This is a genomic window from Rhodopseudomonas parapalustris, assembly GCF_053772255.1.
The window spans coordinates 1-56,731 of sequence record NZ_JAMKBZ010000013.1 but is presented as its reverse complement, the minus strand read 5'-3'; the positions used below and the strand labels follow the sequence as shown (position 1 = coordinate 56,731).

Sequence of the window (56,731 nt, the reverse complement as noted above, 5' to 3'; positions counted from 1 at the left end):
GCTGTTCACCAAGGTCGGGCGCAAACTGGTGCTGACCAATCATGGCGAGCTGGTGCTCGGCTATGCCCGCACCATCATGGGGCTGCAGGACGAACTGCGCGCACGCCTCGCTGCGCCAAAACTCGACGGCTCCGTGGTCCTGGGCATGCCCGACCTCTACGCGGCCTATCTACTACCTGGAATTCTCTCTGATTTCCGGAGCGCCTATCCCAACGTCGACGTCGAATTGAAATGCGCGCTGTCGAGCAAGCTGATGGCCTCCGTCGAGCGCGCCGAGATCGACCTGGCGATCGTCACCGGCATGCCGGCGTTCAAGGTCGGAGAGCTGGTGGCCCAGGAGGATCTGGTCTGGGTGACGTCGGAGCGCGGTTCGATCCACCTTGAAAACCCGGTGCCGTTGGCGATGCTGCCGCCGGGAAACATCTTTCGCGACTATGGGCTGATGGCCCTTGAGAGCATCGGCCGAACCTGGCGGCTGAGCTGCATCAGCGAGAGCATCAGCGGAATTCAAGCCGCCGTCTTCGCCGGCATTGCGGTGAGTGTCGTTGGAAAAAGCTCCGTGCTGCCGGGGATGCGCGTCCTTGGCCGCGGCGACACGTTTCCAGGACTGCCGAAGGTCGATCTCGTGCTGTATCGTTCAGCGCGGAGCGCCAGTCCCGTGGCCGAGGCGCTCGCCAGCGTCATCGTCCGCCATTTCGCCAATTCGGCACTGGCGCCGACCTCAAGGGTGGTCCGCACCCAAGCCGGCAGCGGCTCGCACGATTAGCGAAGCGCCGTCACGGCAACCGCAACTGCGGGGCGGCGACCACGATCGCGGCAATCAGGCCGAACGCCGCTCCGAACATCACCAGATGCACATTAGCCAGGAAGGACGGCCAGATTCGATCGCGTCGGATCATCGTCGCTGATGGGCTGTGCCGTCGCATTGGTCTGTCTCCCGGTTCCTGACGAGCCAAGAAAAGCCCGAACGCCTCGGGTGGCAAGGCGGCCAGCGAAATAACAACGCATCCGCCGTTCGGGTCCCGGAACCTGGAAAAAACCTCTCTTCCGGAACCGGATGGAGGGCAGCTATTCTCGAAGCTAAGACCCTGCCCGCCTTGCCAGCATCGCCGATCCGGTTTAGCTCCTGCAGCATTCCAATCAGGCAGTTTCGAGCCATGCAGCAGGCCGCCGCGCCCAAAATCAGTTTTGTCTCGCTGGGTTGCCCCAAGGCCCTGGTCGATTCTGAGCGCATCATCACCCGGCTGCGGGCCGAGGGTTACGAACTGGCGCGCAAGCACGACGGCGCCGACCTCGTCATCGTCAACACCTGCGGCTTCCTCGACAGTGCCAAGCAGGAATCGCTGGCTGCGATCGGCGAAGCGATGGCGAGCAATGGCAAGGTGATCGTCACCGGCTGCATGGGCGCCGAGCCGGAGCAGATCGAAGCCGCCTATCCCGGCGTGCTGTCGATCACCGGCCCACAGCAATACGAGAGCGTGCTCGACGCCGTGCATCGCGCCCGGCCGGCGCTGCACAACCCGCATCTCGATCTGGTGCCGCCGCAGGGCATCCGGCTGACGCCCCGACATTACGCTTACTTGAAAATCTCCGAAGGCTGCAACAACCGCTGCAGCTTCTGCATCATCCCGAAACTGCGGGGCGACCTGGCATCACGCACGGCCGCCGACGTCCTCCGCGAAGCGGAGAAACTGGTCGCCGCCGGCGTCAAAGAGCTGCTGGTGATCTCGCAGGATACTTCTGCCTACGGCGTCGATGTGAAGTACGCGGAGAGCCAGTGGAAGGATCGCACCGTCCGCGCCAAATTCCTCGACCTGGCCAGCGAGCTCGGCGAACTGGGCGCATGGGTGAGGCTGCACTACGTCTATCCGTACCCGCACGTCGACGAAGTGATCGGCTTGATGGCGGACGGCAAGGTGCTGCCCTATCTCGACATCCCGTTCCAGCACGCCAGCCCCGACGTGCTGAAACTGATGAAGCGCCCGGCCGCTCAGGACAAGACGCTCGACCGGATCAAGCACTGGCGCGAGCAGTGCCCGGATCTGGCGCTGCGCTCGACCTTCATTGTGGGCTTCCCCGGCGAGACCGAGCGCGATTTCGAGTTCCTGCTCGACTGGCTCGACGAAGCAGAAATCGATCGTCTCGGCGCGTTCAAATACGAGCCGGTCGCCGGCGCACCGTCCAATGCCCTGCCCGATCAGATCGCGGACGAGGTCAAGCAGGAGCGCTGGAACAGGCTGATGGCGCGGCAGCAGGCGATCTCTGCGCGCCGACTGAAGCGCAAGGTGGGCACCCGTCAGCAGGTCATTATCGACGAGATCGGCCCAACCGTCGCCAAAGGCCGCTCCAAGGCCGATGCGCCGGAGATCGACGGCGCCGTCTATCTGTCGAGCCGCCGCCCCTTGCGCGTCGGCGAAATCGTCACCGCCAAGATCGACCGCGCCGACGCGTATGATCTACACGGGACGGTGGCGGGGTTCTAAGCAGCAACAGCTGCTACACACACCCGGGTCATCGCCCGGCTTGTCCGGGCGACCCAGTATTCCAGAGAGCTGATTACTTTACACCAGCGCTCTGGAATACTGGACCCTCCGCTTTCGCGGAGGGTGACGGCTCGTTGTGGGGTAATGTTGTGCGACCTTATGGCTTCAAAATCGACGCCCCGGTCGTGACGCGCCCTTCCAGATCGATATGCGCTTTCGCGGCGTCCTTCAACGCGTAGGCGTGGTTGATCGGAACGTGCAGATGCCCCTCGATCACCGCCGAGAACAGCGTGTCGGCGCCTTCGATCAGCTCCTTGCGGGTGCTGATGTAGTCGTTGAGCTTCGGCCGAGTGGCGAACAGCGAACCGTGATTGTTGAGTTCAGCGAGCGCGAACGGCGGCACCGGACCCGACGCGTTGCCGAACGATACGAAGAGCCCGCGCGGCTTGATGCACTTCAGCGAACCCGGGAACGTCGCCTTGCCGACGCCGTCATAGACCACGTCGCACAATTCGTTACGGCTGATCTGCTTGACCCGCGCCACCCAATCCTCCTCGTTGTAGAGAATGACGTGGTCGCACCCATTGGCGAGCGCGAGATCGGCCTTCGCCTTGGAGCCGACGGTGCCGATCACATGCGCGCCGAGCGCCCGCGCCCATTGGCACGCTAGCAGGCCGATGCCGCCGGCAGCAGCGTGGATCAGCACGCGATGGCCAGGCTCGACCTTGAACGTCTTGTGCAGCAGGTACCACACCGTCAGGCCCTTGAGCATCAGCACCGCGCCCTGCTCGTAGGTGATGTGGTCCGGCAGCTTCACCAGCTTGGCGGCTTCGATGTTGCGCTCGGTTGCATAGCCGCCGAGGTTCGAATAATACGCGACGCGATCACCGGGGTGAAAATTGGTGACGTGGGGGCCGACCGACACCACCTCGCCCGCGCCCTCGTTGCCGATCACGAACGGCAGCGACGGCGCCTTGTACAGGCCGGTGCGGAAATACACGTCGATGAAGTTGAGACCGACCGCGTGCTGGCGGATCCGGACCTCACCATCGCCGGGCGGCGGCAGCTCGACGTCCTCATAGGTCAGGACCTCCGGTCCGCCCACCTGATGCACCCGCACCGCCTTCGTCATCATCGTCCCCTTGGGTCTCGTGTGAGCGTCACCGAAAGCCATCGCCTCTGTGTTGTCAACCGGCGCCGATGCGGCGCCACACAGGGTCAGCGCGGCTGGGCACGGTTACGCTTGGCAAGCACGTTGAAGAACTCGACCGCTGCCGAAAACAGGATGGCGAAGTAAATGTAGCCCCGCGGGATGTGGAAGGCGAAGCCGTCCGCCACCAGCGCCACGCCGATCAGCACTAGGAACGCCAGCGCCAACATCTTGGTGGTCGGATGTTCGGTGACGAATCGCGACACAGGACCGGACGACACATACATCACCGCCATCGCGATCAGGACTGCCGCAACCATGATCTCGATGTCCTGCGCCATGCCGATCGCGGTGATGATCGAGTCGATCGAGAACACCAGGTCGACAACCACGATCTGCAAGATCACCCAAAAGAAGGCACGATCGGCGGCCGAAGGCCCGGTCCCGTCGTGCTTGGCTTCGACCTCGGCGTGAATCTCGTGCGTGGCTTTGGCGATCAGAAACAGCCCGCCCAGGATCAGGATGATGTCACGCCAGGAGAACGCCTTGTCGGCGACGCTGAACACCGGCGTGGTCAGACCGATCAGCCATACCAGCACGCTGAGCAGCAGGAGGCGGAACAGCAGCGCCAATCCCAGGCCGATCTGCCGCGCGCGCGTCGCCCGCGGCTCGGGAATCCGAGACACCAGCACAGACAGGAAGATGACGTTGTCGATGCCGAGCACGATTTCGAGCGCCGTCAGGGTGAGCAGCGCGGCCCAGGCTTCGGGACTGTACAACAATTCAATCATCGGGGGGCTCGTTTGAATAAGCGGATGACACTATCGGCGAAACAAACGTACAGCGCGATCGCGCACAGAACGATCGTCACCGGGAGCGCGACCTCGAAGTCGCGGACGATCGCATATGCAGCCAGCACCGCCCACAGCGCGATCAGCGACAGCGTCAGCGCGCGCAGCCGCGCCACGCGCACCGGATGCACGACGCGAAACGGCACGAAGGTGAGCACGATCAAGGCGGCAATCCCGAGACTGCCGGCGAGCGCCGGCGGGTGCAGCAGAAACAAATAGAACGCTGCGGCGTTCCAAAGCGCCGGAAAGCCGCGGAAGTGATTGTCCTCGGTCTTCATCCGGCGATCGGCGAAGTACATCGCCGAACTGATCACGATGCCGACGCCGAGCAGCGGGGCTGCAATCGGCAATAGCAGGCCACTGGCGGTGATCGCATAGGCCGGCACGAACACGTAGGTGAGGAAGTCGACCACCAGATCGAGCACGTCGCCCGACCATTGCGGCTGCAGCCGCGCGACGTCCAGGCGCCGCGCCAGCGGGCCGTCGATCGCATCGACCAGCAGCGCGAGCCCGAGCCAGGCGAACATTCCGGCCCAATGCTGGCGGACCGCTTCGAGCAGAGCGAGCAGCGCGATCGCAGCCCCGGCAGCCGTGAACAGGTGCACGCCGAGCGCAGCGGCGCGGCGTGAGCCCGATCCGGGCGGCGGTTGCGAAGGGTCCTGCGGTGTCATCGAACGTCGTGCATATCAGGTCGGACGCCGATCTGCACAATCAGTTGCGGCGTTCGGTCGCGCAAAGGCCCCAGAACGTTAATGTTTCGCGGCGGACTTGAAATCGCCGCGGGCCGGCGCAATTGTCCCGGCATGACCCAGAGCCTGCTCGAGCCTAACAGCTATGACGCCATCGTGGTCGGCGGCGGCCCCGCCGGCCTCACCGCCGCCATCGCGCTTGCCGACAGCGGCGCGATCACCGCCCTGGTCGCTCGGCGAGTGCCCTATGGCGACAACCGGACCACGGCCCTGCTCGGCGATTCGATCGATATCCTCGACCGGCTCGATGTCTGGCGGCGGTGCTCGGGGAAAGCCGCGGCGCTGCGGGCGATGCGGCTGGTCGACGATACCCGACGGCTGATCCGCGCGCCTGAGGTCAAGTTCGCGTCCGACGAGATCGGCATGGATGCGTTCGGTTACAATATCGAGAACCGCGCGCTGCTGATCGCGCTGGAAGAGCGCGCAGCCGAACTGTCGAACCTCGAACGTTTCGACGACGAAGCCGACAGCGTCGTCCCGGGCGACGAGGAAGCCATCGTGCGGCTACGCAGCGGCGCGACGTTGTCGGCGACGCTGGTCGTCGGGGCCGATGGACGGCAGTCGCAGTGTCGCGAGGCTGCCGGCATCAAGGTGAGCAGCCGAGCGCTGCACCAGTCCGCACTCACCTTCAACGTCAAGACCACCCGCTCCCACGACAACGTCTCGACTGAATTTCACACTAAAGAAGGGCCGTGCGTGTTCGTGCCGCTGCCCGGCAAGCGGATGAGCATCGTCTGGGTAGCGTCGCCGAAGGAGGCACAGCGCCTGATGACCCTGTCCGACGACGAATTGTCGGCGGCGGCGGAGAGGCAGTCGCAGTCGGTCTATGGCAAGATGACGATCGAGCCCGGCCGTAACCTGTTTCCCCTGGCGATCGAGAAGCCTGCGGCTTACGCGCAGCATCGCATCGCGCTCGTCGGCGAGGCCGCCCATGTCGTGCCACCGATCGGAGCGCAGGGTCTGAATATGGGCCTGCGGGATGCCGGCGATCTCGCCGAGATCGTCCGTGAATCGATCGAGACCGGCGCCGACATCGGCTCGGACGCGGTCCTGGCCCGCTACGGCCGCAGCCGCGGCCCTGATATCGCCACTCGGACCGCAGCGATCGACATCGCTAACCGCACCCTGCTCAGCGGCTTGCTGCCGGCTCAGATGCTGCGCGCGGCCGGAATGCACCTGCTCGGTTCGGTCGGCCCGCTGCGGCGGTTCGCGATGCGCGAAGGGCTATCGCCGTTCTGGCGCTCGATCTGACGCCTACCCGGGAAACGGGATCTGGCCGGTTCTGATCAGCCACATCACGGTGGTGAGCGTCACCACCGACACGAACGTGCCGATCAGCACCGCGACCGACGCCGGCTCGACCCAGGTGTTGTACTGCCGGGCAATCACGAACACGTTCAGCGCCGGCGGCAGTGACGCCATCAGCACCGCGGTCGCCGCCCATACCGGCGAGAACGGCCCGAACGCCAGCACCAGGCCGAACACGATCACCGGGTGCAGCAACAGCTTGACCGCCACCAGGCTCGGAATCTCCCACGGCACCCGGCCGAACGGCCGCAGCGCCACGGTGACGCCGAGCGTGAACAGCGCCACGGGTGCCGCGGCGTTCTGCAGAAACAGCAGCATCTTGTCGACCGCCACCGGCAGTTCGACATGGAATGCCGCCGCCGCCGCTCCGCAATAGGCGGCGACGATCAGCGGATGCAGCAGGATCTCTCGCAGCACCGCCAGGATGGTCGGGATCAACGGCCGCTTGTCGGCGGCAGTCAGCGCCATCCCGAGCGGCACGATCGAGAACAGGAAGATAGTGTCGAAGCAGAAGATCAGCGCGGTCGGCGCCGCCGCCTGGGTGCCGAGCACCGCCAGCGCCAGTCCCGGACCCATGTAGCCGATATTGCCGTAACCGCCCGACAGCGCCGCCATCGTCGCCTCGCGCATCGACAGCTTGCCGATCGCCCGCCCGATCAGCCCGGACAAGAAGAATGCGATCGCGGTCGCCAGCGTGGTCGCCAGCACGAACGGCAGGTTGTTGAGCTCCTCGAACGGCGTCTTCGACATGATCCGGAAGAACAGGGCCGGCAGCGACACGAAGACCAGGAAGAAATTCATCCAGACCAAGCCGGCCTCAGGCAGCTTCTTCCAGCGTCCGCAGGCGAAGCCGACGAAGATCAGACCAAAATACGGCAAGGCGAGATTGAGAATGTCGATCATGCGGGCTGCGGCAGGCGGAGCGTGGAACCGTGCGGTATCAGGGAAACCCCGGGTCGGCCACCGCGGAGCAGAGTCTCCGGTTTACCACTAGCGTCCGCCGCCAAGCTGGTCTATCCGACTCCGATGATCAAAACGCGAACCGCAAAATTTCAGATCGGCCAGATCGTCCGCCACCGGATCTTCTCGTTCCGCGGGGTGGTGTTCGACATCGATCCGGAATTCGCCAACACCGAAGAATGGTGGCTGGCGATCCCCGAAGAGGTGCGGCCGAGCAAGGACCAGCCATTCTATCACTTGCTGGCGGAGAACGCGGAGTCGGAATACGTCGCCTACGTGTCGGAGCAGAATCTGCTGCCCGACGATTCCGGCGAACCGATCCGGCATTCCCAGGTGGCCGAGATCTTCATCAAGGACAAGTCCGGCGGCTACCGTCCGCGCAATCCGTCGCTGAATTAGCTGCCGCCGCCGGCGCGGCGCAACGATCCTCCCGCGCGACGTCGGTCGATCACCTCACAACGCAAAGGGCGCCCACCGGGGGCGCCCTTTTCGTTTCGCGACAGCAGTCGCGTGTTACTTGGCGGCCGGGTTGGCGCCCGCCGGAGCCTGAGCTTCCAGCTTCTTGCGCTGCTCTTCGGCGCGCTTCTGGAGCTCTTCCTGCAGCTTCTTCTGGGTCTCTTCGAACTGCTTCGGATCGGTCGGCGGACCGTCATAGGCCTTGGCGAATTCGGCCAGCGGCAGCGGCAGCGTCAGCGGCGCGCCGTTGGAGTTGATCGCCTGCACGATCAGGTTCTGGCCCTTCTTGAGCTGATTGATCAACTCCGGCGTGGCTTCGTAGTCCGACATGCAGCCGTTGGCGAAGCAGATGACGTAAGGGCTCTGCAGCGGTGCATTGCTGTCGACGATGATGCGCGTGCCGTGCACGAGCTGCATGCCGAGCGGCAGCGTGACGCGCAGGATCTTCTTCGGCTCGCCTTCCGGCTCGATGATCACCGCGGCGATTACCGGCTGACCGGATTCGATGCGCCCGTCCTTGCCGGTGAAGCACACCTGCTTGGCGTTGGCGTCCTGGCCCTTGAGACAGAACTTGGTCCAGGGCGCGTAGATAAGCTGGACCTGCTGCTGCTCGGCCTGCGCGGGCGCCTGCTGCGCCGGGGCCGGAGCGTTCTTCTGAGCCGCTTTCGGGGATCCCTTGGCCGGCTGCTGAGCCTGCGCGACAGGGGCGACGGTCAGCGCGGCGAACGCGGTCGCTGCCAGCAGGGCGAAGGCCCGCCCGCGCAGCCCGGCCGACGCGACCAAGTTGCAAGACTTCATTCGGAAAACCCTTTCTGAAACGGTCGCGCACCCCAACCGCGACGCGGGAGTGACATTCGGCCGTTGGCCGCTGTCTCGGTGCCAATTGAGGCGGTTACGTGACGAGCCGGTAGGCAACATCGACTGCCCGCCTTCAATACATTGGCGAATGAAAAGATCAATGGCAACAATCCTCAGGCGCCGGTTTCGCCGCGTCAATGTGGTAAAAATCGCGGCGTGAGACGCGCCGAATCAAATCAACGCCCCATCCGCTGGATCAGTGCATTCGCGATCGTGCTGGCGATCGGCTCAGGATGTGTCTCTGGCGTGACGGCGGCTGGCGCCGAGCCGTCCTCCGGTCCCGGAATCGTCAGCCATGCCATCGCGATGCACGGCAAGCCGGCGCAGCCGCCGGACTTCACCGCGATGCCCTATGTGAACCCCGCAGCACCCAAGGGCGGCCGAATGGTGGCCAGCGTGGTCGGCGCCTTCGACAGCCTCAATCCGCTGATCGTCAAGGGCATCGCAGTGCAGCAGATGCGCGGCTATGTGATCGAGAGCCTGCTCGCGCGGGGCCACGACGAACCGTTTACACTGTACGGACTGCTCGCGCGCTCGGTCGAGACCGACGATCTCCGCAGCTACGTCACCTTCCGGATCGATCCACGCGCCAGGTTCTCCGACGGCAAACCGGTGACGGCCGAGGACGTGCTGTTCTCCTGGCGGCTGTTGCGCGACAAGGGACGGCCGAACCACCGGCTGTATTACGGCAAGGTCGCCCGTGCGGAGGCACTCGATCCCCTCACCGTCCGCTTCGACTTCGGCGGTGTGCCGGATCGCGAGCTGCCGCTGATCCTCGGCCTGATGCCAGTGCTGCCGCGCCACGCGGTCGATCCCGACAGCTTCGAGGAAACCTCGCTGAAGCCCCCGCTCGGTTCCGGCCCCTACCGCGTCACCAGCGTCCAGGCCGGCACCAGCGTCACCCTCACCCGCGATCCGAACTATTGGGGTCGCGACCTGCCGATCAACCGCGGTCTATGGAATTTCGACGAGGTACGGATCGAGTACTTCCGCGAGTCCAATGCACAGTTCGAAGCTTTCAAGCGCGGCCTCTACGACTTCCGCGTCGAGACCGATCCGCTGCGTTGGAGCGAGGGCTATGATTTTCCCGCCGCGCGGGGCGGCGACGTGATCCGGGACGCCATCAAGCCGGGCACGCCTGAGCCGACCGACACGCTGGTGTTCAACACCCGCCGGCTGGTGTTCGCCGATATCCGGGTGCGCGAAGCGATCTTGAACCTGTTCGACTTCGAGTGGATCAATCGCAATTACTTCTTCGGCCTCTACACCCGTGCCGGGGGCTTTTTCGGCGGCTCGGAACTGTCGGCCTATGGCCGGACCGCCGATGACGGCGAGCGCCGGCTGTTGCAGCCGTATCTGCCGCGCCTGCGCACCGACATCATCGACGGCACCTACCGGCTGCCGGAGACGAACGGCTCGGGCCGCGATCGCAACGGCCTTCGCCGCGCGCTGGGCCTGCTCGAACAGGCCGGATACCAGCTCGACGGGACCGTGCTGCGCAAGCACAGCACCGGCCAGGCGCTGGCTTTCGAACTATTGGTGACGACGCGCGAACAGGAGCGGATCGCGCTGGCGTTTGCCCGCGATCTGAAGCGCGCCGGCATCTCCGTTTCCGTCCGCACCGTCGACGCGGTACAGTTCGATCAACGCCGCCTCGCCTACGACTTCGACATGATCCCGAACCGCTGGGACCAGTCGCTGTCGCCGGGCAACGAACAATCGTTCTACTGGGGCAGCGACGCCGCCGACACGCCGGGCACGCGCAACTACATGGGCGCCAAAGATCCGGCGATCGACGCGATGATCGCCGCGCTGCTACGCGCCCGCGGCCGGACCGATTTCGTCGACGCAGTCCGCGCGCTCGATCGCGTCCTGATCTCGGGGTTCTACGTGGTCCCTGTGTACAGCATCCGCGAGCAATGGATCGCGCGCTGGAATCGGATAGAACGTCCCAAGCACACTGCCTTGACGGGTTATCTTCCCGAAACTTGGTGGTGCCGGCCAGCGCAGCAACCGCCGCAGAGGTGATCCCGTGAGCCAGCCCAACACCTCGCCGACGCTCGACGGACTGTTTCGCCGCACCCTGGCGCGGCAACCCGATGCGGTCGCGCTGATCGATCCGCCGGACAAGCAGCGCATCACCGGCCAGCCGCCGCGGCGCATGACCTACGCCGAGGCCGACCGCGCGATCTCGGCGCTTGCCGCGCATTTCGTGACCGCCGGCCTGCCGAGCAATTCGGTGATTGCGGTGCAACTGCCGAACACCATCGAGTTTCCACTGACGGTGCTGGCGGCGCATCGTGCTGGCCTCGTGGTGGCGTTGCTGCCGCAGCTCTGGCGCCATGCCGACCTCACCGCCGCGCTCAATCGCACCGGCGCGCGGGCCATCGTGTCGACGCGCTGGATCGATGGCGTCAGCCATTCCGACCTTGCGATGAACGCGGCAGCGGAAGCATTCTCGATCCGTCACGTCTGCGGCTTCGGCGACGATCTGCCGGAAGGCATGGCCTCGCTCGACGCCGCCATGGCCGATACCACCGCGTTGCCGCCGGCTCCCGGACAGCAGGAGGCCCGCCGCGCGGCGATCATCTCATTCGACACCACCGGCGACGGCGTCCGCGCGATTCCGCGCAGCCATCTGCATCTGATCGCCGGCGGGCTGGTGGTCTTCCTGGAAAGCGGGATTCCGCAAGGCGCCGTGATGCTGTCGGCCCAGGCGCCGGCTTCGTTCGCCGGGCTCGCTTCGTCGATGGTGACGTGGCTGCTGAGCGGCGGGACGCTGGCACTGCACCATCCGTTCGACGACACGGTGCTGGAACGTCAAGTGGTCGAGCTCGGCTGTCAGGCGCTGGTCGCGCCCGCGCCGCTCGCCCTTCGGCTTGGCGAGGCCGGCCTTTCGGCACAGGCTCCATCGCTGCGGAGCGTGGTCGGGCTGTGGCGGGCGCCCGAACAGGTCGCCTCAAGCCCGGGCTGGGCGGGCACGCCGGCGAAGTTCACCGATATCTATCTGTTTGGCGAAGCCGGCCTGTTCGGCGCTCAGCGCACGGCGGACGGCACACCGGCGACCATCATGCCGGGACCGCACACCGCCCCACGCGACCACGCCGGCGGCTCGACCGCGGGCGAGCTCCTGATCACCCCCAAAGGCACGCTCGGGCTCCGCGGCCCGATGGTGACCCTCGCAGCCTATGCGCCGATGCCACCATTGAACAGCACGATCCCGATGGCACCGCCGCCGGACTTCGTCGACACCGGCTACGCGGCCCGGCTCGATCGGGCGACCGGCGCAGTGTGCATCACAGCACCGCCGGCTGGGGTCATGGCGGTCGGCGGCTATCGATTCCTGGCGCAGGATCTGCAGGAATGGGCAAAGCGACTCGGCCAGGGAGCGCTGCTGACAGCGCTGCCGGATCGTCTCAGCGGCTATCGGCTCGCCGGCCGCGCGCAGGACAATTCCAGAGCTCGTGAAGCACTTTCAGAACTCGGCCTAAACCCTTTGATGGTCGAAGCCTTCAGGGACGCCCCAAAGGTCGATGAAAACCGCACATCGACGTTGACGCCGCATTAACAGCGGACGGCTTACGGTTTTCCGCCTCGATCGCGGGAGCCGTTCTAGGAATGTCGTACCACGCGCCTATCCTCGTCGTATCCAACCACGAAAGCTCGCCGACTCTCGCCGCACTGACGGACGCCGGACTGTCCGCCGTGCTGGCCTCGTCGTGGCCGGAGGCTGGCGAAGCGATCGGTCGGCTGCGACCGTCGGCTGTGGTGGTCGATAGCGGCGTGCCTGCCGCCCCGCTGAAGCCTCTGTCCCGCCAGATCGCCTTGCTGCAGCCTTACGTGCCGCTGATTGTGATCGGACCGGATAGCGACCTCCTCCCCGACAACGCGATTCCGTTCCGTGCCGATGCGGCCGAGCTGGTCCGGCTCGCGCCGCGGCTGCGCGCCGCCTTGCGGGTGCGGACGCTGCACGCGACCGCGATGCGCCGCCTGGCAGATCCGAGCAGTCTCGCCGAACTGTCCGAAAGCGACCCGCTACAGGACGCCACCGTTTTGCTGATCGGCCGCGGCTCCGCCTATCCGGCGCTCTCGGTCGCGCTCGGCGAACGCGTCGGCGTTGTCGGCGCGCTGTCGATCGAAGCTGCCGCCAAGCACCTCAACGCCCGCGATCTCGACGGCATCGTGCTGGCGGAAGGCTTCAGCCCGCGCGTCGTCGATGCATTTCTCACTGTGCTGTCCGAAGATACCCGATTCAGGAACCTGCCGATCGTGGCCGGCGTTGCGGCTGCACAGCACAGCTACGAGCTGCCCAACCTCGAATTCGTCGATGGCGATCCGGATGGAATCGTCGGCACGGTGCTGCCGCTGGTGCGCCAGCATGCCTTCGAGGCCCGCCTCACCCGCACCCTTGCCTCGCTCGACGCCGGCGGGCTGCTCGATCCCAGCACCGGCCTGCTCACCGAGGCCGCGTTCGAACGCGACTTTGCGACGGCCGTGTATCAAGCGCAGACCCGCCGCGAAGGACTGTCGGTCGCCCGTTTCGTCCTCCATCGCGCCGATCGGCGCGCATTGAACGACGCCGCCCGGATCGTCAGCCGGCTGATGCGCAAGATGGACTTCGGCACGCTGCAGACCGACGGCACGCTGCTGGTGGTGTTCGCAGCGACCGACCTGCGCAACGCCCAGGCGATCGCGCGGCGGCTCAGCAGCGTGATCAGGCAGACCGCCCACAGCGCCCGGCGCGAGGCCCGGATCGATCCCGATGTCAGCGTCGCCACGCTAATGCCGGACGAGTCCGCCCGCGCGATCCTGACCCGCGTCGTTCAGCAGGACCGCCGCCGCGCGGCATCGTGAGAGCTTCGCGCTGATCGCGATCTCCGTCATTGCGAACCGAAGGCGAAGCAATCCAGAGGCTCCATACATAGTCTCTGGATTGCTTCGTCGGATTCGCCTCCTCGCAATGACGGCTGCGAAGATCTACGGACGCCGACGAAAGATTACGCCGCCTTGCGGTTCTCGGCGAGGTCCGCGAGCTGCTTGAGGATGTCGGTCGTTCCCATCAGTCGCTCTTCCGGCGTCTTCCAGACTTGGAAGAACACCACCTTCATGTCGGGCCGCACCTTGGCGGCTTCGCCGTGGCGCTTGATGAAGAACACCAGCTTGTCCGGCTGCGCGAAGGCGTTGTCGCGGAAGGTGATGACCACGCCCTTCGGGCCGGCGTCAACCTTCTCGACATTGGCGCGACGGCAATACGCCTTGATCGCCGCCACCTTGAACAGGTAGCGCACCTCGTCCGGCAGCGGCCCGAAGCGGTCGCGCAGCTCGGCGGCGAAATTGTCGATCTCTTCGTCGGTATCGAGATCGGCGAGCCGCCGATACAGCGACAGCCGCACCGAAAGGTCGGCGACGAAGTCGTCCGGGATCAGCACCGGCATGCCGATGGTGATCTGCGGTGACCAGCGATCGGCGACCGGTTCGTCGACAATGCCGGCCTTGAGGTTGGTGATCGCCTCCTCCAGCATCTGCTGATACAGCTCGAAGCCGACTTCCTTGATGTGGCCGGACTGTTCCTCGCCGAGCAGATTGCCGGCGCCGCGGATATCGAGGTCGTGCGAGGCGAGCTGGAAGCCGGCTCCCAGCGTCTCCAGCGATTGCAGCACTTTCAGCCGTCGCTCCGCCTGCGCGGTGATGTTGTGCTGCGGCAGCGTGAACAGCGCGTAGGCGCGCAGCTTCGACCGGCCGACGCGGCCGCGGAGCTGATACAATTGCGCCAGGCCGAACATATCGGCCCGATGCACGATCAGCGTATTGGCGTTGGGGATGTCGAGGCCGGATTCGACGATCGTGGTCGACAGCAGGATGTCGAACTTGCCGTCATAGAACGCCGACATGATGTCCTCGATCACCGCTGGCGGCATCTGGCCGTGCGCCACCGCGACCTTCATCTCCGGCACATGCTTGTCGAGGAAGTCCTTCACTTCAGCGAGGTCGTCGATCCGCGGCACGACGTAGAACGCCTGGCCGCCGCGATAGCGCTCGCGCAGCAGGGCCTCGCGGATCATCAGCGGATCGTGCGGCGCCACGAAGGTTCGCACCGCGAGGCGATCGACCGGCGGCGAAGCAATAATCGACAGGTCGCGCACGCCGGTCATCGCGAGTTGCAGCGTGCGCGGGATCGGCGTCGCGCTCAGCGTCAGCACATGGACCTCGGAGCGAAGCTGCTTCAGCTTCTCCTTGTGGGTGACGCCGAAGTGCTGCTCCTCGTCGACGATGACGAGGCCGAGATCCTTGAACTTGATCGACTTGCCGAGCAGCGCGTGAGTGCCGACGACGATGTCGAGCGTGCCGTCCGCGATGCCCTTCTTGACCTGCGACAGCTCCTTGGTCGAAACCAGCCGCGAGGCTTGGCCGACATGCACCGGGAAACCGCGGAAGCGCTCGGTGAAGGTCTTGGCGTGCTGCCGCGCCAACAGCGTGGTCGGGACCACGACCGCCACCTGCTTGCCGTCGAGCGCCACCGCAAACGCTGCACGCAGCGCCACCTCGGTCTTGCCGAAACCGACGTCGCCGCAGACCAGGCGGTCCATCGGCGTGCCCTTCTCCAGATCGCCGAGCGCGGCGTTTATGGCGGCGAGCTGATCCTCGGTTTCGTCGTAGGGGAAGCGCGCACAGAATTCGTCGTAGAGCTGCGGCTGGATCGGCAGCTTCGGCGCCTCGCGCAAGTGCCGTTCGGCCGCGACCTTGATCAGTTCTCCGGCGATCTGCCGGATGCGGTTCTTCAGCTTGGCCTTGCGCGCCTGCCAACCCGAGCCGCCGAGCTTGTCGAGTTCGACCGTGGTGCCATCCGAGCCATAGCGCGACAGCAGTTCGATGTTCTCGACCGGCAGAAACAGCTTGGTTTCGTTCGCATAATGCAGCTCGACGCAGTCGTGCGGCGCGCCGCCGACCTGGAGCGTCTGCAAGCCGACGAAGCGGCCGATGCCGTGCTCGACATGCACGACGATATCACCGGTCGACAGGCTGGTGACCTCGGAGATGAAGTTGTCGAGCTTCTTGCTGGCCTTGCGCTGCCGCACCAAGCGGTCGCCGAGCACGTCCTGTTCGGTGATCACCGCGAACGCATCGGTTTCGAAGCCGGACTCCAGCCCCACCACCGCCAGCATGGTTTCGTTGCGCGGCGTCGCCTGCACGGTGCGCCAGGAATTGACGCTGGTGAGCGCGACCAGCTTGTGGTCCTTCAGCATGCTCGCCATGCGGTCGCGCGAGCCTTCGCTCCACAGCGCGATCACCACCTTCTTGCGCACCGCCTGCAGCGCATAGACGTGCGCGACCAGTGTCTCGAACACATTGACGTTGCCGTCCGCCCGCTCCGGCGCGAAGTTGCGCCCGGCCCGGGCGCCGGCGTCGATGACGTTGCTGGTGTCTTCCGGCAGCGCGAACGGCGTCAGCCGCGCCAGCGGCACGCCTTCCAGCCGCGCGGTCCATTCGCTGTCGGTGAGGTAGAGTTGGTCCGGCGGCAGCGGTTTGTAGATCGCCCCGGAGCCGGGCTGATCCATCGCTTCGCGGCGGGCATCGTAGTAGTCGGCGATCTGCGTGAAGCGCTCGCGCGCGGCATCTTCGCTCTGCGGCTCGATCGCGACCGGCGTCCCCTTCAGATAGTCGAACAGCGTATCCAACCGCTCCTGGAACAGCGGCAGCCAGTGCTCCATGCCGGGATGACGGCGGCCTTCGCTGACGCCGGCATAGAGCTGATCGTCCGGATGCGGTGCGCCGAAGGCGGCGACGTAGCCCATGCGGAAGCGGCGGATGGTTTCGGTGACGAGCTGGAACTCGGACACCGGCACCAAATCCAGGCCGCGCATGGTGTGCAGCGTGCGCTGGGTCTCGGCATCGAAAGTGCGGATCGATTCGAGCTGGTCGCCGAAGAAATCGAATCGCACCGGCTGATCGAGGCCGGCGGGAAATAGGTCGAGAATGCCGCCGCGCACCGCATATTCGCCGGCCTCGCGCACCGTCGAGGCGCGGCTGTAACCGTTGTGCTCCAGCCAGGCGACGATCGAATCCATCGGCACGACGTTGCCGGGCGCCACCGACAGCGCCTGCGCAGCGACGATCTCGCGCACCGGCACCCGCTGCACGGCGGCGTTGACCGTGGTCAGGACGATCAGCGGTTTGTCGCTGCCGGTCAGCCGCGACAGCTTCGCCAGCGTCGTGACACGCTGCGCCAGAATGCCGGCATGCGGCGAGACGCGATCATAAGGCTGGCAGTCCCAGGCCGGGAATTGCAACACGTCGAGATCGGGCGCGAAGAACTCCAGGCTGCGCGCAAGCTGCTGCATCCGCGGGCCGTCGCGGCAGATCACCGCCAAACTCACCGCGGGCGCCTTCGGCTTGGCCGCGACCGCGCGAGCCAGATCGGCCACGATCAGCCCCTCGGCCCCCTCGGCGACGTTGGCGAAGGTCAGCGCCTTGCCGGGCGCAAGCTGCTCCGCCGGCGACCTGCTCGGAGTCTTCATACGGCGCCGTCCTGATGGCCGTAGGTCTTGATCCGTTCGAACAGACCGCCCTTGAATTCGGCCGGCAGCGTGTCGCCGCCGGCGACTGCGGCGTAGAGATCGTGGTCGTTGACCTCGATCAGCCGTTCCAGCTCGTCGAGCTCCGCCTCCAAAAGCGTGCCGATCTCGGCGTCTGCGAACTGGCCGAGAATCAGATCCATCTCGCGTGTGCCGCGATGCCAGCAGCGGAACAGAAGCCGCTTGCGGCGGTCGTCGAGCCCGCCGCTCGACCGTGTCGTTCCCGTCATATCGAAATCCACCTCAACGCCAAAAGCCCGGACGTGCCGGGCGGGGTTGGTATAGCGGTCGGCATCGGCGCTGTCAGCCCGCACGGACGCATTGCAATCGCCGCAAAATGCGGCCAACCCTGCGAGCATCGCCCATCCACCCCGCCTTGGTTCGATGCGCCCTGCACTGCTCAACCCGCTGTTCGCACTGGTCACCAGCCTTTCCGGCGTCGGACCGAAGCAGGACAAGCTGTTCCGCTATCTGCTCGACCGCGACGACACCCCGCGGCTCGCCGACCTGCTGCTGCATCTGCCGACCAGCGTGATCGACCGGCGTGCCCGGCCGAAGATTCGCGACGCGGTGCCGGGCACGGTGGTGACGCTGGAGGTCACGGTCGATCGCCACCGCGCGCCGCCCCCGGGCCGCTCGCGCGCGCCTTATCTGGTCTATGCCAGCGACGACACCGGCGACGTGGTGCTGACCTTCTTCCGCGCCAAGCCGGACTATGTGCAGAAGCTGCTCCCGGTCGGCGCCAAGCGCTACGTCTCCGGCACCGGTCAGCTCTACGACGGCACGCTGCAGATCGTGCATCCGGACCGAGTCGTCGACGAGGAAGGCTTCGCCAAGTTGCCGCAGATCGATCCGGTGTATCCGCTGACCGAGGGGCTGGCGATCGGCTCGCTGCGCCGGGCGGTGGCGCAGGCGTTGAACAAGCTGCCGGCGCTGCCCGAATGGATCAGCCCCGAGGTGCTGCGGCGCTGCCGGTTTCCGTCGTTCGCCGAAGCGCTGAACCACGTCCACATCCCGGATCAGCCGACCGACATTCTGCCGGACGGGCCGTATTGGTCGCGCCTTGCCTATGACGAACTGCTCGCCGGGCAGCTCGCCCTGGCGCTGGTGCGGGCGCAGCTTCGGCGGCCGGCCGGCAGCCGCAACGCCGGCGATGGACGGCTACGCCACAAGATCATCGACGCGCTGCCCTATGCGCTCACCAACTCGCAGCAGCAGGCCGCCGCGGCGATCGCCGAAGATCTGCTCCAGCCGGTGCGGATGCTACGACTGCTGCAGGGCGACGTCGGAAGCGGCAAGACCGTGGTGGCGCTGCTGGCCGCAGCGGCGGTCGCAGAAGCCGGCAAGCAGGCGGCACTAATGGCGCCGACCGAAATCCTCGCCCGTCAGCACATCAAAACCATCGCGCCGCTGGCCGAACGCGCCGGGATGCAGGTCGCGATCCTGACCGGCCGCGAGAAAGGCAAGGAACGCCGCGAGATCCTGGAGCGGCTCGCCGCCGGCGAGATCGATTTTCTGGTCGGCACTCACGCGCTGATCCAGGACGACGTGATCTACAAATCGCTGGCGCTGGCGGTCGTCGACGAGCAGCACCGTTTCGGCGTGCGCGAGCGCCTGGCGCTGACCAGCAAGGGCGCCGATGTCGACGTGCTGGTGCTCAGCGCTACGCCAATCCCGCGCACGCTGGTGCTGACCTATTTCGGCGACATGGACGTCTCGGAACTGCGCGAGAAGCCCGCCGGCCGCCAACCGATCGACACCCGGACGCTGTCCGATACGCGGCTGCCGGAGGTAATCGACGGGATCGGCCGCGCGGTCGCCGCCGGCAAGCGGGTGTACTGGATCTGCCCGTTGGTGGAGGAATCCGAGAACGTCAAACTCACCGATGCCGAGCAACGCTTCGAGTCGCTGCGGCAGCGCTTCGGCGATCATCAGGTCGGCTTGGTCCATGGGCGGATGCGCGGCAGCGACAAGGACCAGGTGATGGGCCAGTTCGCGCGCGGCGAGATCAGCGTGCTGGTCGCCACCACGGTGGTCGAAGTCGGCGTCGACGTGCCCGAAGCCACCATCATGGTGATCGAAAACGCCGAACGATTCGGGCTCGCGCAACTGCATCAGCTACGCGGGCGGATCGGTCGCGGCAGCGAAGCCTCGACCTGCCTGCTGCTGTATCGCGAGCCGCTGGGTGAACTTTCGGGGGCACGCTTGCGGGTGATCCGCGACACCACCGTCGGCTTCCGGATCGCCGAGGAAGACCTGAAGCTACGCGGCGAAGGCGACGTACTCGGCACAAGGCAGAGCGGTTTGCCCGGCTACCGGATCGCACGCTCAGAAGTTCACGCCCAGCTCATCACCCAGGCGCGCGACGAAGCGCTGCGGATCCTGAAAGACAATCCGAAGCTCGAAGGCCCCTCCGGCGAGGCGCTGCGCTGCCTGTTGTATCTCTACGAACGCGACGAAGCGATCCCGCTGCTCGGCGCGGGTTAGAAGTGATGGTCATTCCGGGGCGCGCGCAGCGCGAACCGGGAATCCAGAGATTGTTGAAACGCTGTCGCACAACGCTGCGAGATTCCGGGTTCGCCGCTGCGCGGCGCCCCGGAATGACGAACGTGAATGATGATGACGAACGGCCTCAGCCGCACCGTGGCCGAACTAATCGACCTTGTCGGGAGCCTTGGTCACGCGGCGGCGCGAGAACGCCGATTCGGGCTCGCCGGGTTCGCGGACCTTCTTGGCCGCGAGCGCAGTCGCCGCCAGCGCCGCGATCTTCTTCTGCGGATCGGAGCCCGGCTGCACGACGCCAGCCGACATGATCAGCGTCGCGGCTTCCTCGGCGCTCATGTCGACCGGGATGACATTGTTCTTCGGCACGTAGAAGAAGAAGCCGGTGGTCGGGTTCGGCGCGCACGGCAGGAATACCGAGATGTGCTCGTCCTGGCTCGGAATCTTGGTCGCGACTTCCTGATTCGGTGGCAGTGAAATCAGCACGATCGACCACATACCAGGTGACGGAAACTCGACCAGCCCGACCTTGCGCAGGCTGTTGCCATTGCCCGAGAACAGCGTCTCGAACACCTGCTTGAGGCCGCGATAGATCGCCCGTACCACCGGCATCCGGCCGAGCAGGCGTTCGCCGAGATCGACCAGGCTGCGACCGATCAGGTTGGCGGTGAGGAAGCCGAGCAAGGTCAAGGCGACGAACGCGACCACCAGACCGGAGCCAGGCACCGCGAACGGCAGATAGGTCTCGGGACGGTAATCCGGTGGAACCAGAGGACGCACGAAGCCGTCGACCCAATTCACGAACCACCACGTCAGATAGAAGGTGATTGCAACCGGGCCGGCGACGATCAGGCCTGTCAGGAAGTAATTGCGGAGACGCCCCATCACGCCGCGTGGCGGGTCCGGCGGGAGATCACCGGTTGGGGTCGGAAGCTGGTCGGTCATCTACAGTCCAGGTCGGTGCTACGGATGTCGTGGCCAAGGCCCGACGCGAGTGTCTCTGTAGCAGTCCGCCCTGGGGATAAGCGATCGATCCGACCCGGCCAAGCTCGATCGCGGCACTTCGGCGTTCTGCCAACGCCGCAGATATAAGGGTTCTGCCCGCCGTCAACAACCGGCCATTGTCGGCAGGCCGCCCGGCGCGACATCTTGCCGGATGTCGCCCGCGCCCGTGTCGTCGAAGACGCGCCCGCAGGCGCGAACGCCCTATTCCACCGTCACCGACTTCGCCAGATTGCGCGGCTGGTCGACGTCTGTGCCCATCACAACGGCAGTGTGGTAGGCGAGCAATTGCACCGGGATGGCATAGACCATCGGGGTGAACGCCGATGCCATATCCGGCATCATGATCGTCACCATCGAGTCGACCGTGGCTTCCTCGGCGCCCTTGGCATCGGTCACCAGGATGATCCGTCCGCCGCGGGCCGCCACTTCCTGCATATTGGAGACGGTCTTCTCGAACACCCGGTCGTAAGGCGCGATCACCACGACCGGCATCTTCTCGTCGATCAGCGCGATCGGGCCGTGCTTCAGTTCGCCGGCGGCGTAACCCTCGGCGTGGATGTAGGAGATTTCCTTCAGCTTCAGCGCGCCTTCGAGCGCCAGCGGATAGGAGGTGCCGCGGCCGAGATAGAGCACGTCCTGCGCCTTGGCGATGTCGCGTGCCAGCCGCTCGATCTGTGGCTCGTGCGTCAGCGCCGCCGCCATCAGCCTCGGCAATTCGATCAGGCCATGCACCAGCCTGGCCTCGTCGGCGTCGGTCAGGGTGCCGCGTGCCCGGCCGGCCGCAATCGCCAGCGCTGCCAGCGCCGTGAGCTGGCAGGTGAACGCCTTCGTTGACGCGACGCCGATCTCGGGGCCGGCCAGGGTCGGCATCACCACCTCGCTTTCGCGGGCGATGGTCGATGTCGGCACATTGACGACCGACAGCGTGTGCAGCCCCTGCTCCTTGGCGTAGCGCAGCGCCGCGAGCGTGTCGGCGGTCTCGCCCGACTGCGAAATGAAGATCGCCAGATCGCCCTTGCGCAGCGGCGCTTCGCGGTAGCGAAATTCTGACGCGATATCGATTTCGACCGGCAGCCTTGCGAAGCGTTCGAACCAGTATTTGGCGACGTAGCCTGCGTAGTTCGCGGTCCCGCAGGCGGTAATCGACAGCTGCTGGACGTCTTTGAAGTCGAACGGCAGCTTCATCGGCAGCGCAATCCGCTCGCTCGCCATATCGAGATAGCGAGCCAGGGTGTGGCCGACGACTTCCGGCTGCTCGTGGATCTCCTTGGCCATGAAGTGGCGATAGTTCGCCTTGTCGACGACGAACGAAGACGCCCCCGATTTCATCACCTCGCGCTTGACGACGTCACCCTTGGTGTCGCGGACTTCGGCGCTGGTGCGGGTCAGCACCACCCAGTCACCGTCGTCGAGATAGCTGATGTCGTCGGTGAGCGGGGCCAGCGCGATCGCGTCCGAGCCGAGATACATCTCGCCGTCGCCATAGCCGATCGCGAGCGGCGATCCCTTGCGGGCGCCGATCATCAGATCGTCGTGCCCCTTGAACACGAACGCCAGTGCGAAGGCGCCGCGCAGCCGCGGCAGCGCCGCCTTCACCGCGTCCTGTGGCGACAGCCCCTTGACCAGAAACGAATTGACCAGATGCGCCACCACTTCAGTGTCGGTCTCGCTGGCGAAGGTCGCACCGCCGCCCTCGAGCTCATCGCGCAACTCACGGAAGTTCTCGATGATGCCGTTATGCACGACCGCGACGCCGGACGCCGCGTGCGGATGCGCATTGGCTTCGTTCGGCTTGCCGTGCGTTGCCCAGCGGGTGTGACCGATACCGACGTGCCCAGCGAGCGGTTGCCGCTTCAGCACCGCCTCGAGATTCTTCAATTTGCCTTCTGCCCGGCGGCGCACGAGCTCACCGCCTTCGAGCGTTGCGACGCCGGCCGAGTCATAGCCGCGGTACTCGAGCCGCTTCAGCGAATCGACCAGTTGCTCGGCAACCGGTCCACGTCCCAGAATTCCGATGATGCCGCACATGCGGTTGAATGATCCCCAGTTCGCCGGACGACCCGTCGGCGCTCCCGACTTCTAGCGGCTTCTGCGAAAGCCTTGGTAGTCAACAATTATTGCGATTTGACACAAAGTTAAACCAAACCGGCGGCGTCAATGCCCCTTCGGCTTGCGATGGCGCGACTTGGCGTCCCGGAAGCGCTTGGCCCAGCCGTCCTTGGCGGTCTGCACGTTGCGCTCGACCGCCAGCGCGTCGTCCGGTACGTCCTTGGTGATCACCGAGCCGGAGCCGACATAGGCGCCGGTGCCGATCTTGACCGGAGCGACCAGCGACGAATTCGAGCCGATGAACGCGCCGGCACCGATCTCGGTCTTGTGCTTGTCGAAACCGTCGTAATTGCAGGTAATGGTCCCGGCGCCGATATTGGCGGACGCGCCGATGTGTGCGTCGCCGATGTAGGTCAGATGATTGACCTTGGCACCGGCGTCGATCTGCGCGGCTTTGGTCTCGACGAAATTTCCGATCTTAGCGCCGTCGCCGAGCGACGTACCCGGTCGCAATCGCGCATAGGGCCCGACCTGCGCCTTGGCGCCAATCTTCGCCTCGGCAAGGTGCGAGAACGAATGGATCACCGCGCCATCAGCGATCGACACGCCGGGGCCGATCACCACGAACGGCTCGATCACCACGTCCTTGCCGAACGTCGTATCGGCAGCGAGGTAAACGCTATCCGGCGCGATCAGCGTGACGCCCGAGGCCATGGCGGCCTGACGAAGGCGGGTCTGCATCACGGTCTCGGCCTCGGCGAGCTGCGCCTTGGTGTTGATCCCGCGAACCTCGTCTTCGCTGGTCTCGATCACGCTCGCGGTCAGACCGAGGTCGCGGACGATCCCGACCGCATCGGTGAGATAGTATTCGCTCTTGGCATTGGCGTTCCCGATCTTGTCGAGCACGTCGAGCGCGATCTTACCGTCAATCGCCATCACGCCGGCATTGCACAGCGTAATCGAGAGTTCATCCGCGCTGGCATCGGCCTGCTCGCGGATCGCCATGAGCCTGCCGCCATCGACCACCAGCCGCCCGTAGCCGGTCGGGTCGACGGCGCGGAAACCCAGCACCACCAGCGACGAGCCGCTGCGCAGCGGCTCGCGCAGACGCGCGAAGGTCTCCGCCGAGATCAGCGGCGTATCGCCGAACGCGATTAACAAATCGGCGGCGCCTTGGGCGATCGCCTCACGCGCCGCCAGCACCGCATGCGCGGTGCCGAGTCGCTGTGCCTGAACATAGATCGCCGCGTCGGCGCGAACCCGCTTGGCCTCGTCGCCGACCGCCTGATGATCGGGACCGATCACAACCGCCAGCCGATCATGATCCCCGTGCGGCGCCGCGCTCAGCACATGGGCGAGCAGCGAGCGTCCGGCGACGGGATTCAGTACCTTCGGCAGCGAAGATCGCATCCGCGTCCCCTCTCCCGCTGCAAGCACGATCGTCAGGCTGGTTCTGGCAGTCATTCCAAGATCCGTCATTTGCTGGAGCGGCCGTCATAGAGCGTTTTGCGGCGAAGTGGAAACGGCTTTCCCGGCGTCGCGGTCACCGCGCCACACCTGAAAATGGCAATTCCCTGATACTGTTGGCGAGCTGATTCGTGCCGCGCGCCCCCGAGCTTTGAGACCATCCGATGGCCAGAAAAACCGACGATCTGGCAGATAGCTTCGCGACCGAAGAGACCGGCGGCTGGCTGACGCGCCTGCTGGCGGACGAGGAAGAACTCGGCCCTCAGGAAAAGTGGCGGCTCGGCTCGTGGGCGGTGGCCTCGCTGGGCGCCGTAGTGCTGGCATTCATGGCAGTCCAAAACGTCGCCGACCGGCGCCACGAGCACACTGCGGCGGCCGAAGTCGCGAAGCAGTCGCAGATGATCCAGCGCCTCGCCAAGGACACGCAGACCGCCAACAGCCGGCTGACGGCAGCCATCGATACGCTGAACACCGACCGAGACCGGCTGTACGCGCGAGTCGGAACTCTCGAACAGGGGCTGGATTCGGTCACCGGCTCGATTGCGCATGTGCAGACTGGAAAAGGCAATCCGCCGGCTGCCACGGCCGACAATCCGATGGATCGGTGGGGATCGGCCGCATCCTTGCCGGAGATCCCCGGCAAGCCGGCGCCTCCGACCACGGCGGCGGTCGAGACCAAGCCGGACGTCGCCGGCGCTCCTGCCAAAAAATGGGGAGCGATCGAACCACCTCCGGCTGCGGCGTCCTCGCAACTGCCGCCTCCAGTCGCGGTCGCCCCTGTCTCCGCCAAGCAGGCGTCGATTCCAAATGCGGCTCAAGCGATGCCCGCGGCTCCACAGGACGCAAAAAAAGAACCTGACGACAAGCACATAACCCAAGACTCTCACGAGAAATCTCGGCCCGATAGGCACCGGCTGGAGCCCGCGCCGCCGCAGCGTCCCTCGGCGCAGACGGCGGCTGCGATGATCTCGACGACGCCGCTGATCCCGTCACGATCGATTCTGGCCCCACCCGATCCCGGCGCGGCAAAGCTGCTGGAGACCAAGGCGCCGGCAACCGAGGAAACCGCCCCTGCCCCTGCCCCTGAAGCTGTCCAGGAAACCCCGGCCTCCCGTACAGAGTTCGGCGTCGACCTCGGCTCGGCCAACACGGTCGAGGGGTTGCGTGGTCTGTGGCGCAAGATGTCGAAAACCCACAAGGCACTCGACGGCCTGCAGCCGATCATCATGATCAAGGAAAACGGCAACGCTACCCAATTGCGACTGGTCGCCGGTCCGATCAGCGATGCCGCCGCGGCCGCCAAAGTCTGCGCAGCACTCGGCAGTGCAGATCGGGCCTGCGAGGCCTCGGTTTACGATGGCCAGCGGCTGCCGATGGTCGCTCCAGCCAGCGTCCCGCAGCCGGCCCAGAAGCGACCGACACGCCGGCACCGCGAGCGCGTCACATTGCAGTCGGAACCGCCGCCCGCTCCGGCGCCGCCGCAAGAGGCACCGCCGCAGCCACAGCCATCTACCCTGTCATCGATCCTCGGCATCCGCTAAAAGCCCGAGCGGTCATTGTCACGACCGCCGCACCAGCTTGTTCGCCCCAACGAAGCGCAGCATAATCACGCCATGAAGAAGAAGCCGTTCCGCCTCACCCCATATCAGGTGCAATTCCTGCTGATCGTCGGCTTTGCGACGGTCGGCTATGCGCTGTACTTGCGCTATCTCGCGATCGAACTGTCGACGGTTGCGCTGGCCTGCGACGCCGGACTGCGGTCGATGCTGTGCAAATCTCGGATGCTGATGACGTATCTGTTCCAGAACTCGGTGTTCGGAATCGCCGCGCTGGTGATCGCGGCACTGCACTTCATCAGGCCGTCGATCGTGCTGCTGACCGGCGGACTGATCTGCGCCGGCTTCGGCATCGTGCTCTACAATATCGCGCTGTCGGGAATTGCGATCGGCCTGCTTATTTTGGGGTTTGCGCGACCCGCGCCCGCCACAGCGTGAGCGCAAGCATCGCATAGACCGCGCAGGTCCACATCGACTGCCAGTTCTTGGGGCCTTCGTTGAAGACCGTGTAGAGCGCGCAAGCCGCGATCAGCCCGGCGAACGAGGCTTCGGCGATCGGCCGGGTGCCCTGCTGCGGACGGTTGACCAACATCAGCAGGAACAACGGCACCACCGCCATTGTCAGTGCGGCAAATGGGAAATCCCGGTAGCGCGGATCGAAGGTGAAGCCGAGCGCGGTCTCTGCGCTGATCAGCACCGTTACTGCCGCAGCGAGGCCGAGCGCCCAGGTCGCCAGCGACCGCGACCGATCCTCTCGCGGCCCGAACAGGTCGAGGAAGGTCGGAATCGAACGCCCCGACATCAGCGCATGGGCGGCAAGGATCGGCGTCAGAACGCCGCTCGCCAGCAGCAGGCTCCATTGCGCCCAGCGCCCGATGCCGTAGCTCTCGACCAGCAGCTTGTCGACCGCAACGCCGAGCAAAATTCCAGCCACCGTGGCAGAGGTCCCGACCGCCAGCCACGCCACCAGGCGGGGCGACCACGGGCGCCGGCGCAGAGTCAGAATCGCCGTCAGAAACACCACGATGCTCAACGCCATGCCGGCCGCTGCGGCAATCTTCCAGTGCGGGAAGTTGCTGATCGGCTCGCCGGCCGGGTACTTCAACGCGCGGCTGTCGGCGTCGATCAGGCCCCAATAACCACCGACAGTGCCTTCGAGGTTGCGCTTCCACGGCTGATCGTAGGCTTCGATCAGATTAACCCGGAAATGCTCCCGCTTGGCCAGGGTCAGGATCTCCGACACCACCCGCGCCTGATTGGCGCGCGACGGCAGCGCGCCTTCGCGCATCCGGCCGGCACTCGGCCAACCGGTCTCGCCGATCAGGATTTCCTTGCGTGGAAACGCTACCGCGACCTGCTTGCGGATCGCATCGACGTGGTTCGCGGCGTAGCGGGCCCGGACCGGCATGTCCTCCCAGTATGGAAGAATGTGAATCGTGACGAAATCGACGGCGTCGTAGATGTCGCGGTTCCGCAGCCAGTATTCCCAGACGTCCGCATAGGTGACCGGCACCTTGGCCTGCGCCTTCACCAGCCGAATGGTCGCAGCCAAATCCGCAGCGGTCATCTCGCCGCGCAGCAGCACCTCGTTGCCGACCACCAGCCCGGTGATCACGTCCGGATAGGCCTTGGCGAGGCCGACCGCAGTGGCGATCTGCGCCAGGTTCTTGGAACGATCGTTGGACAGCCAGATGCCCTGCAGCACTTTCAGCCCGACCTTAGCGGCCAGCGGCGGAAGCTGATCGAGGCCGTTGTCGATCGAATAGGTCCGGACGCAGTTCGAAATCTTGGCGAGTTGCGCCATGTCCTGCGCGATCTGATCGGCGTCGATATGCGTGGTCGGGTCAAGCGGCGTCTGCGTGCCGCGGAACGGCGCGTAGGACACGCATTCCAGTTTGGACCCGGCTTCGATCGGCGCGCGTTCGAGCGTGATCGGAGTGGCGATCCACCACCACACACCAAAGATCATGGCCAACGAGATCGGGATCAACAGCAGCGGCGTGCGCAAGGATTTGGATTCCGTCCGTTGGAAAAGGGTCCCGTCGATTAGCCGCTCGCGATCGATCTGCCAAGGCCGGGTTGCGCACCGCCCTCTCCCCGGGTGCGCCGCACGGATGTCGCCGGGACATCAATTGGTCGCCATGCCCCCAGGGACGAACTGCCATTGCTGGACAAAATCCAAAATGTCCGTCATGGGATTCTGCCGAGGGCCACGCCCTATCGGCGACGAATTCGAGCGGCATCAGGTGGATGGGACCGGCGCCGCAGTGGCCCGGCAACGAGATCGGGGACATGATGCGACGAGTTATCCTTGAGTTCCAGAACGCGATGCTGCGTTGCCTGGCGGTGAGCGGTCTTGCCCTGACGATCGGCGTCGGCGGCGCAATTGCCCAGAGCGGCGATCTGCGCGCGCAGGATCAGACGCAGAAGCCGCCGCCGGCCGGTAACAATCAGCAACCCCAGTCGACGGCCGACGCGCTCAAGGAAAGCCAGAAGAAGACCGACGAATTCGCCGAGGCGGCGCAGGCCATCAACGGCCCGGCGGGAAATCCCGAATGCGTCTGGCTCGGCCGCCGCGTGGTGGTGCTGATGTGGCGAGACGACCTCGACACCGCGTTCCGCCACCTCGATATGTACGACCGGTTCGGCTGCCCGACCGGGCACATTCAGGCCGCGTTCAGATGTGTCGTGCGATCGGGTCCCATTGACCCGAAATCCCCCGACAGCCTCAGTGGACGCGTGCACGCATGCTGGATCAATCCGACGGCTCAGCAACAACCCGCTGCAGCCGCCGCGACGCAGCCCGGCCCGGCAGCAAAGCCGGCGCAGGGATCGGCCCAGCAACCGGCGGCTCCGGCTCCCGCGCCAGCGAAATAACGGCGCGGTACGGGGGAACGATCGGGATCTTCTCGGGTTCGCCAGCCCGACGCCCTCAATTCGCCATCGGGGCAGTCGAGTTGCTTGAACCCGGGACGCATTGCTACTGTGATGCGCCGATGCTGTGGACGGACCTCGGGGACGGGTTGGTCCACCTGCCAACCTGGCCCCTTATGGTTTAGTCGCGATGCGCGTCGTCGTCGTCGTTCTGTTTCTCGTCGCTGCCGCTCACGCCGGGCTCTGGGGCCTCCTTCGGGAGAAACAACAAGCAGCCGATTTCACCGGCATGCTGCCGAGCGTTTCGTATGCGCCGTTCGATGGCTCCGGACATCCGGACGTCGACAACTTCCCCACTGCCGAGCGAATCCGCGCAGACCTGAAAAAGCTGGAACCGCTGACGCGCGCGGTCCGCCTGTATTCGTCGACCGGCGGTCCCGAAATGGTGCCGCCGATCGCCAACGAATTCGGCCTCAAGGTCAATGTCGGCGCCTGGATCGACAAGGACGTCACCCGCAACGAACGCGAAATCCAGTCGGCGATCGACCTCGCCAAACACAACGCCAATGTCAGCGGCGTCGTGGTCGGCAACGAAACGGTGTATCGCGGCGACCAGATCCCGCTCGAAAATCTCGGTCTGAGCGACGAAGAGCGATACCGACTCGTCGCCGAAGAAAACCAGCGGGTGCGCGACGCCGAGGCGCAGCCCGCCGACAAGCGCGACGAAGCGGTGCGCTGGGCGACGGCCGAAAATAACGTCCGGCGGCTGACCCGGCTGATCCAGCGGGTGAAGTCCCAGGTCAAGGCGCCGGTCACCTCGGGCGAAATCTGGAACATCTGGCTCGAGCATCCCGAGCTCGCCTCCTCGGTCGACTTCATCGCCGCGCACATCCTGCCCTATTGGGAAGGCTTCTCCGCCAAACAGGCGGTCGATCAGGCGATGATCATCTATCAGAAGCTGCGCGACGCCTTCCCCGGCAAGCGCATCGTCATCGCCGAGTTCGGCTGGCCGAGCGCGGGCTATAACCGCAAGGCCGCCGTGCCGGGCCAGTTCGAGCAGGCGGTGACGCTGCGCAACTTCGTCAGCCGCGCCGACGCCATCGGCATGGAATACAACATCGTTGAAGCGATCGATCAGCCCTGGAAGTTCTTCGAAGGCGGCGTCGGTCCGTATTGGGGCTTCCTCGACGCTTCGCGCCAGCCGAAGTTCGCCTGGACCGGCCCGGTGGTCGATCCGAATTACTGGAAGCTCGCGGGCATCGCCCTGCTCGTCGGCATCCTGCTGTCGCTGCCGATTCTGCAGCTCGCCGCGCCGACCGCGATGCAGACGCTGCTGCTATCGGCCGCCGCCCATGGCGCCGGCGCCTGGGCTGCAACCGTGTTCGCCTTTTGGAACGGCCATTATTTCCTGTTCGGTTCGGCCTTCGCGCTGACGCTGGGCATCATTCTGCTGGTGCCGCTGGTTGCGATCGCCCTGGCGCGGATCGAGGAAATCTCGGCCGTGGCCTTCGGCCGCAAGCCGCGCCGGCTGATCACCCGTGCCCTCACCGACGCCCAGGAAGCCAAGCGCGCCGCCGCGCTCGCCAAGGGCGAGGAGATCTCCGTCCCGAAGGTGTCGATCCACGTCCCGGCCTATTTCGAACCGCCGGAGATGCTGAAGCAGACGCTCGATGCGCTGGCGCGGCTCGACTACCCGAACTTCGAAGTCGTGGTGATCATCAACAACACGCCCGACGCCGCCTTCACCGACCCGATCCGGGAACACTGCCGCGAACTCGGCGAGCGCTTCAAGTTCATCAACGCCCAGAAGGTCAAAGGCTTCAAGGCCGGCGCTTTGCGAATCGCGATGGAGCGCACCGCGGTCGATGCTGAGATCATTGGCATCATCGACGCCGACTATGTGGTGACGCCGGATTGGCTGAAGGATCTCGTGCCGGCGTTCGACGACCCGCGCGTCGGCCTGGTGCAGGCGCCGCAGGAGCACCGCGACGGCGATCGCTCGCTGATGCACTACATCATGAACGGCGAATATGCCGGCTTCTTCGACATCGGCATGGTCCAGCGCAACGAATACAACGGCATCATCGTGCACGGCACGATGTGCCTGATCCGGCGCGCCGCGATGGATATGGCCGGCGGCTGGTCGAGCGACACCATCTGCGAGGACTCCGATCTCGGCCTCGAGATTATGGAGCATGGCTGGCTCACCCACTACACCAATACCCGCTACGGCTACGGCCTGCTGCCGGACACCTACGAGGCGTTCAAGAAGCAACGCCATCGCTGGGCCTATGGCGGCTTCCAGATCATCAAGAAGCACTGGCGCCGGTTCCTGCCGGGCAACAGCCGCCTCTCCCGCGATCAGCGCCGCGAGTTCGGCGTCGGCTGGCTGAACTGGCTCGGCGCCGAAAGCCTCGGCGTGGTGGTGGCGATCCTCAACCTGATCTGGGTGCCGATCGTCGCCTTCGCCGACATCGCGATTCCCGACAAGATCCTGACCCTGCCGATCATCGCCTCGTTCATCGTCACGCTGGCGCACTTCCTGGTGCTGTACCGGCTGCGGGTGAAGATCGGGGTGCCGCAGATGCTCGGCGCCATGATCGCCGCGATGTCGGTGCAATGGACCGTGTCCCGCGCCGTCGCCCAGGGCCTGATCACCGAGCACCTCGCCTTCGCCCGCACCTCCAAGGGCGGCCTGACGATGATGTCGGTCGAATTCCAGGCGTTCTGGGAGGCCGTGATCGGCGTGCTGCTGCTGATCGGCGCCGCGATTCTGGTGGTCTCCAACAGCAACATCCAAATCACCGAGATTTACATCTTCGCCGGCGTGCTGGTGCTGCAGAGCCTGCCGTTCCTGGCGGCGGTGGCGATCGCGATTCTGGAGAACTCGCGAATCAACCAGTTCGGCTGGTGGACCGCGACAGCAGTGCGAACCGCCGAATTGATCGGTCTGCGCCCGGTGGCGCTGCCGACCCCGATCCCGGCGCCTCAGAAGGTCGGCTCCGATCTTCAGCGCGATACGTGAGGTCGCTTTCGCCGTCGCCGGCGAGAGCTGATTCCTCGCACGAGGAAGACGGGATAAATAGCTGTGGGCTTAAGCCAATTCGGCTTCAGCGGGGGCGACTACGGTCTCCGCGGGTATTGACCCCGCCGGCCCCGCCCCCTACACAGCGCCTCACGTGAGCGCGTAGCTCAGCCGGTAGAGCACGTGACTTTTAATCATGGGGTCGAGGGTTCGAGTCCCTCCGCGCTCACCATACGTCCTCTGTTCAGCTCTTTGACGTCGTGACGGCTCAGCCATGAGCATCGTCGTCATCAACAGTCGCCGGGCGCCCTTGCCTCCCTCTCCGTTGAGTCAATTGTCGTCGCAGCGCCGGTCCAAAGCGGACCGATTATGCGGAGCATCGGCACCGCTCCCTCGCCGTTTCCCACCCCTCCAAGCCGCCCGGCAGCATGAGACAAGACCTCCTGACTGCCTTACGACCAACGGATCACGCGGCGCTCACGAAAATTTGTTCCTGCTCAATGTTCGGTCCGGGGGAGCCGGTCAATATGCGCGCCATCGAGGGCCGCAACGCGGCTCGGCGATGCGCAAGAAACCCCATTATGAGGTCTCAAAATGGCTGACAAGACGCTGACCGGCCTGACGGTCGAGGAGTCCGAAGAGCTCCACAAGCACGTGATCGACGGCACCCGCATTTTCGGTGCGATCGCGATCGTCGCGCACTTCCTCGCCTACGTTTACTCGCCCTGGCTGCACTAATTAGCTGCCCAAAGGAGTATAGAATATGAATCAAGCTCGTATCTGGACTGTGGTGAAGCCGACCGTCGGTCTCCCGCTCCTGCTCGGCAGCGTCACCGTGATCGCGATCCTGGTGCACTTTGCTGTGCTGACGCACACCACCTGGTTCTCGAAGTACTGGAACGGCAAGGCCGCGGCGATCGAGTCGTCGGTCAACGTCGGCTAATCAATACTGCTCTTCTGAGCTGTATTGCCGAACCGGGCTCCGAAAGGGGCCCGGTTTTCGTTTGGGGGCTCGCTAGCCGCGGCGAGCCTTGAATGCCCTCCGGCAGCCGTGCGCTCAGGCCCTCGCCTTTGGCGCGGCCAGCGCGGTCGCGGTGCGCTTGATGGTTTTGGCGACCAGAAGCGCCTGCTCCTTGGTCAGGGCAAAGTCCTGCACGCCCTTCTGGGTGGTCAGCGACAGGATCATCACCTCCGGCTGATTCTCCGGCCAGCCGGTGGCGAAGGCGGTGACGAAATCGGCCGAGGTCGAGCGCTGGGTCATCGAACGAAACTCCTTAGGACAGCTCGCGGCTCATTGGCCGAAACCGGCCGCGCTGGCAAGCATCCGCAAGGCTAAGTCGCCCAGGCTGCGTTACCGCGCCGGCACGAACGCCGTCACCTCCAGCTCGACCTTAGCCCGGGGATCGACCAGCCCGCCGATATAGAGAAGCGTCGACGGCGGAAAGTGCCGGCCCAGCGTCTCCTTCCAGGTCGCACCGATTCCGGCACCAGCAGCCTCGTATTCGGCGCGGCTGGTGAGATACCAGGTCAGCCGCACGATGTGCTCGGGGCCGGCTCCGGCCTCTGCCAGCAGCCGCGTCACGCGCCGCAACGCCGCGCCGACCTGCGCTGCGAGATCGTCCGATTCGTATTCGCCCTGATCGTTGGTGCCGGTCTGTCCCGCCAGCACCAGCCACTTGCCGGGACCGTTGAAGGCGACGCCGTTCGAAAAGCCCCGCGGCTTGGCCCATCCATCTGGTTGCAGCACCCGCATCGTCGATCCTCCCTTGGTCACCGGCTTGTTCGCCGCTTTGACCGCAATTGCGCGCACAAGCGGCGGTGGAAATCAACCGCAGCGGCCGCAGGCGGGCCTCTGCGGCGCGGCGGTTGCCAAGGCTGCCGTTGTCGAAGATAGAGCGCGTCAAGGAAACGCCGACGCCATCAACGAGCCAAACCGCCGCGATGACCCGCTCTCCCTCGATTCTGAAGGCCGCGCTGTGGATGGCCGGCTGGCTGGCGCTGATGGTGATCGTCGCCATCGCCGGGCGCGAGACGCTGCGCGAGCTGAACGTGTTTCAGGTGATGGAGCTGCGCTCGCTGATCGGCTTCGCAATGCTGTACCCGCTGATCCACAGATTCGGCGGGCTGCCGGCTATGGCGACATCGCGGCCGCTGGCACATCTGAGCCGCAATCTGGTGCATTACGCCGCGCAGCTCGGCTGGTTCTACGCGCTGACGCTGATCTCGATCGCCCAGGTGGTGTCGATCGAGTTCACCATGCCGATATGGATCGCAATCCTCGCTGCGACCTTCCTCGGCGAGCACATGAACGTCTGGAAGATCACGGCGATCGTGCTGGGGCTGATCGGCGTCGTGGTGATCGTGCGCCCCGCCACCTCTTCGATCGACCCGGGCCAGTTGATCGCACTTGGTGCCGCAGTCGGTTTCGGGATCTCGGTGACCCTGATGAAATCGCTGACCCGCACCGAGAACACGCTCGCGATCATCTTCTGGATGCTGATCATTCAGAGCGCCGCTGGTCTGGTACCGGCGCTGTGGCTGTGGCAATGGCCATCCGCCTATGTGTGGGGCTGGATCGTGATCATCGCGTTCTGCGGCACGTTCTCGCACTACTGCATGGCGCGGGCGCTGACTTACGCAGACGCCACCATCGTGGTGCCGATGGACTTCCTGCGGGTGCCGCTGTCGGCGACCGCTGGCTGGCTGATCTATGGCGAGCGGCTCGACGCCTACACGGTGATCGGCGCTGCGCTGATCCTCACCGGCAACCTGCTCAATCTGCGCGGCGCACCACGGCCGCCCGCAGCAGCCGCGATCCGGAATTCGCGCTAGTCGAGTCCGGCGGCCTTGCGCAGCGCCGCGTTGATGCGGTCCTGCCAGCCGGGGCCGCCTTCCTGAAAATGCTCCAGCACGGCCTGATCGATCCGTAGCGACACCATCTCCTTCACACCGGGCAGCGCCTGACGCTTCGGCGGCGCTTCCACCGGCTTGGTGGTGGCCTTCTTGAAGGCGGCCTCCGCCTCGGTGCGGGCATCGTTCAGCGTGCGGGGACGGCGGGGCGGCTGCGACATGGCGGTTTTCTCGGCAGGTTGATCAGAGTTAAGGCGTTGACGCGACTCGCGGAATGACCGGTGCAACAAGATGCTCGACAGCTCCGACAAAGCGGCGCTTTGCGATGCACAAGACTCATCTGAGACAGGCTTCGAGACGGGTTGATCACGGTCGCTTTCCGACCGCAATAGTAATTGAATCGCTAACGACCGTGTTCGAAATCGAGAAGTCGCCACACTGTCTCATCCAAGGCGTGCAGTGCAGAATCGAATTTCTCAAAACGAACGCATTTGTGTTGCGACATCGTCAGAGTTCCGAGTGTATAGTTTGTGCAACTGAGGTGGTGATCACTTCGGTCGAACATGTATCTGAACATTCAGATCCACCGAACAATCAGGTCCAACGCTTTTGAATGATGAGGAGGTCACGATGCCGGCGATTGCTGAAGTCCTGTCGACCAACGTTCCTCGTCCCGCACCACGCGGCAGCGATCTTCCCACCTGCCCGGTCTGCGCCGACTCGATGGTCGCGGCCGAAGCATCGGCTTATCTCACCGAGAGCGTGGTGAGCTATCTGTGGACCTGCGACACCTGCGGCTATGGTTTCGTCACCAAGCATTCGGTGAAACGCTTTTCTTGCAACTGACTAGCTCGATACATCGGGCGCTGGGAGGTTTCGCGGTCAAACATCGTTTGTCGGGCCCGGAGCGGATCAGCGCGCCGCAATATCGCCCCGCTCCCATCGCGCACGGGTGCTGAGCCTGAACTCCTCGAACTGACCTGCAGCGATCGCGGCGCGGATGTCGCGCATCAGCCGTTGATAGTAAGCGGTGTTGATCTCCGACAGCAGCATTGCGCCAAGGGTTTCGCTCGACTTCACCAGATGGTGCAGATAGGCCCGCGAGTAGTTGCGGGTCGACGGCCAGTCGCTCTCTTCGTCGAGTGGCCGCGGGTCGTCGGCGTGCTTGGCGTTGCGCAGGTTGATCGGGCCGTATTGCGTGAACGCCAGGCCGTGGCGACCATTGCGGGTCGGCATCACGCAGTCGAACATGTCGATGCCGCGCGCCACCGCTTCCAATATGTCTTCCGGTGTGCCGACGCCCATCAGATAGCGCGGCCGATCCGTTGGCAGGATCGGCGCCGCCTCCTCGATCATCTCCAGCATCACCTCCTGCGGTTCGCCGACCGCCAGCCCGCCGATCGCGTAGCCGTGGAAGCCGATGTCGATCAGCCCGCGCGCCGAGGCGTGGCGCAGCTCGGGCACGTCGCCACCCTGGACGATGCCGAACAGCATGTAGCCGGCCGGCGCGGTTTCGAACGCGCGCTTGCAGCGCTCGGCCCAGCGCAGCGACAATTGCATCGCCCGCTCGATATCGGCGCGATCGGCCGGCAGCCGCACGCATTCGTCGAGCTGCATCGCGATGTCGGAGCCGAGCAGACGCTGCACCTCGATCGCGCGCTCCGGCGACAATTCGAGCGCCGCGCCGTCGATGTGCGAGCGGAACGTCACCGCCTGCTCGTTGACTTTACGGAGCTGCGCCAGCGACATCACCTGGAAGCCGCCGGAGTCAGTCAGCATCGGCCCGTTCCAGGTGGTGAAGCGCTGCAGACCGCCGAGCGCGGCAATCCGCTCGGCGCCCGGCCGCAGCATCAGGTGATAAGTGTTGCCGAGCACGATGTCCGCACCGGCGTCGCGCACTTCGCGCCAGTGCAGCCCCTTCATCGCACCCGCGGTGCCGACCGGCATGAAGGCCGGGGTGCGCACCACGCCGTGCGGTGTGGTCAGCCGGCCAGTGCGTGCGGCGCCGTCGGTTCGGAGCAGTTCGAAGTGATTGGGCACGGTCATGGGGTGATGTCGTTCCGGAACAGCAGGCTGGCGTCGCCGTAGGAGTAGAACCGATAGCCGGTTCGAATGGCGTGGGCGTAGGCCGCCTGCATGGTGTCGAGACCGCAGAACGCCGACACCAGCATGAACAGTGTCGACCGCGGCAGGTGGAAATTGGTCATCAGCACGTCGACCGCACGGAAGCGATAACCAGGCGTGATGAAGATCGCCGTCTCGTCGGCGAACGGCGCAATGCGGCCGTCATCGCGCGCTGCGCTCTCGAGCAGCCGCAGCGAGGTGGTACCGACCGCGACAATCCGGCCGCCGGCTGCACGCGCCGCGTTCAGCGCATCCGCAGTGCCGGAACTGATCGTGCCCCATTCGGCGTGCATGCGATGCTCGCTGGTGTCCTCGGCCTTCACCGGCAGAAAGGTCCCTGCCCCGACATGCAGCGTGATCCGGTGCAGCCCGACGCCACGCGCTGCCAGCGCGGCTTCGAGGTCGGCGGTGAAATGCAACCCCGCGGTCGGCGCCGCAACGGCGCCCTCGCTGGAGGCGAACATGGTCTGATAATCGGCGGCGTCTTGCGCGTCCGGCGCGCGCTTGGAGGCGATATAAGGCGGCAGCGGCGTGGCGCCGATCTCCGCGATCGCCTGGTCGAGCACAGGCCCGTGGAACGAGAACGCCAACGTGACCTCGCCGGCCTCGCCCTTGGCTTCCACGGTCGCATCGAGGTGGCCTAGGAGACAGACCCGGCCGTCGTGGCCGAAGCGGATGGCATCGCCCGGCAGCAGCTTCTTGGCCGGCTTGACCAGCGCCTGCCAGCGACCGCCGTCGAGCCGCTTGATCAGCGTCGCTTCGATCTTCGGCTCAGGGCCGCGGCCGATCCGGCGGCCGGTGAGCTGCGCGGCAATCACCCGCGTGTCGTTGACCACGAGCTGATCGCCCGGCGACAGCAGCGACGGCAGGTCGCGCACGATCCGATCCTCGAGCGGCTCGCCTGGGCGCACCACCAGCATCCGCGCGGCATCGCGCGGGCTGACCGGCCGCAGCGCGATGTTCTCGGCGGGTAGATCGAAGTCGAACAGTTCGGTGCGCATACGGTATCCGTCATCGCCGGACTTGATCCGGCGATCCATCCTCTTCGAAAGATGGATGCCCGGGCCTCCGCCGCGCCGAAGAGGGCTACGGCCCCGGAGGCGGGTCAAGGCCCGGGCATGACACCTTTTTGGTAGTGACGTCAGCCTTAGTTGGCTGACGCGAGCGCCGCTTAGGCCGCGTCGGCCGCGATGGTCGCCTTGACGATCTTGTCCGGATCCTTCACCGGCTCGCCGCGCTTGATCTTGTCGACGTTTTCCATGCCTTCGGTCACCTTGCCCCAGACGGTGTACTGCTTGTCGAGGAAGCGGGCATCGTCGAAGCAGATGAAGAACTGGCTGTCACCGGAGTCCGGGTTGGCAGCGCGGGCCATCGACGCGGTGCCGCGGACGTGCGGCTCGGCGTTGAACTCGGCCTTCAGCTTGGTTCCGGAGCCGCCCATGCCGGTGCCCTGCGGGCAGCCGGTCTGCGCCATGAAACCTTCGATTACGCGGTGGAACACGATGCCGTCGTAGAAGCCCTCGCGCACCAGTTCCTTGATCCGGGCGACGTGGTTCGGCGCCAGATCCGGGCGCATTTCGATCTTCACGGTGCCCTGGGTGGTTTCCAGGATCAGGATGTTGTCGTTGTCAGCCATGCTCTCTTCTCTGTTGGTTTGGGAATGAGTCTGCGATCGTCGAACCGCAGCGTGAATGGACGTCCGGCGACACCGCCCCCCATAGAGGGCGTGAACGGCAGCGGCGTGCATCGTTGCAACGCCTCCATCACCGCGACGCGATAGGCCAGGCTGTCGTCCCGGCCGGCCTCCGGGCTTTCAAAGGTGATCCGCGGCTTGCCGAGGATCACGCCGCCGCGCGTGAAGCTGACTCTCACCGTGATCTGCATTCCGGGATCACCGGCCTGCAGACGCGGCGGACGCCAACATTGCTTCAGCCCGGAAAACAATGCGTTGAGATTGTCGATCGGCGCGTTCTGCGCCAACGCGGGACGAACGGAGACACCGATCGCCCCAGCGACCAAGGCTACCGCGACTGCTCTGCGCCGGCGCGGCAGCACGCGGTTGCCTATTTGACGTCGGACGCAACCTGAACCTTAACCATCTTGTCCGGATCGGTGACGGCACCGCCGGGCGAAGCCGGAGAGGCCTTCTTCAGCTTGTCGACCACGTCCATGCCCGACACCACATTGCCGACCACGGTGTACTGGCCGTTCAGGCTCGGACCGTCGGCGAACATGATGAAGAACTGCGAATTGGCGCTATCGACGCTGTCGCCGCGCCGCGCCATGCCGACCACCCCACGGGTGAACGGCACGTTGGAAAACTCTTGCTTCAGGTTCGGATATTTCGATCCGCCGGTGCCGTTGAAATTCTGGCCGTCGCCGGTCTGCGCCATGAAGCCGCCGATCACGCGATGGAACGGCACGTTGTTGTAGAAGCCCTCGCGGGCGAGCTGCTTCAGCCGCTCGGCGTGCTTGGGCGCGATGTCGGCACGCAGCGCGATCACGATACGGCCCTTGGTGGTATCGATGACGAGCGCGTTCTGCTTGTCGAGATTGGCGGGAAGCGGCTGCGCCAGCGCCGGCAAAGCGAACAGCAGCGCAGCGAAGATGCCGATCAGACGGGTCATGAAAACTCCGGGTCTGTTGAGCCGGACTAGCCGGCAGCGAACTTGGATTGCAGGGCGGAGGCGACTTCGGCCGGCACGAAGGCCGAGACGTCGCCCCCCATCGCAGCGATCTGCCGCACTAGTGTGGCGGTGATCGGGCGCACGCCGACTGAAGCCGGCAAGAAGACGGTATGGATTGCCGGCGCCATGGTCTCGTTCATGCCGGCGATCTGCATTTCGTAATCGAGATCGGTGCCATCGCGGAGGCCGCGGATCATGAGGGTGGCTCCCACCTTTTCCGCCGCCGTCACGGTGAGGTTGTCGTAGGTGGTGCAGCCGAACTCGCAGCCTGCCGCCTTGGCGACCGGGCCGAACACCCGTTCGACCATCGCGAGGCGCTCCTCCGTGGTGAACAACGGCTTCTTGCCGGGATGAATGCCGATCGCCACGACGAGCTTGTCGCACAACGCCACGGCGTGGCGGACGACGTCGAGGTGGCCGTTGGTGACGGGGTCGAAAGAGCCCGGATAAAGCGCGATGCGTGACATCCGGCCCGTCTAGCGCGACGCGCCGAGCGGAGCAAGCGGCGCTGGTTCCTTCAAAACCGTGTCGAGCACAGGATTTATTTCGCGTTACGGATCGAACCGGACGGCCTGTTCGCGCGTCTTCTGAATAGTAACGCGAGGCAACTGAAAACACTCACGTTTTTACTGGATTGTTTCATGTGGCCGAAAGCCAGGAAACAAAACGCAGGCGTGAAGAAACCTGAATTACGCGGCGACGAAGACGTTCTGAAACCAGCGCTGGGTACACCAGCCTCATCGGGAAGCGACAAAGCAATCCAGGCCGAAACGGCCGGACATCGAGACGACAGGGGACACCGCCATGATCAAGGCTCTTTCGGTGATTGCGATCGCCGCCTTTGCGGCAGCGGCCGTCACTATTCTTCCGGGCTTCGCGCCGCAGGTCGAAGCCAGCGTGCCCCAGGCTCTGGCCAAGGGTGACCGGCTCGACATCCGCCCGCTCGGAACCGCCTGCTCGGAGCAGGCTTGGCCGAACTTCGAATCGTCCTGCCTGCGCAATGCCAATTCCAGCCGTGCGCCGATCGGTCAGGCGCGGTTGGTGACCGCGGAACGCAATTAAGGTTTTGGCGTTATCCCCACGCTAGGTTCAAGCAAAGCGCTTCCCTCCAAGGGCGCTCTGTACCGAAGACCCCCGAGTTGCCCCCTCGGGGGTCTTTCGATTCTCGGGCCAGCCATCGCGAGATCCTTTGGATCGCCATCACGGAACCGGTAACATGGTGATGTGATGCAATGGTCCGAACAAGTTCTCGATCGGCGAGCCGATGGCCGGCTGGTGCAGCTCGGCGTAACCCAGTTCGGATCCGGGCCGCCCCTGTTGCTGCTGCCCGCACTCAGCTCGATTTCAACCCGGAGCGAGATGCGCCCTCTTCAACAACGGCTGGGCGTTCGGTTTTCACAAGCGCCGCGTCACCGAGGCGCGCGGCGCGCGCTATGCGTCGTTCCGCTTCGTCACCGGCGAGCTCGCTCTGTTCACGACGCGCGACGAATACCTGGCCGCCGCACGCCGAGTACCAGGAAAGATCCTGCTGCTGCACGGCGAGTCTACCCCGCGCAAATCCAAGGCGGAGATGGCCACCCTCGCCGCGCAGATCAATGTCAGCGCGACAGTGCTGCCGCGAGGCAAGCTGTCATTCTACGAGGAATTTCCCGACGACACCGCGAAGGCGCTGCTGAGCGCCCTAGCCTCGCCTGACCGGGGCGGCAAAGCGGACTAACCGCCGTTGCCGTTCTCGCCTTCGTCGGTTTCTGGAATGCGCTCGACCGACACGACCTTCTCGTCGTCTGCGGTGTCGAACACGATCACGCCCTGGGTCGAACGACCAGCGACCCGGATGCCTTCGACCGGGCAACGGATGAGCTGACCATTGTCGGTCACCAGCATGATCTGGTCGGAATCCTCCACCGGGAACGACGCCACCAGCTTGCCATTACGGCCATTCACCGACATCGCGACGATGCCTTTGCCGCCGCGCCCGGTAGTGCGGTACTCGAACGACGAGGTCCGCTTGCCGTAGCCGTTCTCGGAGATCGTCAGCACGAACTGCTCCGACGCCGACATATCGGCGTAACGCTCCGGCGACAGCGCCGCTGAGGCGTCGCCCTCCTCGGCCTCGACCTCCGGCGCCTCGATCGGCTCGTTCTCTTCGCCGGTCGCGGCGCGGCGAATCGCACCGGACTGCTTCAGATAGGTCGAGCGCTCGGCGGGCGTCGCTTCGAAGTGACGCAAAATGCAGAGCGAGATCACCTTGTCGCCGGAAGACAACGCGATACCGCGTACGCCCATCGAGGTGCGACCGCTGAACACGCGGACGTCCGGCACCGGGAAACGGATGCACTGGCCGCCGGCGGCCGTCAGCAGCACGTCGTCGCGCTCGGTACAGATCTGCACGTCGACGATCGCCTCGCCGTCGTCGAGCTTCATCGCGATGATGCCGGAACGGCGCACGTCGACAAAGTCGGACAGCTTGTTGCGGCGGACGTTGCCGCCGGTGGTGGCGAACATCACGTCGAGCTCGCTCCAGGAGGCTTCGTCCTCAGGAAGCGGCATGATGGTGGTGATGCGCTCGCCCTGCTCCAGCGGCAGAATGTTGATCAGCGCCTTGCCGCGGCCGTTCGGCGGCGCCAGCGGCAACCGCCAGACCTTCTCCTTGTAGACTTGGCCGCGCGACGAGAAGAACAGCACCGGCGTATGAGTCGAGGCAACGAACAGCCGGCTGACGAAGTCCTCATCGCGGGTCGCCATGCCGGAGCGGCCCTTACCGCCGCGGCGCTGCGCCCGGTAGGTCGACAGCGGCACCCGCTTGATGTAGCCGGCGTGCGACACGGTCACCACCATGTCCTCGCGCTGGATCAGGTCTTCGTCTTCGACCTCACCTTCCTGCTCGACGATCACGGTCCGGCGCGGCGTCGCGAACTCGGCGCGGACCTCGCCGAGCTCGGTCTTGACGATCGTCTGCACCCGCGCGCGCGAGCGCAGGATTTCCAGATAGTCGGCGATCTCCACCGCGAGCTTGTCGAGCTCTTCGGAAATTTCTTCACGTCCCAGCGCGGTGAGGCGCTGCAGCCGCAGGTCCAGAATCGCCTTGGCCTGCTCGAACGACAGCCGCGCGGTGCCGTCCGGGTTGAGCTTGTGACGCGGATCGTCGATCAGCGTGATCATCGCCGCGACATCGGCCGCCGGCCAGTCGCGCGACATCAGGGTTTCACGCGCCGTGTTCGGGTCGGGCGAATTACGGATCACGCGAATGATCTCGTCGATATTCGCCACCGCGATCGCGAGGCCGACGAGGATATGGGCGCGGTCGCGTGCCTTGTTGAGCAGGAATTTGGTGCGGCGGGTGACGACCTGTTCGCGGAACGCGACGAAAACCGTCAGCAGATCCTTCAGATTCATCAACTGCGGCCGACCGCCGTCGAGCGCCACCATGTTGGCGCCGAAATTGGTCTGCAGCGGAGTGAACTTGTAGAGCTGATTGAGCACCACTTCCGGCACCGCGTCGCGGCGCAGCTCGATCACGACACGGAAGCCGTCACGATCGCTCTCGTCGCGCAGATCGCCGATGCCTTCAATCTTCTTTTCGCGTACCAGTTCGGCGATGCGCTCGACCATCGTCGCCTTGTTCACCTGATACGGAATCTCGGAGACGATGATCGCTTCGCGGTCCTTGCGGACGGTCTCGATCTCGACCTTGCCGCGCATCACGATCGAGCCGCGGCCGGTCTGATAAGCAGAGCGAATGCCCGATCGGCCGAGAATGATGCCGCCGGTCGGGAAGTCCGGACCCGGCACGATCTTGTTGAGATCGTCGATCGTCAGCGCCGGATCGTCGATCAGCGCGATACAAGCGTCGATCACCTCGCCGAGATTGTGCGGCGGGATATTGGTCGCCATGCCGACCGCGATGCCGCCAGCGCCATTGACGAGCAGGTTCGGGAACTTGGCAGGAAGAACCTGCGGCTCTCTTTCCGAGTTGTCGTAGTTCGGCTGGAAGTCGACGGTATCCTTGTCGATATCGTCGAGCAGCGTCTGCGCGATCTTGGTCAGACGCGATTCGGTGTACCGCATCGCCGCCGGCATATCGCCGTCGACCGAACCGAAATTACCCTGACCGTCGATCAGCGGCACCCGCATCGAGAAGTCTTGCGCCATGCGGACCAGCGCGTCGTACACCGACTGGTCGCCGTGCGGGTGATACTTACCGATGACGTCGCCGACGGTACGTGCCGACTTGCGATACGGTTTGTTCCACTCGAAGCCGTTCTCGTACATGCCGTAGAGGATGCGGCGATGCACCGGCTTCAACCCGTCGCGCGCATCCGGCAGCGCTCGCGCCACGATCACGCTCATCGCGTAATCGAGATAGCTGCGCTTCATCTCGTCGAGAATGGATACGGGGCGAATATCCGAGGGCGCCAGCGGCTCCCCGGGCTTCTCGTCGTCTTTGTCGGACAAGGGTGAATTCCGGTCAGAATCTGATCAGATTCGTATAGCGTATCGGGGTGTTGCAAACCACCCTTTCGAACGCCGTTTTCGAAGGTTTTTCCGCCCGTTTTTCCAAGGACTTACACGGAGTTTTCGGAGCGCCCGAAAAGCCTTCGCGCGCGGTGTCGAAATCGGTGCCGGCGGCGCTCTTTGCGAGCGCCGATTCGTCCACTCATTCCGGCCGCGGCACGGCGCCGAAACGCTCGATCACGACGTCTCGCTTGTTGTCCTCGACCCGCACCGTCATGTCGTAACGACCGTCGACGAGGTCTTTGGCCAGCACCTCGGCGTTACGATGCAACCAGCTCACACCGGCTCCATCGGCAGCGTCGATCGACAGATCGAGCACGGTACGGGTCGCCGCCAGACGCTGCTCTACCGCGAGCAGGAGCTCGTCGACTCCCTCGCCGCTCACCGCCGACACCAGCAGGCATGGATGCTCCGCCGGCCGGCGGGCCGCGATGTTTTTCAGCTCGTCACGCTGCTCGGGCTCGAATCGGTCGATCTTATTCCAGACCTCGACCACCCGCCCACTCGCAACGTCGACGCCAAGCTGGCGCAGCACGTTGTCGACGTCGTGCTGCTGGGCCTCCGCGTCCTCGTGGCTGATGTCGCGAACGTGCAGGATCAGATCGGCTTCCAGCACCTCTTCGAGCGTGGCGCGGAACGCGGCCACGAGTTGCGTCGGCAGATTGGAGATGAAGCCGACCGTGTCGGACAGCATCGCCTTGCCGCCGTGCGGAAGCTGAATCGCGCGCAACGTCGGATCGAGCGTCGCGAACAGCATATCGGCGGCCTGCACGTCGGCACGCGTCAGCCGGTTGAACAGCGTCGACTTGCCGGCGTTGGTGTAGCCGACCAGCGCAACCACGCGATAAGGAACGCGCTGACGGCCGGCGCGGTGCAGCCGGCGCGTCGCCTGCACCTTCTTCAGCTCGGCTTCCAGTTTGGTGATGCGTTCGCCGATCAGCCGGCGGTCGGCCTCGATCTGAGTTTCGCCCGGACCGCCCATGAAACCGAATCCGCCGCGCTGGCGTTCGAGATGGGTCCAGGAACGTACCAGTCGCGAACGCTGATAGTTGAGATGCGCCAGCTCGACTTGCAGCGTGCCTTCGCGCGTCTTGGCGCGGCGTCCAAAGATTTCCAGGATGAGGCCGGTGCGGTCGAGCACCTTGGCATTCCAGGCCTTCTCCAGGTTGCGCTGCTGGATCGGCGACAACGCGCAGTCCATCACCACCAGATCGGCGCCGTGTCCGGCAATCAGGGCGATGATCTCCTCGACCTTCCCCTTGCCGAGATAGGTCGCCGGACGAATCTGGCTGATCGGGGTGAGCACGGCCTCCACGACGTCGAGGTCGATAGCACGGGCCAGACCTGCGGCTTCGTCGAGCCGCGCGTCGCTGTCACGAACGGCCGTATCCGGCGCGTCCGGATCGCTCCGGCGCATGCGTAAGTAAGGACCGACGACGATGACTCGCCCGGTCTCCCCACCCTGCCCCGATCGCGGACGATCGACGCTCCCGTCAATGCTGCGCGGTTCCAATCAGGCCCGCCTCAAGCTGGCGAGTCCTCGCCGCTTTCGAACAACTGGATCGGCGCACCTGGCATGATCGTCGAGATCGCATGCTTGTAGACGAGCTGCGAATGACCGTCGCGCCGCAGCAAAAGGCAAAAATTATCGAACCAGGTGACAATACCCTGCAACTTCACCCCGTTGACCAAGAAGATCGTCAGGGGAGTCTTCGTCTTGCGTACGTGGTTGAGGAAAGTGTCTTGAAGGTTTTGTGCGCGGTCTGCCGCCATTTTTTATCCCGCAATTGGTTTTGTCTTTTCTTGCCGGTGCGCGTCTCTCTGTCGGAGTTTCGCCCCGGTTGCCGACTTCTCCGAGATCCCCCTCCGAAAGCCGACGATCCGATTAGAGGGTAGGCATGGCTTTTAAGCAAGCAACTAAAACCCGGAAGGAGTGCTCTCTGCGCCGCAAAGCTCAGGAAAACTCAGCAAAACGGTGAAACTGCTCTCTTAGACGTTTGACCAATGCGCCGGGCTTGCCGTCACCGATCGGTTGGCCGTCGATCGCCACAACGGGCATTACGATCTGACTGGACGCAGTGACGAACGCCTCCGTGGCACCGGCTGCTTCGGCAGGCGTAAACGGCCGCTCCTCGAAGCGAACCTGGAGCGCCTCGAAGGCATCGATCAGCACCGCTCTGGTCACGCCCGCAAGGATTCCGGCATCGGCCGAGCGGGTCACCACCCGCCCCTCCTTGGTGACGATCCAGGCATTGCTCGACGCGCCTTCGGTGACGAACCCGTCGCGATCCACGTACCACGCCTCATAGGCGCCAGCGTCGCGTGCCGCCTGTTTGGCGAGCACGTTCGGAAGCAGCGCCGTCGACTTGATATCGACCCGCGGCCAGCGGTTCTCCGGCAGCGTGATCACCTTGATTCCACGGGCCGCATTCGCCTGGCCCTTGGAGGGATCGAGACTGCGCGCGGTCACCACCACGGCCGGCTTCACCGGCGTGACTGGAAAGCCGTGATCGCGCCGCGCGACGCCGCGGGTGACCTGCAGATAGACGATGCCTTGATTCACCCGATTGCGCCGCACCACTTGGTGCATCACGACCGACAGAGCCGCCAGCGGCATCGGCTCGGTGATGCGTAACTCACGGAGCGAACGCTGCAGCCGCGCCAGGTGACGCGACATGTCGACCAGCTTGCCGCCGCGCACTTCGCACACCTCGTACACGCCATCGGCGAACTGATAGCCGCGATCCTCGATGTTGACCGATGCATCCCGCATATCGAGATAGCGGCCGTTGACATAGGCGATGCGCGACATCGATCCAGTCCAAGATGTTGAAGACGTGCGTGGAAAACCTGGCTAGCCGACGCCGAGCGCCTTGAGCTTGCGATGCAGCGCGGAGCGCTCCATGCCGACGAATTCGGCGGTGCGCGAGATGTTGCCGGAGAACCGGCTGATCTGCGCGATCAGATAGTCGCGCTCGAACGCTTCACGGGCCTCGCGCAGCGGCAGGCCCATGATGTGCTCGCCGTTGTTGCCGGTCGGCATCGTCGGTACCATCGAGCCGACGTCTTGCGGCAGCATGTCGGCGGTGATCACAGCATCAGGACCGCCGCCTGCGAGGATCATCAGGCGCTCGACATTGTTGCGAAGCTGCCGAACGTTGCCGGGCCAGACGTGCGACTGCAGCACCGCCATCGCGTCCTGGCCGATCTGCCGACGCGGCAGGCCCGTCGCCGCCGAGATCTGCTCCATGAAGTACTCGATCAGTTCCGGAATGTCGTCGCGGCGCTCCGACAGCGGCGGAACGCGGATCGGCACGACCGACAGCCGGTGATACAGATCCTCACGGAACCGCCCGACCGCGATCTCCTCTTCGAGGTTGCGCGCGGTCGAGGAGATAATCCGGACGTCGACATTGACCCTGGTGGTGCCGCCGCAGCGCTGGAAGGTCTGCTCGACCAGCACGCGCAGAATCTTGTTCTGGGTCTCGCGCGGCATGTCGGCGATTTCGTCGATGAACAGCGTGCCGCCGTGGGCCTCTTCGAGCGCACCGGCTTTGCGCGAATGCTCGCCGTTGGCTTCGACGCCGAACAGTTCGATTTCCATCTTTTCAGGCGTGATCGCTGCGGCGTTGATCACCACGAACGGCCCGTCGGCACGCGAGGATGAATTGTGCAGCGTCCGCGCCGCGAGCTCTTTGCCGGCGCCGGACGGCCCGACGATCAGGATGCGGCTGTTGGCCTTGGCGGCGCGGTCGATGGTCTGGCGGAGCTGATTGATGCAGGCGGAGCGGCCGACCAGCGTCGATGCAGACGGCGCAAGTTGCTTGAGCTCGCGCACCTCGCGCTTGAGCCGCGACGTTTCCAGCGCGCGCGTCGCCACCAGAATCAGCCGGTCGGATTTGAACGGCTTCTCGATGAAGTCGTAAGCGCCGCGCTTGATCGCCGCCACCGCGGTTTCGATGTTGCCGTGGCCGGAGATCATCACCACCGGCACGTCGGTGTGGTCCTTCTTGATCTGCTCCAGCAATTGCAGACCGTCCAGCTTGCTGCCCTGCAGCCAGATGTCGAGGAAAACCAGATTGGGCCGCCGGTTGGCGATCTCGGCCAGCGCCGAATCGCTGTCACGCGCCGTGCGGGTGGAAAAGCCTTCATCTTCGAGAATACCAGCAACGAGATCGCGGATATCCGCTTCATCGTCGACGATCAGAATGTCATTCGCCATGGTCGCGCCTGTCGCTTTAGCTGCCGCTGGCAGCCGCTATCCTTGGTTCGTTCTCGGCCTGCTGTTTTGGTTCACCCGATCCGGGAGGCGATGCCGGCTGACCGGACATCGAGAATCGGAGGCGCATCCATGCACCGCGCTGGCCAGGACGAACGTGGGATGCGTCATTGAGTTCAATTCCGCCACCGTGATCGACCAGCACCCGTCCGACGATCGCCAGACCAAGGCCGGTGCCTTTCTCACGCGTGGTGACGTAGGGTTCGAGCAGGCGCGAGCGGCTTTCTTTCGGTAGACCGATGCCGTTGTCGATCACGTCGATCACGACATCGTCGCCTTCGCGCGCCGCTACCACTTCGATCTTGCCCTTGCCGAGCTCCTCCTCCGGCACTGCCTCGATCGCTTCGGTGGCGTTCTTGATGATGTTGGTCAGAGCCTGCGAGATCAGGCGGCGATCGAACCGTGCATGCAGCGGCTCGTCCTTGATCTCGGCCTCGATGTCGACGTCTGGGTGACCGACCCGCATCAGGAACACGACCTGGCGCACCGTGTCGCCGACGTCCTCGCCTTCGATCACCGGCTTCGGCATCCGTGCAAAGCGCGAGAATTCATCGACCATGCGGCGGATGTCGTCCACCTGGCGCACGATCGTATCGGTGCACTGCTCGAAGATGCTCTTGTCGTCGACGATCACCTTGCCGAATTTGCGCTTGATCCGCTCTGCGGAGAGCTGAATCGGCGTAAGCGGATTCTTGATCTCGTGCGCGATCCGGCGCGCGACGTCGCCCCAGGCCGAGGTGCGCTGCGCCGACACCAGCTCGGTGATGTCGTCGAGGGTGATGATGTAGCTGTCGCTGGTGTGGCCGGTCTGTTCGGCGGTGACGCGAACGTTGAGGATACGCTCGCGGCCGTCACGGGTGATGGTGATCTGGCCCTGCACCAGCCGTTGCGCTCCTTCGCGCGCGCTCGCCATCATCTCGTCGAGCTCGGGGATGACTTCGGACAGCGGGTGACCGAGCGCCTCGGCCTCGGCATGACCGATCAGCTTTTCGGCCGAGCGGTTGAGGATGCCGATGCTGAGCGAGCCGTCGACGCCGATGATGCCGGCGCTGGCCGACGACAGCACCGCCTCGATGAATCGGCGGCGGCTGTCGATCAGTTCGCTGGCACTGACCAGTTCGTCGCGCTGGGTGCGCAGCTCCTGGGTCATCTTGTTGAAGGTCATACCGAGCTGCGACAGGTCGCCCTCGGATTTCGACACCGGCACCTGAACGTGCAGGTCGCCGGTCGAAACCAGATGCGCCGCGCCCATCAAGCGGCGAATCGGCGCCACCAGCCAGTTGGCGAAGTTCAAGCCGATCAGCACCGCCGACATCAGCACGGTGAGCGCGATCACCGTGAACATCAGCGCGAACGCGACTTGGACGCCGAGTCGCCGGGCTTCGAGTTCGGAATATTCGGCGACACTGGCCTGAGTCTGGCGCAACTGGGCGACGACATGCGGATCGAGGAAACGCGCGACGTACAGGAAGGTGTCTTCGAAGCCCTTCAACCGGATCACGGCTGCGACGTAGTTGGCCTCGATGAACACCGCGATCTGCGGTTCGGTGTCGTCGACGTTCTTCAGAAACTCCGGTGCCGGAACGTCGAAGTCGCGGCGAATGCCGTTCTGTGCCGCTTCCAGGATGTGGCGATCTTTGTCGATCAGCATCGCGCCCGGCAGATTGCGGGTCGCGGCGTCGTTGGTCAGGAATTCGCGGAAGGATTTGCGGTCGAGGTCGAACAGGGCCCGGGCGTGCGAGATGTCGTTGGCCATGCCGAGGATGTCACCGCGGATGAGCTGGCCGTGCTCGTGCAGATAGGCGTTGGCGACGATCAGCGAGTTCTGGATCACCGCCCGGGTCGGGCCAGAGAATAGCCGGTCGAGACCGCGGTCAAGGGTGACATTGGCGACGATCGAGACCAGCACCGCCGGCAGCACCGCGATCACCGAGAACAGGCTGACGATCTGGATGTGCAGGCGTGACGCCGCCCGCCCCCGCCGGCGAGCCTGGACAACTTTCCAGACCTCGCGCGCAATGATCGCGACCAGCAGCAGAATGGTGGCGCCGTTGATCAGCAGGAAGGTGACGACGACCTCGCGGCTGGGCGAGATCGGCGTCAGGCCGGTCAGAACGATGAAGGTCAGGAAGGCCGACAGCAGCGCCACGCCAACGGCGATCGGCGCCAGCAGCTTACGCCAAGTGCGCATCCGCGGCTCCGCGATCGACGGGTCGTCAACGGGTTGGGTCGACGTCTCTGCGCTGCTCATTCCGGCAATAATCAATGAATGCGGGCGGCAACCGCCGGGGGCGGCGGACCATGTGATGCATTCCTACAACAATGTTGCTCAATTGCGACAATATCGGGGCGCAGCGCCCGAGCAACCTCGGGCGTGTCCGCAGTCCACGTCGGAAACGCCGAAAACCCTTGTCGCCCCGTCTCAGCCGCCGGTGCGATAGACTTGGATGTCGAGGTCGCGGATCTTCTTGCGCAAGGTATTTCGGTTGAGACCGAGCAGATCGGCCGCGCGGATCTGATTGCCGCGAGTCGCAGCCAGGGCGGCCGTGAGCAGCGGCACCTCGATCTCGCGCAGCACCCGGTGGTAGAGGCCGGGCGGCGGCACGCCATTCGGGAAGCCCGAAAAGTGCGACGACAGATACATTTCGACCGCACCGCCGAGATTGTCGACGGTCTGCGGCGCGCTGCCGCCCGCCACGACCGGCGGCGGCGCCAATTCCCCGTCGATCACCGAGGAGGTAATCACCTCCTGCGGGTACAGCGCGGCCAGCCGCCGGGCCAGATTCTCCAGTTCGCGGACGTTGCCCGGCCAGCGGTGCTGCTTCAGCCGCTCGAGCGCGGCGGCGTCGAGCTTCTTGGCCGGCAGGCCGTCCTTTTCGGCGAGGGCGAAGAAGTGCCGCACCAGATCCGGCAGATCCTCGATGTGCTCACGCAGCGGCGGTAGCCGCAACGGCACGACGTTGAGGCGGAAGAACAGGTCTTCGCGGAACAGGCCCTGCTGGATCAGGACACGCAGATCCTTGTTCGAGGCCGCGACGATGCGGACGTCGGTCTTGATCGGAGTGCGGCCGCCGACGGTGGTGTACTCGCCCTGCTGCAGCACCCGCAGCAGCCGGGTCTGGGCTTCCATCGGCATGTCGCCGATTTCGTCGAGAAACAGCGTGCCGCCCTCGGCCTGTTCGAACCGGCCGGAGGCCCGCGTGTTGGCGCCGGTGAACGCGCCGCGCTCGTGGCCGAACAACTCCGATTCGATCAGGTCACGCGGGATCGCCGCCATGTTGACGGCCACGAACGGACCGTTGCGGCGCTTGCCGTAATCGTGCAGCGCCCGCGACACCAGTTCCTTGCCGGTGCCGGACTCGCCGGTGATCATCACCGTCAGATCGGTCTGCATCAGCCGGGCCAGCACCCGGTAGATTTCCTGCATCGCCGGCGATCGGCCGACCAGCGGAATCGAATCGAATTCGCCATCGTCGTTGGCGCTCGAGATGCGTTCCTTCGGCTCCGCCAGCGCGCGGCCGACGATCGCGATCAGCTCCTTCAGATCGAACGGCTTCGGCAGATACTCGTAGGCGCCCTTCTCGGACGCGCGGATCGCGGTCATGAAGGTGTTCTGCGCGCTCATCACGATGACCGGCAGGTTCGGCCGCAGCTTCTTGATCCGCGGCAACAGGTCGAACGCGTTCTCGTCCGGCATCACCACGTCGGTGATCACCAGATCGCCCTCGCCCTGACTCACCCAGCGCCACAGCGTCGCGGCGTTGCCGGTCAGCCGCACCTCGTAGCCGGCGCGCGACAGCGCCTGATTGAGCACCGTGCGGATCGCGGTGTCGTCATCCGCGACGAGAATACTACCTGCTGGCATTGGGAGTCCTCATCTTGCAGTCTGTGAGGCATCGGACGACGCCGGCGCGTCCTCGCCGTTCGGGGATTGAAGGGCCTTGGCGGTGTTGAACATCGGCATCAGCACCCGGAAGGTCGTTTTGCGCGGCTGGGATTCGCATTCGATGATCCCGCCGTGATCGCCGACGATCTTCGCGACCAGCGCCAGGCCGAGGCCGGACCCCGACGGCTTGGTGGTGACGAACGGATCGAACAGGTTCGGCAGCAAATCCTCGGGCACGCCCGGACCGTTGTCTCGGACGCAGAATTCGAGTGGCAGCGACACCCGCGTCTTCTTGCCCGGCACCGACAGCCGCACCCCCGGACGGAATGCGGTGGTCAGTTGGATTTCAGCGTCGGAGCCGAGGTCGACCACGGCCTCGGCGGCATTCTTCACCAGATTGAGGAACACCTGGATCAGTTGATCCTGATTGGCGAGCACCGGCGGCAGCGACGGGTCGTAGTCCTCGATGAACCTGATGTTGCGAGCAAAGCCAGACTGCGCCAGCCGCTTCACATGATCGAGCACCGAATGAATATTGACCGGTCCGCGCGCCACCGGGCGGTCGTCGCCGAACACTTCCATCCGGTCGACCAGCGTGACGATGCGGTCGGCTTCGTCGCAGATCAGCCGGGTGAGCATGCGATCCTCGGCGGAGGCCTGCTGTTCGAGCAGTTGCGCTGCGCCACGAATGCCGGACAGCGGATTCTTGATCTCGTGTGCCAGCATCGCGGCCAGCGCGATCACCGAGCGCGCCGCGCTGCGGTGAGTGAGCTGTCGGTCCATCTTGTCGGCGATGGTGCGCTCCTGCAGCATCACCACAATGTGGCCGGGCCGCTCGTTCAGCGGCGCAACGTGCAGATCGACCTGACGGTCGGCGCCGATCCGCGGCGTGCCGAGATCGACCTTGTATTCGTTGACGGGCGAATTTCCCACCCGGACCTGTTCGATTAGCGCCAATAGCGGACTGCCGAACGGCACAAGATCGGTCAGCGACTGCCGTCGAAGCAATTGCGTCGAAATCTCGAAGAACGACTCCGCCGCCATGTTCGCATCGATGATCTTGCCGTCGGGACCGACCAGCAGCACCGGATTCGGCAGCGCGTTGAGAATTGCATCGCTGTCGGTCGGCTGCGCCCGGCGCGGTTCGACGATGGCGTTCATGCGGCGGCCCTCCAGGCGAAATCATCGTAGGCAGCGGCGAGCGCACCGTGCACGCGGGCCGGATTCTCTTCGGTCAGAATGGCGGCGCGCCAGCTCTTGAGCACCTCCGGTGCGGCGCCGGCGGTCAAAGCGGCGACCTCGAGCGACCAACCGAGATGCTTGCGCGCGTGACGCAGCCCGATCTTGACGCCGTACAGCGCCAGGATGTCATCGTAGAGCGTGTGCAAGTAATCGCGCTGCACAGCGAGCGGCGGCTCGGCTTCGGCCTGCCCGGTGGTGAGTTGCCGGCCGACCTGCCCTGGCAGCCACGGGCGCCCTTGCGCGCCGCGCCCGATCATCACCGCATCGGCACCAGAGCGCTTCAGCGCTTCAACCGCGGTGGCGTGGCAAGTGATGTCGCCGTTCACGACCAACGGAATCGAGATCGCGTCTCGAACGGCGCGCACCGCGTCCCAATCGGCTTCGCCCTTGTAGAATTGCTGCCTCGTCCGGCCGTGCACGGTCACGAGCTGCACCCCGGCGTCCTGCGCACGCCGCGCCAATTCCGGCGCGTTGCGCGAGCGATCGTCCCAGCCGAGCCGCATCTTCAGCGTCACCGGCACCCGTACCGCGCCGATCGTCGCCTCGATCAGCGTCAGCGCATGATCGAGATCGCGCATCAACGCCGAGCCGGATAGACCGCCGGTGACGTGCCGCGCCGGGCAGCCCATGTTGATGTCGATGATGTCGGCGCCGCCGGCTTCTGCGATCCGGGCGCCCTCGGCCATCCAGCGCGCCTCGCAGCCTGCGAGCTGCACAACGTGCGGCCCCTGCCCGACCTTGTCGCAGCGACGCACCGACATCCGACGACCGGCCACCAGATCTTCGCTGGCAGTCATCTCCGATACCACCAGCCCGGCACCCAGCTCCGCGACTTGCCGACGGAACGGCGCATCGGTAATGCCTGTCATCGGCGCCAGAAACACCGGGTCAGGCACCGCAATATTGCCAATCCTCAAAGGCGGCGAACCTGTTACAGTCGGGCGCGTCACAAGTTGCTCATTCTATAGCCAGCGCAGTTGCAGGCTGGGCCTCGCTCAATGTTTGAGCATTGTAGATGATTGCCTACAGTTTAGCCAATCATATCTGACATGCAAGTGCATTGCAGCAATTGTCCCCGGGCCCTCACGGCTGCGGCGATGGAATCATGCTGCTTTCCTGGCCTGGCGTGGTAAGGGCTGAGAGCTGGCGCGACCAGCGCAGGCTATCCCAATTCCGTATCAATTGATCCGATGCCGAACTCACCACGTACTGCTGCCATCATCGTCGCCGCCGGTCGCGGTCTGCGCGCCGGCGCGGGCGGCCCCAAGCAATACCGCACCCTTGCCGGCCGGCCCGTGATCGCCCGGGCGATGGAGCCGTTCTGCGCCCATCCGGGGGTAATGGCGGTGCAGCCGGTAACGAATCCGGACGACACCGAGATGTTCAATACCGCCGTAGCGGGCCTGAACTTCCGCCCGGCCGTCGGTGGCGGCGCGACTCGGCAGGCCTCGGTGCGCGCCGGCCTGGAGGCGTTGGCCGAAATGAAGCCGGACATCGTACTGATCCACGACGCGGCGCGCTGCTTCGTCACTCCGGCGCTGATCTCGCGCGCGATTACCGCCGCCGGCGCCACCGGCGCCGCGCTGCCGGTCGTCGCAGTGACTGACACGATCAAGCAGGTCGACGGCAGTGGCGCGGTCGACGCGACGCCGGACCGGGCGGCCTTGCGAATCGCTCAGACTCCGCAGGCGTTCCGCTTCGATGTCATCCTCGACGCACACCGCCGCGCCGCCCGTGACGGCCGGGACGATTTCACCGACGACGCCGCGATCGCCGAGTGGGCGGGATTGACGGTGTCGACCTTCGAGGGCGATGCTAACAACATGAAGATGACCACCCCGGAAGATTTCGCGCGCGAGGAAAGCCGGCTGATGGCCACGCTCGGCGACATCCGCACCGGCACCGGCTACGACGTCCACGCTTTCGGCGAAGGCGACCACGTCTGGTTGTGCGGGCTGAAGGTGCCGCACAGCCGTGGCTTCCTGGCGCATTCCGACGGCGACGTCGGCCTGCACGCGCTGGTCGATGCGATCCTCGGCGCGCTGGCGGACGGCGATATCGGCTCCCACTTCCCGCCGACCGACCCGCAGTGGAAGGGCGCGGCATCCGACAAATTCCTCAAATACGCGATCGACCGCGTCACCGCGCGCGGCGGCCGCATCGCCAATCTCGAAGTGACGATGATCTGCGAGCGGCCGAAGATCGGCCCGCTGCGCGACGCGATGCGTCAGCGCATCGCCGAGATCACCGGCGTACCGGTGTCACGCGTCGCGGTGAAGGCCACCACCAGCGAGAAGCTCGGCTTCACCGGCCGCGAGGAAGGCATCGCGGCGACCGCATCCGCAACCATCCGGCTTCCCTGGGGCGCCGACGGGCTGGCCGGCTGACGATGAGCAGCAACGACGCCCGCGCCCTCGCCCGCTCGTTGCTCGACCTCTGCCGCTCGCGCAAGCTGATGATCGCGACCGCCGAGTCCTGCACCGGCGGTCTGGTCGCCGGCGCGCTGACCGACATCCCCGGCTCGTCCGACGTCATCGACCGCGGCTTCGTGACCTATTCCAACGCCGCCAAGCACGATCTGCTCGGCGTCGAGAACGCCACGCTCAACACCTTCGGCGCCGTCAGCAAGGAAACCGCGATCGCCATGGCGGTCGGCGCGCTGGAGAACGCCGACGTCGATCTCGCGGTGTCGATCACTGGGATCGCCGGTCCCGGTGGCGCAACGCCCGGCAAGCCGGTCGGCCTGGTGCACTTCGCCGTGGCGGCGCGCGACGGGCGGATCTCGCATCGCGAGCAGCGTTTCGGCGCGATCGGCCGCAGCAACGTCCGCCAACGCTCCGTGGTGGAAGCGCTGCGGATGCTGTTGGAATTGGCCCGCGGCCCGAAGCCGCCAGCCAAGGCCAAACGCGAAGTCGCCACCGGCGTCCACAAACGCGTCGCCCGCTCCCCCCGCCGCGTCGCCGCCAAACGCCCGCAGCCGAAGCGGCCGGTGAAGCCGAAGAAGACTTAACGCGTTGAGACTACACGAGGCGACTGTCATATCTCCATAGCCGTCACCCTCCGCGAAAGCGGAGGGCCCAGTATCCCAGAGCGCTCGTGATCTGCGGAAGCGCTCTGGAATACTTGGTCGCCCGGACAAGCCGGGCGATGACGCTAGAGTGTGTTGATATTCAGTCGTCCGTGAAGTTTGCTGAACTGGATTGATTTAGGGGTGTCGGGCGGCTTCGAGTCGGAGTGACAGCATCATCAGCAGGGCACGCAAAAGCCGTTTGAACCAGCGCA

51 protein-coding genes and 1 tRNA gene (1 of these 52 cut by a window edge) are annotated in these 56,731 nt (G+C 65.1%); 21 read left to right on the top strand and 31 right to left on the bottom strand.

Annotation, left to right across the window (positions count from 1 at the left end):
- A protein-coding gene (locus M9H71_RS13325) for a LysR substrate-binding domain-containing protein (RefSeq protein WP_455405459.1) crosses the window boundary here: on the top strand, nucleotides 1-766 show its 3' portion. 149 nt of this gene lie to the left of the window's left edge; the window shows 766 of its 915 coding nt (coding positions 150-915); its start codon lies beyond the left edge, outside the window; its stop codon occupies nucleotides 764-766.
- A 10-nt stretch (nucleotides 767-776) separates the two neighbouring features.
- Here M9H71_RS13325 and M9H71_RS13320 read toward each other — a convergent pair whose 3' ends face one another.
- Nucleotides 777-899: a hypothetical protein gene (locus tag M9H71_RS13320; RefSeq protein ID WP_455405458.1), complete on the bottom strand. Its 123-nt coding sequence runs from the start codon at nucleotides 897-899 to the stop codon at nucleotides 777-779.
- A gap of 258 nt (nucleotides 900-1,157) precedes the next feature.
- Here M9H71_RS13320 and rimO point away from each other — a divergent pair, with 258 nt between their 5' ends.
- Complete coding sequence (rimO, locus tag M9H71_RS13315; protein WP_455405457.1) at nucleotides 1,158-2,483, top strand: 30S ribosomal protein S12 methylthiotransferase RimO; 1,326 nt, start codon at nucleotides 1,158-1,160, stop codon at nucleotides 2,481-2,483.
- 157 nt (nucleotides 2,484-2,640) lie between these two features.
- Here rimO and M9H71_RS13310 read toward each other — a convergent pair whose 3' ends face one another.
- From M9H71_RS13310 to pcsA, 3 genes are all read right to left on the bottom strand, one after another.
- Nucleotides 2,641-3,615: a quinone oxidoreductase family protein gene (locus M9H71_RS13310; RefSeq protein WP_455405456.1), complete on the bottom strand. Its 975-nt coding sequence runs from the start codon at nucleotides 3,613-3,615 to the stop codon at nucleotides 2,641-2,643.
- Nucleotides 3,616-3,701: 86 nt separating this feature from the next.
- Nucleotides 3,702-4,424, bottom strand: a complete 723-nt coding sequence (locus M9H71_RS13305; protein ID WP_455405455.1) for a TerC family protein — start codon at nucleotides 4,422-4,424, stop codon at nucleotides 3,702-3,704.
- On the bottom strand, nucleotides 4,421-5,155 hold the full coding sequence (gene pcsA / locus M9H71_RS13300) for a phosphatidylcholine synthase (protein WP_455405454.1): 735 nt from the start codon (nucleotides 5,153-5,155) through the stop codon (nucleotides 4,421-4,423). The genes M9H71_RS13305 and pcsA overlap by 4 nt, the downstream gene beginning before the upstream one ends.
- Nucleotides 5,156-5,287: 132 nt before the next feature.
- Between pcsA and M9H71_RS13295 the strand changes: the two genes are divergently transcribed.
- A complete protein-coding gene (locus tag M9H71_RS13295; protein WP_455405453.1) occupies nucleotides 5,288-6,484 on the top strand; it encodes a UbiH/UbiF family hydroxylase in 1,197 nt (398 codons plus the stop codon).
- A 3-nt stretch (nucleotides 6,485-6,487) separates the two neighbouring features.
- Here M9H71_RS13295 and M9H71_RS13290 read toward each other — a convergent pair whose 3' ends face one another.
- Nucleotides 6,488-7,444: an AEC family transporter gene (locus M9H71_RS13290; RefSeq protein ID WP_455405452.1), complete on the bottom strand. Its 957-nt coding sequence runs from the start codon at nucleotides 7,442-7,444 to the stop codon at nucleotides 6,488-6,490.
- Nucleotides 7,445-7,567: 123 nt separating this feature from the next.
- On the opposite strand from M9H71_RS13290, the gene hspQ reads away from it, so the two are divergent.
- Entirely contained in the window at nucleotides 7,568-7,900 is a 333-nt protein-coding gene (gene hspQ, locus M9H71_RS13285; RefSeq protein ID WP_011158219.1) for a heat shock protein HspQ, read from the top strand.
- A gap of 114 nt (nucleotides 7,901-8,014) precedes the next feature.
- Here the strand turns inward: hspQ and M9H71_RS13280 are convergent, their stop codons facing one another.
- The gene (locus M9H71_RS13280; protein ID WP_455405451.1) at nucleotides 8,015-8,755 is read right to left on the bottom strand and encodes an invasion associated locus B family protein; all 741 of its coding nucleotides are present in this window, start codon (nucleotides 8,753-8,755) and stop codon (nucleotides 8,015-8,017) included.
- 216 nt (nucleotides 8,756-8,971) lie between these two features.
- Here M9H71_RS13280 and M9H71_RS13275 point away from each other — a divergent pair, with 216 nt between their 5' ends.
- The 3 genes from M9H71_RS13275 to M9H71_RS13265 are packed head-to-tail and all read left to right on the top strand — an operon-like array spanning nucleotide 8,972 to nucleotide 13,669.
- Nucleotides 8,972-10,843: an extracellular solute-binding protein gene (locus M9H71_RS13275; RefSeq protein ID WP_455405450.1), complete on the top strand. Its 1,872-nt coding sequence runs from the start codon at nucleotides 8,972-8,974 to the stop codon at nucleotides 10,841-10,843.
- 4 nt (nucleotides 10,844-10,847) lie between these two features.
- Nucleotides 10,848-12,383 (top strand): AMP-binding protein, encoded by a 1,536-nt coding sequence (locus tag M9H71_RS13270; RefSeq protein WP_455405449.1) that lies wholly within the window; start codon nucleotides 10,848-10,850, stop codon nucleotides 12,381-12,383.
- A 50-nt stretch (nucleotides 12,384-12,433) separates the two neighbouring features.
- Nucleotides 12,434-13,669: a GGDEF domain-containing protein gene (locus tag M9H71_RS13265; protein ID WP_455405448.1), complete on the top strand. Its 1,236-nt coding sequence runs from the start codon at nucleotides 12,434-12,436 to the stop codon at nucleotides 13,667-13,669.
- A 143-nt stretch (nucleotides 13,670-13,812) separates the two neighbouring features.
- Here M9H71_RS13265 and mfd read toward each other — a convergent pair whose 3' ends face one another.
- On the bottom strand, nucleotides 13,813-17,331 hold the full coding sequence (mfd, locus tag M9H71_RS13260; protein ID WP_455405447.1) for a transcription-repair coupling factor: 3,519 nt from the start codon (nucleotides 17,329-17,331) through the stop codon (nucleotides 13,813-13,815).
- Entirely contained in the window at nucleotides 17,328-17,618 is a 291-nt protein-coding gene (locus tag M9H71_RS13255; protein ID WP_455405446.1) for an FAD assembly factor SdhE, read from the bottom strand. Before M9H71_RS13255 ends, mfd begins: the two co-directional genes overlap by 4 nt.
- A 154-nt stretch (nucleotides 17,619-17,772) precedes the next feature.
- Between M9H71_RS13255 and recG the strand changes: the two genes are divergently transcribed.
- The gene (recG, locus tag M9H71_RS13250; RefSeq protein ID WP_455405445.1) at nucleotides 17,773-19,875 is read left to right on the top strand and encodes an ATP-dependent DNA helicase RecG; all 2,103 of its coding nucleotides are present in this window, start codon (nucleotides 17,773-17,775) and stop codon (nucleotides 19,873-19,875) included.
- Between the two features lie 165 nt (nucleotides 19,876-20,040).
- On the opposite strand, the gene M9H71_RS13245 is transcribed toward recG, so the two are convergent.
- The 3 genes from M9H71_RS13245 to glmU form a co-directional block, all read right to left on the bottom strand.
- A complete protein-coding gene (locus M9H71_RS13245; RefSeq protein WP_455405444.1) occupies nucleotides 20,041-20,835 on the bottom strand; it encodes a DUF502 domain-containing protein in 795 nt (264 codons plus the stop codon).
- Between the two features lie 261 nt (nucleotides 20,836-21,096).
- Complete coding sequence (gene glmS / locus M9H71_RS13240) at nucleotides 21,097-22,923, bottom strand: glutamine--fructose-6-phosphate transaminase (isomerizing) (RefSeq protein WP_455405443.1); 1,827 nt, start codon at nucleotides 22,921-22,923, stop codon at nucleotides 21,097-21,099.
- A 126-nt stretch (nucleotides 22,924-23,049) separates the two neighbouring features.
- Nucleotides 23,050-24,408, bottom strand: a complete 1,359-nt coding sequence (gene glmU, locus M9H71_RS13235) for a bifunctional UDP-N-acetylglucosamine diphosphorylase/glucosamine-1-phosphate N-acetyltransferase GlmU (protein ID WP_455405442.1) — start codon at nucleotides 24,406-24,408, stop codon at nucleotides 23,050-23,052.
- A 167-nt stretch (nucleotides 24,409-24,575) separates the two neighbouring features.
- On the opposite strand from glmU, the gene M9H71_RS13230 reads away from it, so the two are divergent.
- A complete protein-coding gene (locus M9H71_RS13230; RefSeq protein ID WP_455405441.1) occupies nucleotides 24,576-25,952 on the top strand; it encodes an SPOR domain-containing protein in 1,377 nt (458 codons plus the stop codon).
- A gap of 72 nt (nucleotides 25,953-26,024) precedes the next feature.
- Complete coding sequence (locus M9H71_RS13225; RefSeq protein WP_110784284.1) at nucleotides 26,025-26,405, top strand: hypothetical protein; 381 nt, start codon at nucleotides 26,025-26,027, stop codon at nucleotides 26,403-26,405.
- Here M9H71_RS13225 and M9H71_RS13220 read toward each other — a convergent pair.
- Entirely contained in the window at nucleotides 26,365-27,936 is a 1,572-nt protein-coding gene (locus M9H71_RS13220) for a glycoside hydrolase family 17 protein (RefSeq protein WP_455405549.1), read from the bottom strand. The two genes, M9H71_RS13225 and M9H71_RS13220, sit on opposite strands and share 41 nt — an antisense overlap.
- Nucleotides 27,937-28,262: 326 nt before the next feature.
- Here M9H71_RS13220 and M9H71_RS13215 point away from each other — a divergent pair, with 326 nt between their 5' ends.
- The 5 genes from M9H71_RS13215 to M9H71_RS13195 all read left to right on the top strand — a co-directional run bounded on the left by M9H71_RS13215 (nucleotide 28,263) and on the right by M9H71_RS13195 (nucleotide 32,809).
- Nucleotides 28,263-28,844, top strand: coding sequence for a beta-1-3, beta-1-6-glucan biosynthesis protein (locus tag M9H71_RS13215; protein ID WP_455405548.1), 582 nt, complete (start codon nucleotides 28,263-28,265; stop codon nucleotides 28,842-28,844).
- Nucleotides 28,845-29,031: 187 nt separating this feature from the next.
- Entirely contained in the window at nucleotides 29,032-31,866 is a 2,835-nt protein-coding gene (locus M9H71_RS13210) for a glycosyltransferase (protein WP_455405440.1), read from the top strand.
- 156 nt (nucleotides 31,867-32,022) lie between these two features.
- Nucleotides 32,023-32,098 (top strand) — tRNA-Lys (locus M9H71_RS13205).
- Nucleotides 32,099-32,460: 362 nt separating this feature from the next.
- Nucleotides 32,461-32,604 (top strand): light-harvesting antenna LH1, beta subunit, encoded by a 144-nt coding sequence (gene pufB, locus M9H71_RS13200; protein WP_011158204.1) that lies wholly within the window; start codon nucleotides 32,461-32,463, stop codon nucleotides 32,602-32,604.
- Between the two features lie 25 nt (nucleotides 32,605-32,629).
- On the top strand, nucleotides 32,630-32,809 hold the full coding sequence (locus M9H71_RS13195) for a light-harvesting protein (RefSeq protein ID WP_455405439.1): 180 nt from the start codon (nucleotides 32,630-32,632) through the stop codon (nucleotides 32,807-32,809).
- Between the two features lie 114 nt (nucleotides 32,810-32,923).
- Here M9H71_RS13195 and M9H71_RS13190 read toward each other — a convergent pair whose 3' ends face one another.
- Both M9H71_RS13190 and M9H71_RS13185 read right to left on the bottom strand, forming a co-directional pair.
- A complete protein-coding gene (locus tag M9H71_RS13190; RefSeq protein WP_110784352.1) occupies nucleotides 32,924-33,127 on the bottom strand; it encodes a hypothetical protein in 204 nt (67 codons plus the stop codon).
- A gap of 90 nt (nucleotides 33,128-33,217) precedes the next feature.
- Nucleotides 33,218-33,619 carry a RidA family protein gene (locus tag M9H71_RS13185; protein WP_455405547.1) on the bottom strand — a complete coding sequence of 134 codons (402 nt, stop codon included), beginning with the start codon at nucleotides 33,617-33,619 and terminating at the stop codon, nucleotides 33,218-33,220.
- A gap of 188 nt (nucleotides 33,620-33,807) precedes the next feature.
- On the opposite strand from M9H71_RS13185, the gene M9H71_RS13180 reads away from it, so the two are divergent.
- On the top strand, nucleotides 33,808-34,698 hold the full coding sequence (locus M9H71_RS13180; RefSeq protein ID WP_455405438.1) for a DMT family transporter: 891 nt from the start codon (nucleotides 33,808-33,810) through the stop codon (nucleotides 34,696-34,698).
- Here M9H71_RS13180 and M9H71_RS13175 read toward each other — a convergent pair.
- On the bottom strand, nucleotides 34,695-34,937 hold the full coding sequence (locus tag M9H71_RS13175) for a BrnA antitoxin family protein (protein WP_047308566.1): 243 nt from the start codon (nucleotides 34,935-34,937) through the stop codon (nucleotides 34,695-34,697). The genes M9H71_RS13180 and M9H71_RS13175 overlap by 4 nt on opposite strands.
- Nucleotides 34,938-35,346: 409 nt before the next feature.
- Between M9H71_RS13175 and M9H71_RS13170 the strand changes: the two genes are divergently transcribed.
- Nucleotides 35,347-35,562 (top strand): hypothetical protein, encoded by a 216-nt coding sequence (locus M9H71_RS13170; protein WP_013502561.1) that lies wholly within the window; start codon nucleotides 35,347-35,349, stop codon nucleotides 35,560-35,562.
- Between the two features lie 66 nt (nucleotides 35,563-35,628).
- Here the strand turns inward: M9H71_RS13170 and tgt are convergent, their stop codons facing one another.
- The 6 genes from tgt to coaD form a co-directional block, all read right to left on the bottom strand.
- Nucleotides 35,629-36,762, bottom strand: a complete 1,134-nt coding sequence (tgt, locus tag M9H71_RS13165) for a tRNA guanosine(34) transglycosylase Tgt (protein ID WP_455405437.1) — start codon at nucleotides 36,760-36,762, stop codon at nucleotides 35,629-35,631.
- Nucleotides 36,759-37,841, bottom strand: coding sequence for a tRNA preQ1(34) S-adenosylmethionine ribosyltransferase-isomerase QueA (queA, locus tag M9H71_RS13160; RefSeq protein WP_455405436.1), 1,083 nt, complete (start codon nucleotides 37,839-37,841; stop codon nucleotides 36,759-36,761). Before queA ends, tgt begins: the two co-directional genes overlap by 4 nt.
- Nucleotides 37,842-38,011: 170 nt before the next feature.
- On the bottom strand, nucleotides 38,012-38,476 hold the full coding sequence (locus M9H71_RS13155) for a peptidylprolyl isomerase (RefSeq protein ID WP_455405435.1): 465 nt from the start codon (nucleotides 38,474-38,476) through the stop codon (nucleotides 38,012-38,014).
- Nucleotides 38,452-38,895: a hypothetical protein gene (locus M9H71_RS13150; RefSeq protein ID WP_455405434.1), complete on the bottom strand. Its 444-nt coding sequence runs from the start codon at nucleotides 38,893-38,895 to the stop codon at nucleotides 38,452-38,454. The genes M9H71_RS13155 and M9H71_RS13150 overlap by 25 nt, the downstream gene beginning before the upstream one ends.
- Nucleotides 38,896-38,903: 8 nt before the next feature.
- On the bottom strand, nucleotides 38,904-39,467 hold the full coding sequence (locus M9H71_RS13145; RefSeq protein WP_455405433.1) for a peptidylprolyl isomerase: 564 nt from the start codon (nucleotides 39,465-39,467) through the stop codon (nucleotides 38,904-38,906).
- Between the two features lie 26 nt (nucleotides 39,468-39,493).
- Nucleotides 39,494-39,994 (bottom strand): pantetheine-phosphate adenylyltransferase, encoded by a 501-nt coding sequence (gene coaD / locus M9H71_RS13140; protein ID WP_455405432.1) that lies wholly within the window; start codon nucleotides 39,992-39,994, stop codon nucleotides 39,494-39,496.
- A gap of 337 nt (nucleotides 39,995-40,331) precedes the next feature.
- Between coaD and M9H71_RS13135 the strand changes: the two genes are divergently transcribed.
- The gene (locus M9H71_RS13135) at nucleotides 40,332-40,589 is read left to right on the top strand and encodes a hypothetical protein (RefSeq protein WP_455405431.1); all 258 of its coding nucleotides are present in this window, start codon (nucleotides 40,332-40,334) and stop codon (nucleotides 40,587-40,589) included.
- A gap of 271 nt (nucleotides 40,590-40,860) precedes the next feature.
- Here M9H71_RS13135 and M9H71_RS13130 read toward each other — a convergent pair whose 3' ends face one another.
- Nucleotides 40,861-41,064, bottom strand: coding sequence for a hypothetical protein (locus M9H71_RS13130; RefSeq protein WP_455405430.1), 204 nt, complete (start codon nucleotides 41,062-41,064; stop codon nucleotides 40,861-40,863).
- A gap of 33 nt (nucleotides 41,065-41,097) precedes the next feature.
- On the opposite strand from M9H71_RS13130, the gene M9H71_RS13125 reads away from it, so the two are divergent.
- Nucleotides 41,098-41,244 carry a hypothetical protein gene (locus M9H71_RS13125; RefSeq protein WP_455405429.1) on the top strand — a complete coding sequence of 49 codons (147 nt, stop codon included), beginning with the start codon at nucleotides 41,098-41,100 and terminating at the stop codon, nucleotides 41,242-41,244.
- On the opposite strand, the gene gyrA is transcribed toward M9H71_RS13125, so the two are convergent.
- The 9 genes from gyrA to dusB all read right to left on the bottom strand — a co-directional run bounded on the left by gyrA (nucleotide 41,241) and on the right by dusB (nucleotide 54,366).
- Nucleotides 41,241-43,982, bottom strand: coding sequence for a DNA gyrase subunit A (gene gyrA, locus M9H71_RS13120; protein WP_455405428.1), 2,742 nt, complete (start codon nucleotides 43,980-43,982; stop codon nucleotides 41,241-41,243). The two genes, M9H71_RS13125 and gyrA, sit on opposite strands and share 4 nt — an antisense overlap.
- A 202-nt stretch (nucleotides 43,983-44,184) precedes the next feature.
- The gene (gene hflX / locus M9H71_RS13115; protein WP_455405427.1) at nucleotides 44,185-45,555 is read right to left on the bottom strand and encodes a GTPase HflX; all 1,371 of its coding nucleotides are present in this window, start codon (nucleotides 45,553-45,555) and stop codon (nucleotides 44,185-44,187) included.
- Nucleotides 45,556-45,566: 11 nt separating this feature from the next.
- Nucleotides 45,567-45,815 carry an RNA chaperone Hfq gene (hfq, locus tag M9H71_RS13110; protein ID WP_011158147.1) on the bottom strand — a complete coding sequence of 83 codons (249 nt, stop codon included), beginning with the start codon at nucleotides 45,813-45,815 and terminating at the stop codon, nucleotides 45,567-45,569.
- A gap of 181 nt (nucleotides 45,816-45,996) precedes the next feature.
- Nucleotides 45,997-46,854 (bottom strand): D-amino-acid transaminase, encoded by an 858-nt coding sequence (locus tag M9H71_RS13105; protein WP_455405426.1) that lies wholly within the window; start codon nucleotides 46,852-46,854, stop codon nucleotides 45,997-45,999.
- A gap of 42 nt (nucleotides 46,855-46,896) precedes the next feature.
- The gene (gene ntrX, locus M9H71_RS13100) at nucleotides 46,897-48,264 is read right to left on the bottom strand and encodes a nitrogen assimilation response regulator NtrX (protein WP_455405425.1); all 1,368 of its coding nucleotides are present in this window, start codon (nucleotides 48,262-48,264) and stop codon (nucleotides 46,897-46,899) included.
- Nucleotides 48,265-48,280: 16 nt separating this feature from the next.
- A complete protein-coding gene (locus tag M9H71_RS13095; RefSeq protein WP_455405424.1) occupies nucleotides 48,281-50,572 on the bottom strand; it encodes an ATP-binding protein in 2,292 nt (763 codons plus the stop codon).
- A gap of 171 nt (nucleotides 50,573-50,743) precedes the next feature.
- On the bottom strand, nucleotides 50,744-52,186 hold the full coding sequence (gene ntrC / locus M9H71_RS13090; protein ID WP_455405423.1) for a nitrogen regulation protein NR(I): 1,443 nt from the start codon (nucleotides 52,184-52,186) through the stop codon (nucleotides 50,744-50,746).
- A gap of 9 nt (nucleotides 52,187-52,195) precedes the next feature.
- A complete protein-coding gene (locus M9H71_RS13085) occupies nucleotides 52,196-53,368 on the bottom strand; it encodes a two-component system sensor histidine kinase NtrB (protein WP_455405422.1) in 1,173 nt (390 codons plus the stop codon).
- A complete protein-coding gene (gene dusB / locus M9H71_RS13080) occupies nucleotides 53,365-54,366 on the bottom strand; it encodes a tRNA dihydrouridine synthase DusB (RefSeq protein WP_455405421.1) in 1,002 nt (333 codons plus the stop codon). Before dusB ends, M9H71_RS13085 begins: the two co-directional genes overlap by 4 nt.
- 273 nt (nucleotides 54,367-54,639) lie before the next feature.
- On the opposite strand from dusB, the gene M9H71_RS13075 reads away from it, so the two are divergent.
- Together M9H71_RS13075 and M9H71_RS13070 are read left to right on the top strand one after the other, a co-directional pair.
- The gene (locus tag M9H71_RS13075; protein ID WP_455405420.1) at nucleotides 54,640-55,836 is read left to right on the top strand and encodes a bifunctional 2-C-methyl-D-erythritol 4-phosphate cytidylyltransferase/2-C-methyl-D-erythritol 2,4-cyclodiphosphate synthase; all 1,197 of its coding nucleotides are present in this window, start codon (nucleotides 54,640-54,642) and stop codon (nucleotides 55,834-55,836) included.
- 2 nt (nucleotides 55,837-55,838) lie between these two features.
- Entirely contained in the window at nucleotides 55,839-56,459 is a 621-nt protein-coding gene (locus tag M9H71_RS13070; protein ID WP_455405419.1) for a CinA family protein, read from the top strand.
- Nucleotides 56,460-56,731: the final 272 nt, after the last annotated feature.

Bases quoted from the DNA above. Each gene is read 5' to 3' on its own strand.
- M9H71_RS13320 (WP_455405458.1), bottom strand. From the start codon at position 899: ATGATCCGACGCGATCGAATCTGGCCGTCCTTCCTGGCTAATGTGCAT.
- rimO (WP_455405457.1), top strand. From the start codon at position 1,158: ATGCAGCAGGCCGCCGCGCCCAAAATCAGTTTTGTCTCGCTGGGTTGC.
- M9H71_RS13310 (WP_455405456.1), bottom strand. From the start codon at position 3,615: ATGACGAAGGCGGTGCGGGTGCATCAGGTGGGCGGACCGGAGGTCCTG.
- M9H71_RS13305 (WP_455405455.1), bottom strand. From the start codon at position 4,424: ATGATTGAATTGTTGTACAGTCCCGAAGCCTGGGCCGCGCTGCTCACC.
- pcsA (WP_455405454.1), bottom strand. From the start codon at position 5,155: ATGACACCGCAGGACCCTTCGCAACCGCCGCCCGGATCGGGCTCACGC.
- M9H71_RS13295 (WP_455405453.1), top strand. From the start codon at position 5,288: ATGACCCAGAGCCTGCTCGAGCCTAACAGCTATGACGCCATCGTGGTC.
- M9H71_RS13290 (WP_455405452.1), bottom strand. From the start codon at position 7,444: ATGATCGACATTCTCAATCTCGCCTTGCCGTATTTTGGTCTGATCTTC.
- hspQ (WP_011158219.1), top strand. From the start codon at position 7,568: ATGATCAAAACGCGAACCGCAAAATTTCAGATCGGCCAGATCGTCCGC.
- M9H71_RS13280 (WP_455405451.1), bottom strand. From the start codon at position 8,755: ATGAAGTCTTGCAACTTGGTCGCGTCGGCCGGGCTGCGCGGGCGGGCC.
- M9H71_RS13265 (WP_455405448.1), top strand. From the start codon at position 12,434: ATGTCGTACCACGCGCCTATCCTCGTCGTATCCAACCACGAAAGCTCG.
- mfd (WP_455405447.1), bottom strand. From the start codon at position 17,331: ATGAAGACTCCGAGCAGGTCGCCGGCGGAGCAGCTTGCGCCCGGCAAG.
- M9H71_RS13255 (WP_455405446.1), bottom strand. From the start codon at position 17,618: ATGACGGGAACGACACGGTCGAGCGGCGGGCTCGACGACCGCCGCAAG.
- recG (WP_455405445.1), top strand. From the start codon at position 17,773: ATGCGCCCTGCACTGCTCAACCCGCTGTTCGCACTGGTCACCAGCCTT.
- M9H71_RS13245 (WP_455405444.1), bottom strand. From the start codon at position 20,835: ATGACCGACCAGCTTCCGACCCCAACCGGTGATCTCCCGCCGGACCCG.
- glmS (WP_455405443.1), bottom strand. From the start codon at position 22,923: ATGTGCGGCATCATCGGAATTCTGGGACGTGGACCGGTTGCCGAGCAA.
- glmU (WP_455405442.1), bottom strand. From the start codon at position 24,408: ATGACTGCCAGAACCAGCCTGACGATCGTGCTTGCAGCGGGAGAGGGG.
- M9H71_RS13230 (WP_455405441.1), top strand. From the start codon at position 24,576: ATGGCCAGAAAAACCGACGATCTGGCAGATAGCTTCGCGACCGAAGAG.
- M9H71_RS13225 (WP_110784284.1), top strand. From the start codon at position 26,025: ATGAAGAAGAAGCCGTTCCGCCTCACCCCATATCAGGTGCAATTCCTG.
- M9H71_RS13220 (WP_455405549.1), bottom strand. From the start codon at position 27,936: ATGATCTTTGGTGTGTGGTGGTGGATCGCCACTCCGATCACGCTCGAA.
- M9H71_RS13215 (WP_455405548.1), top strand. From the start codon at position 28,263: ATGCGACGAGTTATCCTTGAGTTCCAGAACGCGATGCTGCGTTGCCTG.
- M9H71_RS13210 (WP_455405440.1), top strand. From the start codon at position 29,032: ATGCGCGTCGTCGTCGTCGTTCTGTTTCTCGTCGCTGCCGCTCACGCC.
- pufB (WP_011158204.1), top strand. From the start codon at position 32,461: ATGGCTGACAAGACGCTGACCGGCCTGACGGTCGAGGAGTCCGAAGAG.
- M9H71_RS13195 (WP_455405439.1), top strand. From the start codon at position 32,630: ATGAATCAAGCTCGTATCTGGACTGTGGTGAAGCCGACCGTCGGTCTC.
- M9H71_RS13190 (WP_110784352.1), bottom strand. From the start codon at position 33,127: ATGACCCAGCGCTCGACCTCGGCCGATTTCGTCACCGCCTTCGCCACC.
- M9H71_RS13185 (WP_455405547.1), bottom strand. From the start codon at position 33,619: ATGCGGGTGCTGCAACCAGATGGATGGGCCAAGCCGCGGGGCTTTTCG.
- M9H71_RS13180 (WP_455405438.1), top strand. From the start codon at position 33,808: ATGACCCGCTCTCCCTCGATTCTGAAGGCCGCGCTGTGGATGGCCGGC.
- M9H71_RS13175 (WP_047308566.1), bottom strand. From the start codon at position 34,937: ATGTCGCAGCCGCCCCGCCGTCCCCGCACGCTGAACGATGCCCGCACC.
- M9H71_RS13170 (WP_013502561.1), top strand. From the start codon at position 35,347: ATGCCGGCGATTGCTGAAGTCCTGTCGACCAACGTTCCTCGTCCCGCA.
- tgt (WP_455405437.1), bottom strand. From the start codon at position 36,762: ATGACCGTGCCCAATCACTTCGAACTGCTCCGAACCGACGGCGCCGCA.
- queA (WP_455405436.1), bottom strand. From the start codon at position 37,841: ATGCGCACCGAACTGTTCGACTTCGATCTACCCGCCGAGAACATCGCG.
- M9H71_RS13155 (WP_455405435.1), bottom strand. From the start codon at position 38,476: ATGGCTGACAACGACAACATCCTGATCCTGGAAACCACCCAGGGCACC.
- M9H71_RS13145 (WP_455405433.1), bottom strand. From the start codon at position 39,467: ATGACCCGTCTGATCGGCATCTTCGCTGCGCTGCTGTTCGCTTTGCCG.
- coaD (WP_455405432.1), bottom strand. From the start codon at position 39,994: ATGTCACGCATCGCGCTTTATCCGGGCTCTTTCGACCCCGTCACCAAC.
- M9H71_RS13135 (WP_455405431.1), top strand. From the start codon at position 40,332: ATGATCAAGGCTCTTTCGGTGATTGCGATCGCCGCCTTTGCGGCAGCG.
- M9H71_RS13125 (WP_455405429.1), top strand. From the start codon at position 41,098: ATGGCCACCCTCGCCGCGCAGATCAATGTCAGCGCGACAGTGCTGCCG.
- hfq (WP_011158147.1), bottom strand. From the start codon at position 45,815: ATGGCGGCAGACCGCGCACAAAACCTTCAAGACACTTTCCTCAACCAC.
- M9H71_RS13105 (WP_455405426.1), bottom strand. From the start codon at position 46,854: ATGTCGCGCATCGCCTATGTCAACGGCCGCTATCTCGATATGCGGGAT.
- ntrX (WP_455405425.1), bottom strand. From the start codon at position 48,264: ATGGCGAATGACATTCTGATCGTCGACGATGAAGCGGATATCCGCGAT.
- M9H71_RS13095 (WP_455405424.1), bottom strand. From the start codon at position 50,572: ATGAGCAGCGCAGAGACGTCGACCCAACCCGTTGACGACCCGTCGATC.
- ntrC (WP_455405423.1), bottom strand. From the start codon at position 52,186: ATGCCAGCAGGTAGTATTCTCGTCGCGGATGACGACACCGCGATCCGC.
- M9H71_RS13085 (WP_455405422.1), bottom strand. From the start codon at position 53,368: ATGAACGCCATCGTCGAACCGCGCCGGGCGCAGCCGACCGACAGCGAT.
- M9H71_RS13075 (WP_455405420.1), top strand. From the start codon at position 54,640: ATGCCGAACTCACCACGTACTGCTGCCATCATCGTCGCCGCCGGTCGC.
- M9H71_RS13070 (WP_455405419.1), top strand. From the start codon at position 55,839: ATGAGCAGCAACGACGCCCGCGCCCTCGCCCGCTCGTTGCTCGACCTC.